Source organism: Streptococcus oralis (assembly GCF_023109315.1).
GTDB lineage: Bacteria > Bacillota > Bacilli > Lactobacillales > Streptococcaceae > Streptococcus > Streptococcus oralis_BS.
Window position 1 is genome coordinate 469,446 of record NZ_JALDUF010000001.1, and the last position, 55,527, is coordinate 524,972.

The window sequence follows — 55,527 nt, forward strand, 5'->3', positions numbered from 1 at the left end:
TTTATGGAATAATGCGAGCTCAAGGGATACAGATCAAAACCATTGTATGGTCTCTATTCTGTCAAATCTTCCTCCTAGCTGGTATGGGGATTGCTTTAGCCTTGCTGGCAATCGGAGGAGTGATTTTAGTCTTACCAGCTACCTTCTTTTTCTATCCAAGTTGGATTGCCTACTCTGTCCTAAGCTTGGTAATTTCCTTGATGGCCCTTCTAGGTGGTGTCATTTCACTTCCACGCTTGCTAAAGGTGGACCCGATTACTGCGATTGCAGAGTGATAAGGAGAATAGTATGACAACATTGATAGAAATGAATCAAGTGACAAAAACCTATGGGGAAGGAAAGATGAAAGTCGTAGCCCTGCATGAGACGAATTTTCAGCTAAATGCGGGAGAGTTCGTAGCTATCGTTGGGCCTTCAGGTTCTGGAAAGACGACCTTTCTAACAACTCTAGGACAACTACAGGAAGCTTCGAGTGGAAAGATTCTAGTCAAAGGGAAGGAAACAGGCAGTTTGACGGAGAAGGAAAAAACAGATCTCCGTTTTAGAGAGTTTGGGTTCATTCTTCAGGCTTCAAACTTAATTCCTTTTCTAACGGTCAAGGAACAGCTGGATTTGATTGACAAACTGGATAAGGGAAAAAATAGTAAAAGTGATCGAAAAGAGCTGTTTGACTTGTTGGATTTGGAAAAAGTACAAGATCATTATCCCAAGGCTCTATCGGGTGGCGAACGTCAACGTGCGGCGATTGCTAGAGCACTTTATAACAATCCGAGCATCGTTCTTGCAGATGAGCCAACGGCCAGTCTGGATACCCAGCGTGCCTACCAAGTAACGGAAATGTTGGCTGCCATTGCGCACGAACAAGGTAGAGGAGTTGTTATGATTACGCATGATACTCGTCTTCTTGATAAGGTCGACCGTATCTATGTTATGAATGATGGTCACCTAGTTGAAGAAACACATGCATAAAATAGAGTGAATGGTACAAGTTACTGTTCACTTTTTGATTGGGAAAGATAGAAATAAGTTTAACTTTTTGTGAAACTCCCAGTATTCATAGCTGATTTTTGAGAAATGTGGTATAATTTTTCTTATGGAAAAGATTATCATTACAGCAACTGCTGAAAGTATTGAACAAGTTGAACAACTACTCGAAGCTGGCGTAGATCGTATCTATGTTGGTGAGAAAGATTTTGGCCTTCGTCTGCCAACAACCTTTAGCTATGAAGAGTTACGCACCATCGCTAAGTTGGTTCATGAAGCAGGCAAGGAATTGATTGTAGCGGTTAATGCCCTCATGCACCAAGATATGATGGATCGTATCAAGCCTTTCCTAGACTTCTTGGAAGAGATCAAGACAGACTATATTACTGTTGGGGATGCAGGTGTCTTTTACGTGGTAAACCGTGATGGCTATTCCTTTAAGACCATCTACGATGCTTCAACCATGGTGACAAGCAGTCGTCAGATTAACTTCTGGGGCCAAAAGGCAGGAGCCTCTGAAGCAGTCCTGGCGCATGAAATTCCATCTGCTGAACTCTTCAAGATGCCAGAGATTTTGGAAATTCCTGCTGAAGTTTTGGTTTATGGAGCTAGCGTCATCCATCATTCTAAGCGTCCGCTCTTACAAAACTACTATAACTTCACGCATATCGATGATGAAAAGACGCGTAAGCGTGACCTCTTCTTGGCAGAACCAAGTGATCCAGAGAGTCATTACTCGATTTTTGAGGACAATCATGGTACCCACATTTTTGCAAATAACGACCTTGATTTGATGACTAAATTGACAGAATTGGTAGAGCATGGTTTTACTCACTGGAAGCTAGAGGGGCTCTACACACCCGGTCAGAATTTTGTAGAAATTGCCAAACTCTTTGTCCAAGCACGCAGCTTGATTCAAGAGGGGAATTTCAGCCATGACCAAGCCTTCTTATTAGATGAGGAAGTGCGCAAGTTACACCCTAAAAACCGTTTCCTTGATACAGGATTTTATGACTACGATCCTGATATGGTTAAATAGAACCCCAAAACCCGAAATAAAAATGTTCGGGTTTTTTCAGTGCATTCATGAAATAAAAACGGATACATGTTATAATAAAAATAGCTCTTTAATGGAGGTGTTTAAGTGGAGAATCTGAAAAAGATGGCAGGTATCAAGGCTGCTGAGTTTGTCAAGGATGGCATGGTAGTTGGACTAGGAACCGGCTCTACTGCCTATTATTTCGTAGAGGAAGTAGGTCGTCGCATTAAGGAAGAAGGTTTGCAGATTACTGCTGTAACGACTTCCAGTGTGACCAGTAAACAGGCTGAAGGTCTTAACATCCCGCTCAAGTCGATTGACCAAGTAGACTTTGTCGATCTGACAGTCGATGGGGCGGATGAAGTAGATAGTCAGTTTAACGGGATCAAAGGCGGTGGTGGTGCCCTTCTGATGGAGAAGGTTGTCGCAACGCCCTCAAAAGAATATATTTGGGTGGTGGATGAAAGCAAACTGGTCGAGAAACTAGGTGCTTTTAAATTGCCAGTAGAAGTGGTTCAGTATGGCGCAGAACAGGTCTTTCGTAGGTTTGAGCGAGCTGGCTATAAACCAAGTTTCCGTGAAAAAGACGGCCAACATTTTGTGACCGATATGCAGAATTTTATCATTGACCTAGCCTTGGATGTCATTGAAAATCCAATTGCCTTCGGGCAAGAATTGGATCATGTCGTTGGTGTCGTAGAGCATGGCTTGTTCAACCAAATGGTGGATAAGGTCATCGTAGCGGGACGAGATGGGGTTCAGATTTTAACTTCAACAAAAGCAAAATAATCAAAATAATAAGGAGACAGATTATGTCAAAATTTAATCGAATTCACTTGGTGGTATTGGATTCTGTAGGAATCGGTGCTGCACCAGATGCCAATAACTTTGTCAATGCGGGGGTTCCAGACGGAGCTTCTGACACACTTGGACACATTTCCAAAACAGTTGGTTTGACTGTGCCAAACATGGCTAAAATCGGTCTAGGAAATATTCCTCGTGAAACTCCTCTTAAGACTGTACCAGCAGAAAGCAATCCAACAGGATATGCAACGAAATTAGAGGAAGTATCTCTTGGTAAGGATACTATGACTGGACACTGGGAAATCATGGGACTTAACATTACGGAGCCTTTCGATACTTTCTGGAACGGATTCCCAGAAGAAATCTTGACAAAAATCGAAGAATTTTCCGGACGCAAGGTCATTCGTGAAGCCAACAAACCTTACTCAGGAACAGCTGTTATCGATGATTTTGGACCACGTCAGATGGAAACTGGAGAGTTGATTATCTATACTTCAGCTGACCCTGTTTTGCAGATTGCTGCCCACGAAGATATCATTCCTTTAGATGAATTGTACCGTATTTGTGAATATGCTCGTTCGATTACCCTTGAACGTCCTGCCCTTCTAGGCCGTATCATTGCCCGTCCTTATGTTGGTGAACCCGGTAACTTCACTCGCACAGCTAACCGTCGTGACTTGGCTGTATCTCCATTTGCACCGACTGTTTTAGATAAATTGAACGAAGTAGGTATCGATACTTACGCTGTTGGTAAAATCAACGACATTTTTAACGGTGCGGGTATCAACCACGACATGGGTCACAACAAGTCAAACAGCCACGGAATTGATACATTATTGAAGACGATGGGACTTGCTGAGTTTGAAAAAGGATTCTCCTTCACAAACTTAGTTGACTTTGATGCCCTTTACGGCCACCGCCGCAATGCTCATGGTTACCGTGATTGCTTGCATGAGTTCGATGAGCGCTTGCCTGAAATTATCGCAGCCATGAGAGAGAACGACCTTCTCTTGATTACTGCGGACCATGGAAATGACCCAACCTATGCAGGAACTGACCATACTCGTGAATATATTCCACTTTTAGCTTATAGCCCTAGCTTTAAGGGAAATGGTGTCATTCCAGTTGGACATTTTGCAGATATCTCAGCGACTGTTGCGGATAACTTTGGTGTTGAAACTGCCATGATTGGGGAAAGTTTCTTAGATAAATTGGTATAAGATGACGCGATATGCTTTACTTGTTCGGGGCATTAATGTTGGTGGAAAAAATAAGGTTGTCATGGCGCAACTTCGTCAAGAACTGACAGAGTTGGGACTGGAAAAGGTTGAAACCTACATCAACAGTGGCAACATTTTCTTTACTTCTATAGTTCCCAAAGCCCGATTGGTTGAAAAGTTAGAGGTTTTCTTTGCAGTCCATTATCCATTTATTCAGATCTTTTCTTTGCTGAGTCAGGAAGATTATGAAGAAGAGCTGAAGAATCTGCCAGATTGGTGGACCAAAGATTTGGCACGAAAGGATGTCCTCTTTTACACGGAGGGCTTGGATGTGGATCAAGTCATAGCGACAGTTGATAGTTTAGAACTGAAAGATGAAGTGGTTCATTTTGGAAGACTTGGGATTTTCTGGGGGAAATTCTCTGAGGAATCCTACTATGCAACTGCCTATCATAAGTACTTGCTCAAGATGCCTTTTTATAGCAACATCACCATTCGCAATGCCAAAACCTTTGACAAAATCGGTCAAATGCTAAAAAATAATAAAGGAGATACAGAATGACATTTTTAGATAAGATCAAGGAAACAGCTGCTTTCTTGAAAGGCAAGGGAATCCAAGCTCCCGAGTTTGGTCTAATCCTTGGATCAGGTCTTGGAGAACTTGCAGAAGAAATCGAAAATCCAGTTGTAGTAGACTATGCAGATATCCCAAACTGGGGCCGTTCGACAGTAGTCGGTCACGCTGGTAAATTGGTATATGGTGAACTGGCAGGGCGCAAGGTCTTGGCTCTTCAAGGTCGTTTCCATTTTTACGAAGGAAATCCTCTGGATGTCGTGACTTTCCCAGTTCGTGTGATGAAAGTTCTCGGATGTGAAGGTGTCATTGTAACCAATGCTGCAGGAGGTATCAGCTATGGTCCTGGTACTTTGATGGCTATCTCAGACCATATCAACTTTACGGGTCAAAATCCGTTGATGGGTGAAAACTTGGATGATTTCGGTCCTCGTTTCCCTGATATGTCTAAAGCTTACACACCTGAATACCGTGCTGTAGCTCATCAAGTAGCTAAAAAACTTGGTATCAAGCTTGATGAAGGTGTCTATATCGGTGTAACTGGTCCAACTTATGAAACACCAGCAGAGATTCGTGCCTATAAGACCCTTGGAGCAGATGCAGTTGGTATGTCTACTGTTCCTGAAGTTATCGTGGCAGCCCACTCTGGCTTGAAAGTTCTAGGAATTTCATGTATTACTAACTTTGCGGCTGGTTTCCAAGAAGAACTCAACCACGAAGAAGTTGTGGAAGTGACTGAACGTGTCAAGGGTGATTTCAAAGGTTTGCTGAAAGCTATTCTTGCTGAATTGTAATGTCATGAGAGTTCACTTTATTTTACACGAGACCTTTGAAGTTCCAGGTGCTTATCTAAAATGGGCTCTGGCACGAGGGCATCACATTACATCAACAAAGGTTTATGAAAAAGAACCTCTTCCTGAAACAATTGACGGGATTGATTTTCTGATTGTTATGGGTGGTCCTCAATCACCTGATGAGGATAGAGAAAACTTCCCATACTATGACCCTAAGGCTGAGCTTGCTTTTATGAAAGAAGCAATTGCCGCAGATATCTATATCGTTGGTGTCTGTCTTGGTGCTCAGCTCTTGTCTGTTGCCTATGGTGCGAAGTATGAACATAGTCCAGAGCGCGAGATCGGCGTTTATCCTGTGACATTGACGATGGAAGGTCTAACAGATCCTCATGTAAGCTTGTTCGGAGAAACCTTAGAAACCGGCCACTGGCATGGTGATATGCCAGGGCTGACAGAGGATGCTGTTGTTCTTGCGGCGAGTCAAGGTTGTCCACGCCAAATTATTCGCTTTAGTCCGAAGCATTATGCATTTCAGGCCCATTTGGAATTTGATCCCGAAGCAGTAGAACTCTTAATTACTGCGGATGGTGGGGAGCAATTAAGAGAGCAAAGTGAAAAGTTGCCTTTTGTTCAAACACCAGAAGAATTACGTGGAAATCATTACTCCGAAATGAATGCAAAACTGTATGCATTTTTAGATTCATTGGTAAACTAGGAACTGCAGAAAGGCAGAGTATCTGAGTTATAGTCAAACTCGGGCTAACTATTCTGCGAAATATTTAAATTTAAAATCAAGAAAGAAAGGAATTGACCCCACCCTAAAAGCAGTGGGAAAAAGATAGTTGGTTTAGCGAGCATCATTCACTGCACCCAACTCTTATTTTCCTTTCGCTTTTTGACGGGTTTGGTATCTTTCTGACGATCAATCTTAGAATAAAGAAAGGTAGAGCGTGTGTTCTGCTCGCTCTTTGTATCATATATTATGTCTATCCATATTGCTGCTCAGCAGGGTGAAATTGCTGATAAAATTCTTCTTCCGGGGGATCCTCTTCGTGCTAAGTTTATTGCGGAGAATTTCCTTGAAGATGCTGTTTGTTTTAATGAAGTGCGTAACATGTTTGGCTACACTGGTACTTACAAGGGTCACCGTGTCTCTGTCATGGGAACTGGGATGGGGATGCCATCCATTTCGATCTATGCGCGTGAGTTGATTGTAGACTACGGAGTGAAGAAATTGATCCGTGTGGGAACTGCTGGCTCTTTGAATGAAGATGTCCACGTCCGTGAATTGGTTTTGGCGCAAGCAGCTGCAACCAACTCAAACATCATTCGCAACGACTGGCCACAGTATGATTTCCCACAAATCGCTAGTTTTGACTTGCTAGACAAGGCCTACCATATCGCCAAAGAACTTGGTATGACAACCCACGTTGGGAACGTCTTGTCATCAGATGTCTTTTACTCAAACTACTTTGAAAAGAACATCGAGCTTGGTAAATGGGGAGTCAAGGCTGTGGAAATGGAAGCAGCAGCTCTTTACTATCTTGCTGCCCAACACCACGTTGATGCACTTGCTATCATGACCATTTCTGATAGCTTGGTCAATCCAGATGAAGACACCACTGCAGAAGAACGCCAAAATACCTTCACGGATATGATGAAGGTCGGCTTGGAAACCTTGATTGCAGAGTAATCAGAGAATAGCTTTTCAATTACATTAGTTACAAGAACTGTTGTAAGTGATCTATTTTCAATATCTAAGCAATAATAAAGGAAGAGTTGAAAATCAGATTGCTGGAGCAATGGATTTTCAACTTTTTTAGAACCCAGCTTAAGGAGAAATGTGATGGATAAAATTGAACAATTACAAGATTTGATAGATCAAAGCCAACGGATTGTTTTCTTTGGAGGGGCAGGAGTGTCAACCGAGTCCAATATCCCAGATTTTCGTAGTTCAGATGGTGTTTATAGTCATCAGTTAGGCCGTCATTTTACGGCAGAGCAACTCGTTTCTCGGACCATGTTTGAGCGCTATCCAGAAGATTTTTTTGACTTTTATAAGAAATACCTGATTTATCCAGAAGCCAAGCCTAATGCTGCTCATACTTATCTAGCTGCTTTGGAAAAGACAGGTAAGCTAAAGGCTGTTGTGACACAAAATATCGATAGTCTTCATGAAATGGCTGGCTCCCAAAAGATCTTTAAATTGCATGGGAGTGCGGACCGGAATTACTGCCTAGGTTGTCAACGTTTCTATGACTTAACTGCTTTTCTTGCCCTCGAGGGACCGGTTCCCCACTGCTTAGACTGTGGCAAGGTGGTTAAGCCTGACGTGACCTTGTATGAAGAATCACTTGACATGGATGTTTTTAGCCAAGCTGCACAAGCTATTCGGCAAGCTGACTTGCTGATAATTGGTGGGACTTCCTTGGTTGTTTATCCTGCAGCTAGCCTAGTAAACTATTTTTCTGGGACAAATCTGGTCCTTATCAATAAAACCAGTATTCCACAAGACAGCCAAGCTACATTGGTCATTGAAGGTAAGATTGGGGAAGTCTTTTCGAAATTGAGACAATAAAAGAATTTTAGAAGATAGCAACAAAACCTTGTTACTTGAAAGAGAAAACTATCTCATTTATTGACCACTATCTCGCTCTTTGAGAGTTATTAAAAACTGGCTGAGAAAATCAAAACACCTTCACCGATATGATGAAGGTTGGTTTGGAAACCTTGATTGCAGAGTAAAATGTAAAAGAAAATCCTGAATTCACTTGAAATCAGGATTTTTTCATAGATGCGATTTTTTCTGGGTCTGGTGTAACGCGGAGGGTCTTTTGTCCTGTGTAGGTTACAAAACCGGGTTTGCCACCAGTTGGTTTGTTGAGTTTTTTCACTTCAATCATATCCACTTGCACGAGATTTGACAGGCGCCCTTTGGAGAAGTAGGCAGCTAACTCTGCTGCGTCTGTCTTGACTTCGTCAGAAGGATTGAGATTTCCTGAGATGACGACATGACTTCCAGGGATGTCCTTGGCATGGAACCAAAGTTCCTCCTTGCGGGCCATTTTAAAGGTCAATTCTTCGTTTTGAAGATTGTTTCGACCGACATAGATAATGGTTTTGCCATCGCTGGCCAGATACTGTTCTGGTTTTTTGCGTTTCTGAATTTTCTCGCGTTGGCGTCTTCTAATGAAGCCTGTTTGGATCAATTCTTCACGGATTTCAGCGATTTCTTCCAGTCCAGCTTGGTTGAGGACGGTTTCCACGCTTTCTAGATAGAGAATGGTTGCCTTGGTTTCTTCGATCAACTCAGTTAAGTATTTGACAGCTTCTTTGAGTTTCTGGTAACGTTTAAAATAGCGTTGAGCATTTTGGCTGGGAGTCAAGGCCTTATCCAGCGCAATGGTGATAGGTTGATTGGTGTAGTAGTTATCCAAGACTACCTGGTCTTGGTCATTCGGAACTTGGTGGAGGAAGGTTGTCAGCAATTCTCCTTTTTGGCGAAATTCCTCAGCATTGTCTGTCGCTAGTAACTCTTTTTCTTGTTTTTTCAGCTTATGTCGATTTTTCTGAAGTTCATTTTCAACACGACGAATCAGTTCACTGGCTTGCTGTTTGACGCGATCGCGCTCGGCCTTGTCTTTGTAGTAGGTATCCAGAAGATCAGAAAGACTGGCAAAAGGCTCTCCTATACGATTTGCAAAAGGAACTGGACTGAAAGAAGACTCTGTTAGGTAAGGCTTGGTTTCTTGTCCGAAAAAGTGACGGAAGGTAGAAAGCTTATCACTTACCAAAAGTCTTTCAAGTTCTGCCGCGGTATCCCGTCCTAGACCTTGAAAAAGACTTTGAAGATTTTTTGCCGTTAGTTCATTGGTTTGCAAGATTTCAAAGAGTTTTTCATCCTTGATAGTGAAAGGATTGAGAGACTCGGTACTTGGTGGAGCGATATAGCTTGAGCCTGGCAGTAAGGTGCGGTAGCTATTTTGTGAAAAGCCGACATGTTTGATGACTTCGAGAATTTTGTGGCTGCTCTTATCAACTAGGAGGATATTACTGTGTTTGCCCATGATCTCGATAATGAGAGTCGCCTGGATATGATCCCCAATCTCGTTTTTATTGGAAACAGTGATTTCTACGATACGGTCATTTTCGATTTGCTCGATGGACTCAATTACGGCGCCTTGTAAATACTTCCTCAAAACCATGATAAAAGTAGAAGGTTGGGCTGGATTTTCAAAAGTCGATTGGGTAAGTTGGATGCGTCCGAAAACAGGATGAGCAGAGAGGAGCAAGCGATGGCTTTGGCGATTGCTGCGGATTTGCAAGACCAACTCTTGTTCAAAAGGCTGATTGATTTTCTGAATGCGACCATTGAGCAACTCGTTTCGCAATTCCTCAACCATGTGGTGTAAAAAAAATCCGTCAAATGACATCGTTCTCTCCTTGTGATTGTATTCCATAGTATTATATCAAAAAGGTAGAATAAAATCATGGAAATGTGGTATAATAAAGCCAAGTAAAGAGAATCGAGAAGTACATGTATATTGAAATGGTAGATGAAACTGGTCAAGTTTCACAAGAAATCTTGCAACAAACCCAAGAAATTTTGGAATTTGCTGCCCAAAAAATAGGAAAAGAAGACAAGGAAATGGCAGTCACTTTTGTGACCAACGAGCGTAGTCACGAACTCAACCTCGAGTATCGTGACACCGATCGTCCGACGGATGTCATCAGCCTTGAGTATAAGCCAGAGTTGGATATTGCCTTTGACGAAGAGGATTTGCTTGAAAATCCTGAATTAGCAGAGATGATGTCCGAGTTTGATGCCTATATTGGGGAACTGTTCATCTCTATCGATAAAGCGCATGAGCAGGCTGAGGAATATGGCCACAGCTTTGAGCGTGAGATGGGCTTCTTGGCAGTACACGGCTTTTTACATATCAACGGCTACGATCACTACACTCCGGAAGAAGAAGCGGAGATGTTCGGTTTACAAGAAGAAATTTTGACAGCCTATGGACTCACAAGACAATAAACGAAAATGGAAAAATCGTGACCTGGTATCTAGTTTAGAATTTGCTTTGACAGGTATTTTTACCGCTATCAAGGACGAACGCAATATGCGCAAACATGCAGTGACGGCTCTGGTAGTCGTCCTTGCAGGTTTTGCTTTTCAGGTGTCACGGATCGAATGGCTCTTTCTCCTAATGAGCATTTTCTTGGTAGTAGCATTTGAAATTATTAACTCTGCTATTGAAAATGTGGTGGATCTAGCCAGTCACTATCACTTTTCTATGTTGGCAAAGAAAGCCAAGGACATGGCAGCAGGAGCCGTGCTTGTGGTCTCTCTTTTTGCTGCGGTGACAGGTGCACTTATCTTTCTCCCACGTATTTGGGATTTACTATTTTAAACAATAAGAGGAAAATATGACATTTAAATCAGGCTTTGTAGCCATTTTAGGACGTCCCAATGTTGGGAAGTCAACCTTTTTGAATCACGTTATGGGGCAAAAGATTGCTATCATGAGTGACAAGGCGCAAACAACGCGCAATAAAATAATGGGGATTTACACCACGGATAAGGAACAAATCGTCTTTATCGACACACCAGGAATTCACAAGCCTAAGACGGCTCTTGGAGATTTCATGGTGGAATCTGCCTACAGCACACTTCGTGAAGTGGATACCGTTCTTTTCATGGTGCCAGCTGACGAAGCGCGTGGTAAGGGTGATGATATGATTATCGAACGCCTGAAAGCTGCCAAGGTTCCTGTGATTCTGGTGGTGAATAAGATTGACAAGGTTCATCCTGATCAGCTCTTGGCTCAAATTGATGACTTCCGTAACCAAATGGACTTTAAGGAAATTGTTCCTATCTCAGCCCTTCAGGGAAATAACGTTTCTCGACTAATCGATATTTTGAGTGAAAATCTAGAGGAAGGTTTCCAGTATTTCCCAGCTGACCAAATTACAGATCATCCTGAGCGTTTCTTAGTTTCAGAAATGATTCGTGAGAAGGTTCTCCACTTGACTCGTGAAGAAATCCCTCACTCAGTCGCAGTAGTAGTTGACTCTATGAAGCGTGACGAAGAGACAGACAAGGTTCACATTCGCGCAACTATCATGGTCGAGCGCGATAGTCAAAAGGGTATTGTCATCGGAAAAGGTGGTGCTATGCTCAAGAAAATTGGGACCATGGCTCGTCGTGATATCGAACTTATGCTAGGGGACAAGGTTTTCCTAGAAACTTGGGTCAAGATCAAGAAAAACTGGCGTGATAAAAAGCTAGATTTGGCTGACTTTGGCTATAATGAGAAAGAATACTAAGTAGAGGTGGGCTCATGCCTGCTTCTTGTTTTTACAGAAGGAGGGACTATGCCTGAATTACCTGAGGTTGAAACGGTTCGTCGTGGCTTAGAAAAATTAATTTTAGGAAAAAAGATTTCTAATATAGAGATCGCTTATCCTAAGATGATCAAGACAGATTTGGACGAGTTTCAAAAGGAAGTGCCTGGTCAGATTGTTGAGTCAATGGGACGTCGTGGTAAATATTTGATTTTCTACCTGACAGACAAGGTCTTGATTTCTCATCTGCGGATGGAGGGCAAATATTTTTACTATCCGGCCCAAGTTCCTGAACGCAAGCATGCCCATGTTTTCTTCCAGTTTGAGGACGGTGGAACGCTTGTTTATGAGGATGTACGCAAGTTTGGTACGATGGAACTGCTGACACCCGACCTATTGGAAGCTTATTTTGTTTCTAAAAAACTAGGCCCCGAACCAAGCGAAGAAGACTTTGATTTGCAAGCTTTTCAAACTGCCCTAGCCAAGTCTAAAAAGCCTATCAAATCCCATCTCCTAGACCAGACCTTGGTAGCTGGCCTTGGCAATATCTATGTGGATGAGGTCCTCTGGCGAGCTCAGGTTCATCCAGCTAGACCTTCCCAAACTTTGACTGCAGAAGAAGCGTCAGCTATTCATGACCAGACCATTGCTGTTTTGGGACAGGCAGTCGAAAAGGGCGGCTCCACCATTCGGACCTATACCAATGCCTTTGGGGAAGACGGAACCATGCAGGACTTCCATCAGGTCTATGATAAGACTGGACAAGCATGTTCGCGCTGTGGGACAGTGATTGAGAAATTCCAGCTCGGTGGACGGGGAACTCATTTTTGTCCTCAGTGTCAAAGGAGGGACTGATGGGAAAAATCATCGGAATCACAGGAGGAATCGCCTCTGGTAAGTCAACTGTGACAAATTTTCTAAGGCAGAAAGGTTTTCAAGTAGTAGATGCCGACGCAGTTGTCCACCAACTACAAAAACCTGGCGGTCGTCTTTATCAGGTCTTAGTTCAGCATTTTGGACAGGAAATTCTCTTAAAAAATGGAGAACTCAATCGCCCTCTCGTAGCTAGTCTCATCTTTTCAAAAACTGAGGAGCGGGAATGGTCTAAGTCAACCCAAGGAGAGATTATTCGTGAGGAATTGGCTGCATTGCGAGATCGATTATCCCAGACAGAAGCGATTTTTTTCATGGATATTCCCCTGCTTTTTGAACAGGACTATGCCAACTGGTTTGATGAAACGTGGCTGGTCTATGTGGACTATGATATTCAATTAGAACGTTTCATGAAACGGGATCATCTTTCTAAGGAAGTAGCAGAGTCGCGTCTTTCCGCCCAGTGGTCTTTAGAAGAAAAGAAAAAACTAGCAAGTCATATATTAGATAACAATGGCAGTCGTGATCAGCTTGTGGGTCAAGTAGTGAAGTTACTTGAAGGAGGCGATAGCTGTGCAAGAGATTAGTTGGAAAGAGAATCTTCGTGTCGCCTGGTTTGGGAGTTTTTTAACTGGGGCTAGTATATCCTTAGTCGTCCCTTTTATGCCTATCTTTGTAGAGCAGTTGGGAATCGAAAGGAATCAAGTTGCTTTCTATGCTGGATTAGCCATCTCAATTTCGGCTGTTTCAGCAGCTTTGATTTCCCCGATCTGGGGTATCCTTGCTGACAAGTACGGTCGTAAACCCATGATGATTCGAGCAGGTCTTGCCATGACTATCACTATGGGAGGTTTAGCCTTCGTGCCAAATATCTATTGGCTACTCTTTCTGCGCTTGCTCAATGGTGTATTTACTGGTTTTGTCCCCAATGCAACAGCCTTGATTGCTAGTCAGGTACCTAAAGATAAGTCGGGAGCGGCTCTTGGAACTCTATCTACAGGTGTTGTTGCAGGAACACTGACGGGTCCCTTTGTTGGAGGCTTTATTGCTGAAATTTTTGGCATTCGTAATGTCTTTTTATTGGTAGGCGCTTTCTTATTTTTAGCTGCAATCCTAACCATTTTCTTTATCAAGGAAGATTTTCAGCCAGTTGCTAAGGAGAAGGCTATCCCAACGAAAGAATTATTTTCTTCTTTTAAGTATCCTAGGCTTTTAATAAACCTATTTTTAACCAGCTTTGTCATTCAATTTTCAGCTCAATCAATTGGTCCCATTCTAGCTCTCTATGTTCGGGACTTAGGGCAGACTGCAAATCTCCTCCTTGTATCTGGATTGATCGTATCCAGCATGGGATTTTCTAGCATGATGAGTGCTGGAGTTCTAGGAAAACTTGGCGATAAGGTAGGGAATCATAGATTGTTAGTTGTAGCGCAGATTTATTCTGTCATCATTTACCTTCTTTGTGCCCATGCGACTAGCCCACTTCAACTTGGCTTGTATCGTTTTCTCTTTGGTTTGGGAACGGGAGCTCTCATACCGGGAGTCAATGCCCTTCTCAGCAAAATGACTCCAAAGTCTGGAATTTCAAGAATTTTTGCCTTCAACCAAGTCTTTTTTTACCTCGGTGGAGTGATTGGACCCATGGCGGGATCCGCAGTTGCAGGATATTTGGGCTACCATGCTGTCTTTTATGCGACAGCAGCCTGTGTAACTTTCAGTTGTTTATGTAACATAGTGCAATTTAGATCATTATTAAAAGTAAAGGAAATCTAGTGCGAGTAAAAATCAATCTCAAGTGCTCCTCTTGCGGCAGCATGAATTATCTAACCAGTAAGAACTCCAAAACTCATCCTGACAAGATTGAGGTTTTAAAGTATTGTCCCAAGGAAAGAAAAGTAACCCTACATCTTGAATCTAAGTAGATTTTATGGTAAAATAATAGGGATTTTAAGGAGTTTGATATGTATAACCTATTGTTAACCATTTTATTAGTATTATCTGTTGTGATTGTGATTGCGATTTTCATGCAACCAACTAAGAACCAATCCAGCAATGTATTTGATGCCAGCTCAGGTGATTTGTTTGAACGTAGTAAGGCGCGTGGTTTTGAAGCTGTGATGCAACGTTTGACAGGTATTTTAGTCTTTTTCTGGCTAGCCATTGCCTTAGCATTGACGGTATTATCAAGTAGATAAGAAATGGGCGAGACTAGGTCTTAGCCTATTTTTATTTTCAATGACACTTATAAAGTTATCACTCAAAAAGAAATTATAAAAATCTAGAAAGAAAACATGAAAGATAAAATAAAAGAATATTTGCAAGAGAAGGGACGAGTGACGGTAAATGACCTAGCTCAGGCTCTCGGAAAGGATGGATCCAAGGATTTCCGTGAGTTGATTAAAACCCTGTCTCTGATGGAAAGAAAGCACCAGATTCGATTTGGAGAAGATGGAAGCCTCTCCTTGGACCAGAAGAAGAAACATGAAATCACCCTCAAAGGGATTTTTCATGCCCATAAAAACGGCTTTGGCTTTGTCAGTATAGAAGGCGAAGAGGACGACCTTTTTGTAGGAAAAAACGATGTCAACTATGCCATTGATGGTGATACCGTAGAGGTGGTCATCAAGAAAGTCGCTGACCGCAACAAGGGAACTGCTGCAGAAGCCAAAATTATTGATATCTTAGAACACAGCCTGACAACCGTTGTCGGGCAAATCGTTCTGGATCAGGAAAAGCCCAAGTATGCGGGCTACATTCGTTCAAAGAATCAGAAAATCAGCCAACCGATTTATGTGAAGAAACCGGCTATCAAGTTGGAAGGTACTGAAGTTCTCAAGGTCTTTATTGACAAATACCCAAGTAAGAAACATGATTTCTTTGTCGCTAGTGTGCTAGACGTGGTGGGGCACTCGACTGATGCTGGGATTGACGTTCTTGAAGTCTTGGAATCCATGGATATTGTTTCAGAATTTCCAGAAGCTGTTCTCAAGGAAGCAGAAAGTGTGCCAGAAGCTCCGTCTCAAAAGGATATGGAAGGTCGTCTGGACCTGAGAGATGAAATCACCTTTACCATTGACGGTGCGGATGCCAAGGACTTGGACGATGCGGTCCACATCAAGCCTTTAAAGAATGGCAATATCGAACTCGGAGTTCACATTGCAGATGTTTCCTACTATGTGACCGAGGGTTCTGCCCTTGACAAGGAAGCCCTTAACCGCGCGACTTCTGTCTACGTGACAGACCGTGTGGTGCCAATGCTTCCAGAGCGTTTGTCAAACGGCATTTGCTCGCTCAATCCTCAAGTAGATCGCTTGACCCAGTCTGCCATTATGGAAATTGATAAACATGGTCGTGTGGTTAATTACACTATTACCCAAACAGTTATCAAGACTAGCTTCCGTATGACCTATAGCGCTGTCAATGACATCCTAGCTGGCGATGAGGAAAAGAGGCAAGAGTTTAAGAAGATTGTTCCTAGTATCGAACTCATGGCCAAGCTTCATGAAAGGCTAGAAAGCATGCGTGAGAAACGTGGTGCCCTTAATTTTGATACCAGTGAAGCTAAGATCTTGGTGGATAAAAAAGGTAAGCCTGTGGATATCGTTCTTCGTCAGCGTGGTGTTGCTGAGCGGATGATCGAGTCCTTCATGTTGATTGCTAATGAAACAGTTGCCGAGCACTTTAGCAAGCTGGACCTACCTTTCATTTATCGAATCCACGAGGAGCCCAAGGCTGAAAAAGTTCAGAAGTTTATTGATTACGCTTCGAGCTTTGGTTTGCGGATTTATGGGACTGCCAGTGAGATTAGCCAGGAGGCGCTTCAAGACATCATGCGTGCTGTTGAGGGAGAACCCTATGCGGATGTATTGTCCATGATGCTTCTCCGATCCATGCAACAAGCTCGCTATTCAGAGCACAATCACGGTCACTATGGTCTTGCTGCTGATTATTACACTCACTTTACCAGTCCTATTCGCCGTTATCCAGACCTTCTAGTCCATCGAATGATTCGGGATTACGGCCGTTCTAAGGAAATAGCAGAGCATTTTGAACAAGTGATTCCAGAGATTGCAACCCAGTCTTCCAACCGTGAACGTCGTGCCATCGAGGCGGAGCGTGAAGTCGAAGCCATGAAAAAGGCTGAGTACATGGAAGAATACGTGGGCGAAGAGTATGATGCGGTTGTATCCAGCATCGTCAAATTCGGTCTCTTTGTTGAATTGCCAAATACAGTCGAGGGCTTGATTCACGTCACCAATTTACCAGAATTTTATCATTTCAATGAGCGAGATTTGACTCTCCGTGGGGAGAAATCAGGCATAACCTTCCGTGTAGGGCAACAGATTCGTATTCGAGTTGAAAGAGCGGATAAGATGACAGGTGAGATTGACTTCTCTTATATCCCAAGTGAGTTTGATGTCATCGAAAAAGGCTTGAAACAAGCTGGACGCAAAGACAGAGGTCGTAGTTCAAGTCGTCGTTCAGACAAGAAGGAAGACAAGAGAAAATCAGGGCGCTCGAATGATAAGCACAAGCATTCACAAAAAGACAAGAAGAAAAAAGGCAAGAAACCTTTTTACAAAGAAGTAGTTAAGAAAGGAGCCAAGCATGGCAAAGGGCGAGGGAAAGGTCGTCGCACAAAATAAAAAAGCGCACCACGACTATACAATCGTAGATACGCTAGAGGCAGGAATGGTCCTAACCGGAACTGAAATCAAGAGCGTTCGAGCAGCTCGAATCAATCTCAAGGACGGCTTTGCCCAAGTAAAAAATGGGGAAGTCTGGCTGAGCAATGTCCATATCGCCCCTTACGAAGAGGGCAATATCTGGAACCAGGAACCGGAACGACGTCGCAAACTTCTACTCCATAAGAAGCAAATTCAAAAATTGGAACAAGAGACCAAAGGGACAGGGATGACCCTTGTTCCCCTTAAGGTATATATCAAAGATGGCTATGCTAAACTCCTTTTAGGACTTGCCAAAGGGAAACATGACTATGACAAACGCGAATCCATCAAGCGTCGTGAACAAAACCGCGACATCGCGCGTGTCATGAAAGCTGTCAACCAGCGTTAAGAAGAGGAAGTAAAATGGAAAAATTAATTGCCTATAAACGGATGCCCTTATGGGATAAACAGACCATGCCAGAAATTGTCCAGCAGAAACACAACACCAAGGTCGGGACTTGGGGAAAAATCACTGTCTTGAAGGGGGACCTCAAGTTTATTGAGTTGACTGAAGATGGTGAGGTTCTAGCTGAGCACCTCTTTGAGGCAGGAGCTGACAATCCCATGGCACAACCGCAAGCCTGGCACCGAGTAGAGGCTGCAACAGACGATGTAGAGTGGTACTTGGAATTTTATTGTAAACCTGAGGATTATTTCCCTAAGAAATACAATACTAATCCAGTCCATTCAGAGGTCTTAGAAGCTATGCAGACAGTGAAACCGGGGAAAGCCTTGGATTTGGGTTGTGGTCAAGGGCGTAACTCTCTCTTTCTTGCACAGAATGGTTTTGATGTGACAGCTGTGGATCAAAATGAATTATCCCTTGAAATCTTGCAAAGCATTGTGGAACAAGAGGATCTAGACATGCCTGTAGGACTATATGATATCAATTCAGCTAGCATTGGGCAAGTCTATGATTTTATCGTTTCAACAGTTGTTCTGATGTTCCTACAAGCAGACCGTATTCCAGCTATTATCCAAAATATGCAGGAGCACACCACGATCGGTGGCTATAACCTTATCGTCTGTGCCATGGATACGGAGGATTATCCTTGCTCAGTCAACTTCCCATTCACATTTAAAGAAGGGGAGTTAGCGGATTACTACAAGGATTGGGAATTGGTTAAGTACAATGAAAATCCAGGACATCTGCACCGTCGTGATGAAAATGGCAATCGTATTCAACTACGCTTTGCGACTATGTTAGCTAAAAAAATCAAGTAAATCAAACATATACAAGCGAATAGTAACCGATTTGCAAGGTTTCTATTCGTTTTTGTTTGCGTTGGTTGATTGGGGCAAGCAGAATTTTATGCTATACTAGAAGTAGGAAATCTGAGCAGTAGAACTGTGTTGCTGATACTCTCAGCACAAAAAGTGTTTATGATGGAGGTGGTCGAATGACGAGTCTTTTGGTGGAATTGTATGATCGGCATGTATTGGAAAAGAATGTCTACCAAGCCTTTATCAGTGATTGTGACGAGATTCTTTTTCTATCTTTGACGAAAATAAGCAATGAAGAGAAACTCTCTCTCCGTCAGTTCATCGTGGAAGAGGTGCCTCATATCCAACGAGTGACCTTTCGTCAGTTATCCTTAGAACAACTAGCAGTTCAGTTAGATTATTGTCTAGCAGGCTATGACCAGGTTCTTCTTGATGTTTTTGGTGGGGATTCGCTACTAGCCTTATCTCTCTATCAATACGGCTTGGATCGGGACCTCCCCATCGTTGCCATGGATATCGAGCGGGGAAAACAATACAAGTGGGTAGCTGGCCAGCTGGAAAAAGAAGATATGGACATTCCAACCCTAAGCATCCAACAGTTGATAGCCTTGCGTGGTGGAAAAATGCTCAAATCAAAATGCCCTATCCACTCAGCTCAGCAAATTGCGGCCATTAAAAAACTAGCCAGCTCGGCTATTTCCAATCCCGCCCACTGGTATCAAGTAACCCAATTTTTCTCTCTAGCTAAGACCAATGACCTGCATGCTGAAACCGAAAAGATACTGGAAAACAACGGCAAGTATTACCTCTATCCAGAATCCCTTATCCCCTTACTAGTAGAAGCGGGGATGATTCGTATTGAAAGCGTGGACAAGGATCGAGTAAGATACAGCTTTCCAAGTCAAGAAGCCCAAGTCTTTTGTCGCAACAAAGGGCACATTTTAGAGTTGTATCTCTATCTCTTGGCGCTCGAATCTCAGCTGTTTGATGAATGCATGATAGGTGGTGAGATTGATTGGAATGGCATCTTTCCAGAGGCAGACAATGTCCAAAATGAGATTGATATCATTCTGAAAAAGGGGCGATCGATTACCTTTATCTCCTGCAAAATGACAGATTTATCAGTTGAAGCCATCAATGAGCTTGAAGTCTATGCCAATCATTTTGCTGGGGAGAGTTGCCTCAAGTTAATTGTTTGTACGGGAAAAATCAATCCCGTTTATGCTAATCGTTGTCAGGAATACGGTGTGCTGGTCATTAGAAGTGAGCAGATTCCCAATCTCATTCCCATGCTAAAAAAATACTCTAAGAGACAAAAAAGATAAGAAATAATATCATGAAAGACTGGGATTCCAGTCTTTTTGACTTCTTTTTCGAATAGAAAAGAAAAGGAGGTAGACCATGTTTGTAGCTAGAGATGCCAAGGGAAATTTGGTAAATGCCCTCGAAAAAGACGTGACAAGACAAGCTTATACTTGTCCAGCCTGTGGGGGTGGACTACGATTACGTCAAGGACAGAGCGTTCGAACGCATTTTGCTCATGAATCTTTAAGAGATTGTATGGCTATTTTTGAGAATGAAAGTTCAGAACACTTGGGCAACAAAGAGGCTCTCTATCACTGGGCCAAGAAGGACAATCAGGTTGCCGTAGAATATAGTCTGCCCGCGATTCAGCAGATAGCGGATGTTCTCGTAAATGAGAAACTAGCTCTAGAGGTCCAGTGCAGTCCCTTGTCTCATAAGCTTTTAGGCGACAGAAGTCAAGGCTACCGTAGTCAGGGCTACCAAGTTATCTGGCTATTGGGAGAAAAACTCTGGTTAAAAGAGCGACTTACGCAACTGCAAAGGGGGTTTCTCTATTTTAGTCAAAATATGGGTTTCTATGCTTGGGAACTAGATTTCAAAAAGCAAGTTTTGAGACTGAAATATCTTTTACATCAGGACCTACGTGGAAAGCTTCATTTTCAGGTCAAGGAATTTCCCTATGGACAAGGAAAACTCTTGGAAATTCTACGATTTCCTTATCAAAAACAAAAGCTAGCTAGTTTTACAGTTTCTCAAGATCCAACTATCTGTCACTTCATTCGACAACAGTTGTACTACCAAACGCCTTACTGGATGAAGAAGCAAGAAGAGGCCTATCATCGAGGAGACAATCTATTAAACCGTCAACTAGACGACTGGTATCCTCAGGTCAGACCGATAGTATCAGGAGATTTTTTGCAGATTGAAACGGATTTGACTAGCTATTATAGAAATTTTCAGGCTTACTATCAAAAAAATCCGAAAAATAATCGTCAAAAGCTCTATCCACCAGCCTTTTATCACTTATATTTCTCAAAAAATGTGGTAAAATAGAAAGGATGGAGGAATCTTATGGTATTACAACGACATGAAATAAATGAAAAAGATACATGGGATCTTTCAACAATCTACCCAACAGACCAGGCTTGGGAAGAAGCCTTGAAAGATTTAACTGAAAAAGTACAAACAGCATCTCAGTATGAGGGACATCTTTTGGACAGCGCAGACAGTTTGCTTGAGATCACAGAATTCTCACTCGACTTGGAACGCCAAGTTGAAAAGCTTTATGTCTATGCGCATATGAAAAATGACCAGGACACGCGTGAGGCCAAGTATCAAGAGTACTATGCTAAGGCAATGACCCTGTACAGTCAGTTAGAACAAGCCTTTTCATTCTATGAACCTGAGTTTATGGAGGTTAGCGAAAAGCAGTATGCTGCCTTCCTAGAAGCTCAACCAAAACTCCAAGTTTACAAACACTTTTTTGACAAGCTTTTGCAAAAGAAAGACCATGTTCTTTCGCAACGTGAGGAAGAAATGCTTGCTGGAGCAGGAGAAATCTTTGGCGCTGCTAGTGAAACTTTCGCTATTTTGGATAATGCGGATATTAGCTTCCCATACGTTCTTGATGACGAAGGCAAGGAAGTGCAACTCTCACACGGTACTTACATTCGTTTGATGGAGTCTAAAAACCGTGAAGTGCGTCGTGGTGCCTATGAAGCCCTCTATGCGACTTATGAGCAATTCCAACATACTTACGCTAAGACTTTGCAGACAAATGTTAAGGTGCAAAACTACCGAGCGAAAGTTCGCAACTATAAGAGTGCCCGTCATGCAGCCCTCGCAGCAAACTTTGTTCCAGAAAGTGTCTATGACAATTTGGTAGCAGCAGTTCGCAAGCATTTGCCACTCTTGCATCGATACCTTAACCTTCGTTCTAAAATCTTGGGAATTTCAGATCTCAAGATGTACGATGTCTACACACCGCTATCTTCAGTAGAATACAGCTTTACTTATGAGGAAGCCTTGAAAAAGGCAGAAGAGGCCTTGGTAGTCTTGGGTGACGACTACTTGAGCCGTGTCAAACGGGCTTTCAGTGAGCGTTGGATTGATGTCTATGAAAACCAAGGCAAGCGTTCTGGTGCCTATTCTGGTGGTTCTTATGATACCAATGCCTTCATGCTTCTCAACTGGCAGGACAATCTAGACAATCTCTTTACCCTTGTCCATGAAACAGGTCACAGTATGCACTCTAGCTATACTCGTGAAACTCAGCCTTATGTTTACGGAGATTACTCTATCTTCTTGGCTGAGATTGCCTCAACCACAAACGAAAATATCTTGACAGAGAAATTGTTGGAAGAAGTGGAAGACGATGCAACCCGTTTTGCTATTCTCAATAACTTCCTAGATGGTTTCCGTGGAACAGTCTTCCGTCAAACTCAATTCGCTGAGTTTGAACATGCTATCCATCAAGCAGATCAAAATGGAGAAGTCTTGACAAGTGATTTCCTTAATAAACTCTACGCTGACTTGAACCAAGATTACTATGGACTCAGCAAGGAAGACAATACTCAAATCCAATATGAGTGGGCGCGCATTCCACACTTCTACTATAACTACTATGTTTATCAGTATTCAACAGGTTTTGCAGCTGCTTCAGCCTTGGCTGAGAAGATTGTCCATGGTAGTCAAGAAGATCGTGACCGCTATATCGACTATCTCAAGGCTGGTAAATCTGACTATCCGCTCAATGTTATGAGAAAAGCGGGTGTTGATATGGAAAAAGAAGACTATCTTAACGATGCCTTTGCAGTCTTTGAACGTCGCTTGAACGAGTTTGAAGCTCTTGTTGAAAAATTGGGACTAGCTTAAGATGGTAGAGTCTTATAGTAAAAATGCCAATCACAATATGCGTCGTCCCGTCGTCAAGGAAGAAATCGTTGAACTCATGCGCCAGCGTCAAAAGCAGGTGACTGGTTCTTTGAAAGAATTGGAAACCTTCGCTCGCAAGGAAAATATCCCAATCATTCCTCATGAAACAGTTGCTTACTTTCGATTTCTCATGGAAAGTCTGCAGCCTAAGAATATTTTGGAAATTGGGACAGCTATCGGTTTTTCAGCTCTTTTGATGGCGGAGCATGCGCCAGATGCTAAGATTACAACCATTGACCGCAATCCTGAGATGATAGGCTTTGCCAAGGAAAACTTTGCCCAGTTTGACAGTCGTAAGCAAATCACCCTCTTAGAGGGTGATGCCGTAGATGTTTTGTCTAGCCTGACAGAAACTTATGACTTTGTCTTTATGGATTCGGCCAAGTCCAAGTACATCGTCTTTCTACCTGAAATCCTCAAACGACTTGAAGTTGGTGGAGTGGTTGTCTTGGATGATATTTTTCAAGGAGGAGATGTTGCCAAGGACATCATGGAAGTCCGCCGTGGTCAACGAACCATTTATCGTGGTTTGCAAAGACTTTTCGACGCAACTTTGGACAATCCAGGTCTAACAGCAACTCTAGTTCCTCTTGGTGATGGCATTCTCATGCTACGAAAGAATGTAGCAGATGTACAGCTACCTGATGATAAATGATTTTCAGAAAAATTTAAGAAATTATAGTAAAATAGATAAAGTAACACTTACCGTAAAAGGAGTAAACATGAAGAAAAAAATTATGGCAGGAGCCATCACACTTTTATCAGTGGCAACACTTGCAGCTTGTTCAAATAGTTCTGAAGGAAAAGATTTGATCAGCATGAAGGGTGATGTGATTACAGAACATCAATTCTTTGAAGAAGTAAAGAATAATCCAACTGCGCAACAAGTCTTGCTCAATATGACCATCCAAAAAGTATTTGAACAACAATATGGATCAGAGGTAACGGATAAAGATGTGGATGACGCCGTTGCTGAGGAACAAAAGAAATACGGCGATAGCTACAACAGCGTGCTTCAACGTGCAGGTATGACACCTGAGACTCGTAAAGCTCAAATCCGTACTAGCAAATTGGTTGAATTGGCGGTTAAGAAGGCCGCTGAGAGCGAATTGACAGACGAAGCCTACCAAAAGGCTTTCGAAGCGTACACACCAGATGTAACTGCTCAAATCATCCGTATGGACAATGAAGACAAGGCAAAAGAAGTGCTTGAAAAAGCGAAAGCAGAAGGTGCAGATTTTGCTCAGTTGGCGAAAGACAACTCTAACGACGACAAAACAAAAGAAAATGGTGGAGAAATCACTTTTGACTCTGCTTCAACAGAACTTCCAGAACAAGTCAAAAAAGCAGCCTTTGCCTTGGATGTGAACGGTGTTTCTGATGTGATTACGGCTACTGGAACACAAGCCTACAGCAATCAATTCTACATCGTTAAAGTAACGAAGAAGACAGAAAAATCTTCTAACTTAGAGGATTACAAAGAAAAATTGAAGACCATCATTTTGACTCAAAAACAAAATGATTCAGCCTTTGTTCAAGGAGTAATTGGTAAAGAATTACAAGCTGCTAATATCAAAGTCAAAGATCAAGCCTTCCAAAACATCTTCACCCAATACATCGGTGGTGGTGACTCAAGCTCAAGCAGTAGCTCTTCATCTAACTAAGCAATGAAAATACAAATCTCATTTGAGGTTTGTATTTTTTATGCTTGAAGACAAAATAAGTAAAATTCGAAGGATTAAAGGATAATAGTTTTTTTCTTTCTGAAAAAGTGGTATAATAACAATCAAAATTAGAAAATAAAACGGAATTAGGGACAACCACCTCTGTTCCTATTAGAGTGGTGAAATATGAAAATTAGTAAAAGGCACCTACTAAACTATTCCATTTTGATTCCTTATTTTCTTCTGTCAATTTTGGGATTGATTGTAGTTTACTCGACAACGAGTGCAACCCTAATTGAAGAAGGAAAAAGCGCTTTTCAATTGGTACGTAACCAGGGGATTTTCTGGGTAGCTAGTTTGGTTTTGATTGCCTTAATCTATAAATTAAAATTAGGTTTCCTGAGAAATGGACGTCTCATTTTTATCGTGATGATTGTGGAGATGGTTCTTTTAGCCCTAGCGCGTCTGGTCGGAACACCTGTCAATGGAGCATATGGATGGATTTCTGTAGGACCTGTAACGATTCAGCCGGCTGAATACCTTAAGATTATCATCATCTGGTACCTGGCATATCGTTTTTCAAAACAGCAAGATGAGATTGCGGTTTATGATTTCCAGGTGTTGACCCAAAATCAATGGCTACCTCGAGCTTTTAACGATTGGCGTTTTGTTCTGCTGGTTCTGATTGGTAGCTTGGGGATTTTCCCCGACTTGGGAAATGCGACCATCTTGGTCTTGGTGGCGCTCATTATGTACACCGTTAGTGGAATCGCCTATCGTTGGTTCTCGACCATTCTAGCTCTCTTAGCAGGGAGTTCAATTTTAGTATTGTCTGTCATTCGTCTCGTTGGGGTTGAAAAATTTTCTCAGATACCGGTATTTGGTTACGTTGCTAAACGTTTCAGTGCCTTCTTTAATCCCTTTAATGACTTGGCGGGTGCAGGACACCAGCTTGCAAATTCCTACTATGCCATGGTTAATGGAGGCTGGTTCGGACTGGGATTGGGAAATTCTATCGAGAAGCGTGGTTATCTGCCGGAAGCCCATACGGATTTCGTCTTTTCGATTGTCATCGAAGAGTTTGGATTCGTAGGAGCGAGTATGATTTTGGCTTTACTCTTCTTCTTAATTTTGCGAATCATCTTGGTTGGTATTCGAGCTAAGGATCCCTTTAACTCCATGGTTGCTATCGGTGTCGGAGGGATGATTCTTGTTCAGGTCTTTGTCAATATCGGTGGGATTTCAGGGTTGATTCCTTCTACAGGGGTGACCTTCCCCTTCCTTTCACAAGGTGGGAACAGTCTCCTGGTATTATCCGTGGCCATTGCCCTTGTACTAAATATCGATGCCAGCGAGAAACGTGCTAAACTCATTAGAGAATACGAATCTCAAACTGTTGAAGGTCTGTAAGGACTGTATGGAAAGGAAAAATATATGTCTCTTCAGAAATTAGAAAACTATAGTAATAAAGCCGTCATCCAAGAAGAAGTCTTGATTTTGACAGAGCTACTAGAAGATATTACAAAAAATATGCTAGCGCCAGAGACCTTTGAAAAAATCATGCAGTTGAAGGAATTATCAACAAATGAAAACTATCAAGGCCTCAATGAACTGGTGACTAGCCTTTCCAATGAAGAAATGATTTACATTTCTCGTTATTTCTCTATCCTTCCACTCTTGATTAATATATCTGAGGATGTGGACTTAGCCTATAAAATTAACCACCAGAACAATGTGGACCAAGACTATTTAGGGAAATTGTCTACAACCATAAAGATGGTAGCTGAAAAAGAAAATGCAGCTGAAATTTTAGAAAAGTTAAATGTCGTTCCTGTCTTAACCGCCCATCCAACGCAAGTACAACGCAAGAGTATGCTGGACTTGACCAACCATATCCATACGCTCTTGCGTAAGTACCGTGATGTCAAACTAGGCTTGATTAATAAAGAAAAATGGAACATGGATCTCCGTCGTTACATTGAAATTATCATGCAAACAGACATGATTCGTGAGAAGAAGTTGAAAGTAACTAACGAAATCACCAACGTGATGGAGTACTATCAAAGTTCCTTCCTGAATGCTGTGCCACGTTTGACGGCTGAATATAAGAAACTAGCTAAAGAACAAGGAATTGAGCTTCAACATCCAAAACCAATTACTATGGGGATGTGGATTGGAGGAGACCGCGATGGAAATCCTTTCGTAACAGCGGAAACCCTCAACAAATCAGCCTTGACTCAGTGCGAAGTCATCATGAACTACTACGATGAAAAGATTTATAATCTTTATCGTGAATTTTCACTTTCAACCAGCATCGTGAATGTCAGCGACAAAGTTCGTGAGATGGCGTTGAAGTCGCAAGACAACTCCATTTATCGCGAAAAAGAACTCTATCGTCGTGCCCTTTTTGATATCCAAGCTAAGATGCAGGCAACTAAGGCTTATTTGATTGAAGACAAGGATCTTCAGCCTAGATATGCTACTGCAGATGAATTTTATCAAGACTTGTTGGCCATTCGAGATTCTCTCCTTGAGAATAAAGGGGAATACCTGATTTCAGGAGAATTTGTTGAACTGATGCAAGCCGTTGAAATCTTTGGCTTCTACCTTGCTTCTATCGACATGCGCCAAGATTCTAGTGTTCATGAAGCTTGTGTGGCTGAGTTGTTAGCATCTGCTGGCATCAACGACCACTATAGCGATCTTTCTGAAGATGAAAAATGCGCCCTCCTCTTAAAAGAGTTGGAAGAAGACCCTCGAATCCTCTCAGCAACTCATGCTGAAAGGTCAGAACTGCTTGAAAAAGAACTGTCTATCTTTAAAGCTGCCCGCAAGTTGAAGGATAAACTGGGTGAAAATGTCATTCGCCAAACCATCATCTCTCACGCGACAAGTGTATCTGATATGCTAGAATTAGCCATCATGCTCAAAGAAGTAGGCTTGGTTGATGCTCAAAAAGCGCGCGTTCAGATTGTCCCCCTCTTTGAAACGATTGAAGACTTGGATCACTCGGAAGAAACCATGAGAAGATACTTCTCTCTTCCATTGGCTAAAAAGTGGATTGCTTCAAAAGACAACTACCAAGAAATCATGCTTGGCTACTCCGATAGTAATAAAGATGGTGGTTATCTATCATCATGTTGGACACTCTACAAGGCTCAACAACAACTGACTGCTATTGGAGATGAATTTGGCGTTAAAGTCACCTTCTTCCATGGCCGTGGTGGTACTGTAGGTCGTGGTGGTGGCCCAACTTATGAAGCCATCACATCTCAACCGCTCAAGTCTATCAAGGACCGTATCCGTCTGACTGAGCAAGGAGAAGTCATTGGAAACAAATACGGAAACAAAGACGCTGCCTACTATAACCTTGAAATGTTGGTATCCGCGGCCATTAACCGTATGATTACCAAGAAAAAGAGCGATACCAATACCTCAAATCATTATGAGTCTATCATGGATCAAGTAGTGGACCGTAGCTACGATATCTACCGTGATTTGGTCTTTGGAAACGAACATTTCTATGATTATTTCTTCGAGTCAAGCCCAATCAAGGCTATATCAAGCTTCAACATTGGTTCACGTCCTGCAGCTCGTAAGACTATCACTGAAATTGGTGGTCTACGTGCCATTCCTTGGGTCTTCTCATGGTCACAAAGTCGTGTCATGTTCCCTGGATGGTATGGAGTAGGATCCAGCTTTAAAGAGTTTATTGATCAAGATCCGAAGAATATCGAGTTTCTTCGTGACATGTACCAAAACTGGCCTTTCTTCCAATCTCTTCTTTCCAATGTAGACATGGTCTTATCTAAGTCTAACATGAACATTGCTTTTGAATATGCTAAGCTCTGTGAAGATGAAGAAGTGCAGGCTATCTACTACACTATTTTAGATGAATGGCAGTTGACTAAGGACGTTATTTTAGCTATTGAAGGCTATGACGAACTCTTGGCAGAAAACTCTTACCTAAAAGACAGCCTAAATTATCGTATGCCTTACTTTAATATCCTTAACTACATTCAGTTGGAATTGATCAAACGTCAACGTCGTGGCGAATTGTCAGCTGACGAAGAAAAACTGATCCATACAACTATTAACGGAATTGCAACCGGTTTGCGTAATTCAGGCTGATATTCTACAAACTTCCTCTTTTTTCAGGGGGAAGTTTTTGAATTGTTTAAAAAATTCTAAAAATAGCCTTGACAAGTAGTTGAAAAATGATATAATTTAAACATTCAGAAAGTAATCATGCTCATTTTTTAGAGAGTCTGTGGTTGGTGAAAACAGATAGATGAAAGTGATGAAAATTGGGCTGAATGTTATAAAGAATTTGAAATCATAAAAATTCGGTGAGCACACCTTACAGTGCAACTCGTGAATGCGAGAAAGAGCGATAGGGATATTCCCTATAATTGAGGTGGCACCGCGCATCGACGTCCTCACACAAGTTTTTTGTGTGAGGATTTTTTTATGGGAGGAAAGATTATGAAATTTAAACGATGGCGTCGCTTGTTTTTAGTGAAAAGAGTATTATACAAGTGATTTAAAAGGAGAACGAAAAATGAAAAATAAACGTTTAATGGGAATTATCGCTGGATTAGCTATATTGGTAGTGGCTAGTTTGATTTATTCATCAATGAACAAGCCAGCAGCGAAGGTGGAGCAAAAGGTTGCTAAGGTTGGTGTTCTTCAATTTGTTAGTCACCCATCCTTGGACTTGATTTATCAAGGAATTCAAGATGGACTAGCTGAAGAAGGCTATATGGACGACCAGGTAAAAATCGACTTTATGAACTCTGAAGGAGACCAGAGCAAGGTTGCAACCATGAGTAAACAATTGGTGGCAAATGGAAACGATGTCGTTGTTGGGATTGCAACACCAGCGGCTCAGGGACTCGCTAGTGCTACTAAAGATCTACCAGTTATCATGGCTGCTATTACAGACCCAATCGGTGCTAACTTGGTCAAGGATTTGAAAAAACCAGGTGGCAACATCACAGGGGTATCAGACCACAACCCCGCTGAACAGCAAGTGGAATTGATTAAAACTTTGACACCAAATGTCAAAACAATCGGCGCTCTCTACTCAAGTAGCGAAGATAACTCAAAAACACAGGTAGAAGAATTCAAGGCTTATGCTGAAAAAGAAGGTTTGACAGTCGAAACATTTGCCGTTCCATCAACCAATGAAATTGCTTCAACAGTTAATGTCATGACAAGTAAGGTTGATGCGATTTGGGTTCCAATTGACAACACCATCGCATCAGCATTCTCAACAGTTGTTTCAAGCAACCAAACAGCTAAAAAGCCAATCTACCCAAGTGCCACTGCCATGGTAGAAGCAGGTGGATTAGCATCTGTAGTAGTTGACCAACACGATCTTGGAGTGGCTACTGGTAAAATGATTGCCAAAGTTTTGAAAGGTGAAAAACCAGCTGATACGCCAGTTAATGTCTTCTCAACTGGTAAGTCAGTGATTAACAAAAAACTAGCGCAGGAACTTGGTATCACCATTCCTGAGTCCGTTCTAAAAGAAGCAGGACAAGTGATTGAATAAAGATAAAGGAGGAGCTGGACACATCTCCTCCCGTTTTTACTAAAGAAAGAAATGAGTGAAAGATTATGATAGTATCCATTATTTCTCAGGGAATGGTCTGGGCGATTTTAGGTCTGGGAATCTTTATGACTTTTCGAATTCTAAATTTTCCGGATATGACGACTGAGGGCTCTTTTCCTCTAGGAGGAGCAGTCGTTGTAACCTTGATAACACAGGGAGTCAATCCATTTTTAGCAACCCTAGCCGCAGTAGGAGCGGGCTGTCTAGCTGGAATGGCGACAGGTCTCTTATATACCAAAGGAAAAATCCCAACCCTCTTATCAGGGATTCTGGTCATGACTTCCTGCCATTCCATCATGCTCATGATTATGGGACGTGCCAATCTGGGGCTTCTTGGAACCAAGCAAATTCAGGATGTCATGCCTTTTGATTCAGAACTTAACCAACTCCTGACTGGATTAACCTTTGTTGCCCTTGTTATTGGCCTCATGCTCTTTTTCCTTGATACCAAACTAGGTCAAGCCTACATCGCTACAGGTGATAATCCTGATATGGCTCGTAGCTTTGGTATCCATACTGGTCGTATGGAACTCATGGGTTTGGTTCTTTCAAATGGGATTATTGCACTTGCAGGAGCCCTAATTGCTCAACAAGAAGGATATGCAGATGTTTCTCGAGGAATTGGAGTGATTGTCGTAGGGCTTGCTAGCTTGATTATTGGTGAGGTTTTGTTCAAGAGTTTGAGCTTGGCAGAGCGACTCATGACCATCGTTGTAGGGTCTATTGCTTATCAGTTCCTCGTCTGGGGAGTGATTGCTCTTGGGTTTAATACAAGTTATCTTCGTTTGTACAGCGCCTTGATTTTGGCAGTTTGCCTTATGATTCCAACCTTCAAAAGCAAATACCTGAAAGGAGTCAAGTTTAGCAAATGACAGCAATTGTAGAATTAAAAAATGCTACCAAAGTCATCACGAATGGCTTTAATGAGGAAAAAATCATTCTTAATGATGTTTCTCTTGAAATTTTCGAACATGATTTCATTACCATTCTAGGTGGAAATGGAGCTGGGAAGTCAACACTTTTTAACACTATTGCAGGTACCCTACCTTTAACAAGTGGAAGTATCCGTATCATGGGCGAGGATGTAACGCATTTTTCACCTGAAAAGCGGGCTAAGTATTTGTCTCGTGTCTTTCAGGATCCTAAGATGGGGACGGCTCCCCGTATGACGGTGGCGGAAAATCTCTTGATTGCCAAGTTTCGTGGTGAGAAGAGAGGACTCCTTCCTAGAAGACTTTCAAGCCATCGGGAAGAATTTCAGTCTACCATTGAAAAAGTGGGAAATGGGCTTGAAAAACATCTGGACACTCCTATTGAATTTCTATCAGGCGGTCAGCGTCAGGCATTGAGTCTCTTGATGGCAACCTTGAAGCGACCAGAGTTGCTCTTGTTGGATGAACACACAGCAGCCCTTGACCCAAAAACGAGTGTGGCCTTGATGGAATTAACAGATGACTTTGTCAACAAGGGTCATCTAACAGCCTTGATGATTACCCACCATATGGAAGATGCACTGAAGTATGGAAATCGTCTGATTGTCATGAAGGAAGGCCGTATCATCCAAGACCTCAATAAAGAAGAAAAAGCTAAGATGAAAATTTCAGACTACTATCAACTGTTTGAATAGGAGACGGCAGGAACTTCCTGAGACTATATAAAATCAAAACTTAGAAGCACGCAGATGTTTCTAGTTTTTTTAGTGACATAATTAGATCGATTGGTGCACTTGTCCAAGTTGCTTCATTTTATAGTATAATAAGTATCAACATGGAGTATAAATACAAGATTATTCCTAGCCTTTTAAGAAAATATCAAAATCAAGGATATCTAGGATAATAATAAGTCATTCAAAGTGAAAAAAATTCAATAAAACATATTGTTTATGGAGGTAAAAAATGACTTACACACAAGAAGACTTTCAGGAATGGATTTTCCAGATTGAATTTAAAATGGATTATTTTACTAAGGATTTTGCCCAAGAGCAAAATTTAATCTTGGACTATAGCATGCAGTCCTTGGATGATTTGGAGGCTTGGATTTTGGCTCATTATGAAAATCACCATGTCTTGATAGAGGATAAAAAACTCTTGGATTATTTAACAGTCTATATCGGAGAAACCTTCCGCAAGCACTTAGGTGGCAAGTGGTTCATTGACCTAAAGAATAAAAAGAATGCTTATTATTCCATGCCTGTGTTGGTTGATCCTTCCTATCGAGGAGAAGTATATATAGCACCCATGACTTTTGCAACGGCTTGTATCAGCAGAAAAGATGGACAATATATTAGCAGAATACTGAAAAATAATCTTCAAGAACAAGTAAAATAAAAGTAACTTATGAGCAATCTTACAAGAAAATAAAAGGATAAGTTGGAGGAGTTAAGGAGAAGATTCCCGATAACATGATAACAGTGAGTTTTTATGAAATATAAGTAGGGAAAGCGTATGAAATGGTTTACTTTTTTTCAGAAATAAGCTATACTAGTTAACGTAAAACTATGATAAGATGGAGGTATTGTGTATGGTTGACAAGCAAGTTATTGAAGAAATCAAAAACAATACCAACATTGTGGAAGTCATAGGCGACGTGATTTCTTTACAAAAGGCTGGACGGAACTATTTAGGGCTCTGTCCTTTTCATGGTGAGAAGACCCCTTCTTTCAACGTTGTGGAAGACAAGCAGTTTTATCACTGTTTCGGATGTGGTCGTTCAGGAGATGTTTTTAAGTTCATCGAAGAGTACCAAGGTGTGTCCTTTATGGAAGCTGTTCAGCTCTTAGGGGAGCGCGTCGGTATTCAATTAGCCATGCCTGTCCAGTCTCGTCCTCAACAGGCTTCGCCTCATCAAGCTTTATATGATATGCATGAAGAAGCTGCCCGTTTTTACCATGCAATTCTCATGACGACCAAGATGGGAGAAGAAGCAAGGGCTTATCTCTACAAACGTGGATTGACGGATGATGTTCTGAAGCACTTTCAAATTGGACTGGCTCCAGCAGAGAGAACCTATCTCTACCAACGTTTATCTGACAAGTTTGAGGAAAAGGATTTATTGGATTCGGGCTTGTTTTACTTGTCAGATGGCAATCAGTTTTATGATACTTTTTTTGGACGTATCATCTTTCCTTTGACCAATGACAAGGGGCAGGTTATTGCTTTTTCAGGTCGTATCTGGGACGAAACTGATAGTCAGACTGCCAAGTACAAAAATAGTCGTTCGACTGCAATTTTTAACAAGAGTTATGAATTGTATCATTTGGACAAGGCAAAAAAGGGAACAGGGAAGATCACAGAGCTCTATCTGATGGAAGGCTTCATGGATGTAATCGCAGCCTACCGTGCTGGTATAGAAAATGCTGTAGCTTCCATGGGGACAGCCTTAAGCAAGGAGCATGTTGACCACCTCAAACGCTTTACCAAAAAAATTGTTCTCAGCTATGATGGCGACAAGGCAGGGCAGGCAGCGACAGCCAAAGCTCTGGAAGAATTAAAAGATTTCTCAGTTGAGGTTGTTCGAGTACCTGATGCCATGGACCCAGATGAGTATTTGCAAAAGAATTCTGCTGAAGACCTGGCTTACCTTTTAACCAAGACTCGGATCAGTCCTATAGAGTTCTATATACACCAGCTCAAGCCAGAAAATAGTGATAACTTACAGGCACAAATCGAGTTCATTGAAAAAATAGCTCCCTTGATCGCCAAGGAAAAGTCTATCACTGCCCAGAATTCTTATATTCACATTCTGGCGGATAATCTACCTTCCTTTGATTACCAGCAGGTGGAACAGATAGTAAATGAAAGTCGCATTGTTCAGAGGCAGGAGAGAGTCAAAGAGGAGCAACCTCCAGCAGCGATTAGTTTACCTGTAACGCGGCAACTGACAGCAGTCATGAGAGCAGAGGCTCATCTCCTTTATAGGATGGCTGAAAATCCAGTTGTGTTAAATGACTACAGATTAAGAGAAGATTTTTTCTTTGATACCCCAGAATTTCAGATTCTTTACGAATTATTAAGTGTAGAGGGACAAATCGGCTCAGAGGAGCTTTCTCATCAGACGCCTGAGGTTGAAAATGCTTGGTACCACGTGCTTAGTCTGGATTTGCCAGCTGAGATGTCGCCTCAGGAGCTAGTGGAAGTCGAAGCGACTCGAAACCGTGCCCTCCTCAGTAAGGACAACTTAAGAATTAAAAAGAAAGTGCAGGAAGCTAGTCATGTAGGAGATACAGACACAGCCTTGGAAGAATTACAACGATTGATTTCCCAAAAGAGAAGAATGGAGTAATAATGGCAACAAAACAAAAAGAAGTAACTACATTTGATGTGCAAGTAGCAGATTTTATCCGTAACCACAAAAAGACAGGAACAGCAACAGACGACGAAATCAATTCAAGTCTGGTTATTCCTTTTACCCTGGATGCAGACGGCATTGAAGACCTTTTGCAACGGATTCAGGATGCTGGAATTTCTATCACAGATAACGAAGGAAATCCAAGCGCGCGTGTTCTTAGTGCAGAAGAAGAACCAGAACTCAGTGATGAGGACTTGATTGGCTCAACTTCTGCCAAGGTTAATGACCCTGTCCGTATGTATTTGAAGGAAATCGGGGTTGTTCCTCTCTTGACCAACGAAGAGGAAAAAGAATTGGCACTTGCAGTTGAGGCTGGTGATATCGAAGCCAAACAACGTCTTGCGGAAGCCAACCTTCGTTTGGTAGTTTCGATTGCTAAGCGATACGTAGGTCGTGGCATGCAGTTTCTTGACTTGATTCAAGAAGGAAACATGGGCTTGATGAAGGCCGTGGATAAGTTTGACTATTCAAAAGGATTTAAGTTTTCTACGTATGCAACTTGGTGGATTCGTCAGGCGATTACTCGTGCCATCGCTGATCAGGCGCGTACTATTCGTATCCCTGTCCACATGGTGGAAACCATTAACAAGCTTGTCCGTGAACAGCGGAATCTCCTTCAGGAATTGGGTCAAGATCCAACTCCTGAACAAATCGCTGAGCGTATGGATATGACACCTGACAAGGTGCGTGAAATCCTAAAAATCGCCCAAGAGCCAGTATCACTTGAAACACCGATTGGTGAAGAGGACGATAGTCATCTTGGGGACTTTATCGAAGACGAAGTGATTGAAAATCCAGTAGACTACACAACTCGTATCGTTTTGCGTGAGCAGTTGGATGAAGTATTGGATACACTTACAGATCGTGAAGAAAACGTTCTGCGCCTTCGTTTCGGTTTGGACGATGGAAAAATGCGTACTCTTGAAGATGTTGGTAAAGTCTTTAACGTGACTCGTGAGCGTATTCGTCAGATCGAGGCCAAGGCTTTGAGAAAATTGCGCCAACCAAGTCGCAGCAAACCCCTTCGTGATTTTATTGAAGACTAAGAGTGAGGAATAATATGGCTTATACAGAAGAGCAAATTGAAACGATTAAAACTCGTATTTTGACTGCCTTGGAAGAGGTCATCGACCCTGAGTTGGGAATTGATATTGTCAATTTAGGTTTGATTTATGAGATTCGTTTTGATGGTGAAACAGGTCACACGGAAATTGATATGACCTTGACAACTATGGGGTGCCCACTGGCTGACCTCTTAACAGACCAGATACACGATGCGATGACAGAGGTTCCTGAGGTAACCAATATCGAAGTCAAATTGGTCTGGTATCCAGCATGGACGGTTGAAAAAATGAGTCGCTATGCGCGTATCGCCCTAGGAATTAAGTAATCGATTGGAAAATTGTGAGAGACGATTGGAAAAGAGAGGGGCTCCTCCATTTTCCTCTGGTCTCTTCTTTCTTTTACTGATTTTCTTGAAATAAAATGGTATAATGAGTAGTATGGAAAACAAAAAATTGCGTATTAATATGCTAAGTTCAAGTGAAAAAGTGGCTGGTCAAGGAGTGTCAGGAGCCTACCGTGAATTGGTGAGTCTCCTTCATCGTGATGCCAAAGATCAGTTGATTGTTACGGAGAATCTTCCTGTAGAGGCAGATGTGACCCACTTTCACACCATTGATTTCCCTTATTATTTATCCACATTTCAAAAGAAACGCTCTGGGAGAAAAGTTGGCTATGTGCATTTCTTACCTGAGACACTCGAGGGGAGTTTGAAGATTCCATTTTTCTTAAAAGGAATTGTCAAACGCTATGTTTTTTCCTTTTACAACCGAATGGAACACTTGGTGGTGGTTAATCCCATGTTTATAGAGGATCTAGTTGCTGCGGGTATTCCACGTGAAAAAGTAACCTATATTCCAAACTTTGTAAATAAGGAAAAATGGCATCCATTGCCAGCTGACCAAGTAGCAAAACTTCGTCAGGAAATGGATCTCGCAAAAGATCAGTTTGTCGTGGTTGGTGCGGGTCAGGTTCAGAAACGAAAAGGGATAGATGACTTTATCCGTCTTGCTGAAGAATTGCCAGAAATTACCTTTATCTGGGCTGGTGGTTTTTCATTTGGCGGGATGACAGATGGTTATGAACGCTATAAAAAAATCATGGACAATCCACCTGAAAATCTAATTTTTCCAGGTATTGTTCCTCCAGAGCGAATGCGAGAGCTCTATGCTTTAGCGGATCTCTTCTTGCTACCAAGTTACAACGAACTATTCCCCATGACTATCTTAGAGGCCGCTAGTTGCGAGGCTCCTATTATGTTAAGGGATTTGGACCTGTATAAGGTCATTCTTGAGGGAGATTATCGTGCTACAAGTGATGTCTCTGAGATGAGAGAAGCAATCCTAGAATATAAAGAAAATTCTGAAGCGTTGAAAGAATTGAAAGAAAAAGCAAAAAGGATATCCAAGCAGTATTCAGAAGAGCATTTACTGGGAATTTGGTTAAAATTTTATCGGGAACAGGCTGCTCTAGGTAAAAAGTGAGGTAATCTATGCGAATTGGTTTATTTACAGACACCTATTTTCCTCAGGTTTCCGGGGTTGCGACCAGTATTCGAACCTTGAAGACAGAGCTTGAGAAGCAAGGCCATGCAGTTTTTATCTTTACAACAACAGATAAAGATGTGAATCGCTACGAGGATTGGCAAATTATTCGAATTCCGAGTGTCCCTTTCTTTGCATTTAAAGATCGACGATTTGCCTATCGAGGTTTTACAAAGGCACTTGAAATCGCCAAGCAGTATCAGCTAGATATCATTCACACCCAGACAGAATTTTCACTTGGATTATTAGGGATTTGGATTGCACGAGAATTGAGGATTCCTGTTATCCATACTTACCATACCCAGTACGAAGACTATGTGCATTATATTGCTAAGGGGATGTTGATTCGTCCAAGTATGGTAAAATATCTGGTACGTGGTTTCCTTCGTGATGTAGATGGAGTAATCTGCCCTAGTGAGATTGTTCGGGACCTTTTATCTAAATACAAAGTGAAGGTTGAAAAACGTGTCATTCCAACCGGAATTGAGCTAGCTAAGTTTGAACGACCTGAGATTAAAGAGGAAAACTTACAAGAACTTCGTTCGAAGTTAGGTATTCAGGAAGACGAGAAAATGCTACTGAGCCTTTCGCGTATTTCTTATGAGAAGAATATCCAAGCAGTCCTAGATGCTTTTGCTGAAGTATTAAAAGAAGAAGATAAAGTGAAGCTGGTCGTTGCTGGAGACGGTCCTTATCTGGACAGTCTGAAAGAGCAAGCAGTGAAATTAAACCTGCAAAAACATGTGATTTTTACAGGTATGATTGCTCCAAGCGAGACAGCCTTATACTATAAGGCTGCAGATTTCTTCATCTCTGCCTCAACGAGTGAAACTCAGGGCTTAACCTATCTAGAAAGTCTAGCCAGTGGAACGCCTGTTATCGCTCATGGCAACCCCTATCTTGATAACCTGATCAGTGATAAAATGTTTGGTACCCTCTACTATGGAGAACGAGAGCTTGCAGGAGCTATCCTTGAAGCCTTGATTGCTACTCCTGATATGTCTGAACAAAAGTTGGCGGATAAGTTGTACGAAATTTCGGCTGAGAACTTTGGAAAACGAGTACATGAGTTTTACCTTGATGCCATTATCTCAAATAACTTTGAACATGAATTGCATGATGGAAAACCTGTCAGTCAGCGCTTTTTAAAAACGATTTTATATCTACCCCAACAGGCTGTTACAAGTCCAGTAAAAGAGTCTAAGCGTATTTTGCGGGCTTCTCGGAAGCAATTATCCAGCATCAGAGATTATTGGAAAGATGAATTCAAATAATAGATAAGAGGAAAATACAATGAAAAAATTAATGCGAAGTTGAAAAAACCAAATAATTGGTGGAGTTTGTGCAGGAGTTGCCCATTATTTTGATATTGACCCAACAATTGTTCGTGTTGTTTGGGGTGTTCTTGCATTTTGTTATGGAGCAGGAATCCTTGCTTACATCATTTTATGGGTGGTTGCACCGGTTTCAACAGACTATTAATTTAGAATTATAAAGTGAAAAGGAGAAGTTATGGCTTTTGGAGATAATGGAAAACGTAAAAAAACATTGTTTGAGAAAGTGACACTTGTTGTCGTGCTCATCATGTTGTTTGTAACCCTTGCTGGTATCTTTGCAACTGCGCTTGGAGCTTTTAGCAGATTCTAAGCAAGCTGCGAGAATAGAAACAATAACTAATGACTGGGTTCTCCCCAGCCTTTTTAAAGTGAGAAGAAAATATGAGTATGTTTTTAGATACAGCCAAGATCAAGGTCAAGGCTGGTAATGGTGGCGATGGCATGGTTGCCTTTCGTCGTGAAAAATATGTCCCTAATGGCGGTCCGTGGGGTGGTGATGGTGGACGTGGAGGTAACGTTGTTTTCGTGGTAGACGAAGGCTTACGTACCTTGATGGATTTCCGCTATAACCGTCATTTTAAGGCTGATTCCGGTGAAAAAGGGATGACCAAAGGAATGCATGGACGTGGTGCAGAAGACCTTCGTGTTCGTGTGCCACAGGGAACTACTGTACGTGATGCAGAAACAGGTAAAGTCATTACAGACTTGATTGCACATGGTCAAGAATTTATCGTGGCTCACGGCGGTCGAGGTGGTCGTGGGAATATCCGTTTTGCCACGCCAAAAAATCCTGCGCCTGAAATCTCTGAGAATGGAGAGCCAGGTCAAGAACGTGAGTTGCAACTGGAATTGAAAATCTTAGCAGATGTTGGTTTAGTCGGTTTTCCATCTGTCGGAAAGTCAACATTGCTTAGTGTCATCACTTCAGCTAAGCCTAAAATCGGTGCTTACCACTTTACGACGATTGTCCCTAATTTGGGCATGGTTCGTACGCAGTCAGGTGAATCTTTTGCAGTAGCAGACCTTCCAGGTTTGATTGAAGGTGCCAGTCAAGGTGTTGGTCTTGGAACCCAGTTCCTCCGACATATCGAACGCACTCGAGTTATCCTCCATGTCATCGATATGTCAGCTAGCGAAGGTCGTGATCCTTATGAGGATTACCTTGCTATCAATAAGGAATTGGAATCCTATAACCTTCGTCTCATGGAGCGTCCGCAGATCATCGTAGCCAACAAGATGGATATGCCTGAAAGTCAGGAAAATCTTAAAATTTTCAAGGAAAAGTTGGCAGCAAACTACGACGAGTTTGAGGAACTTCCAGCCATCTTCCCAATTTCTGGTCTGACCAAGCAAGGTTTGGCAACTCTTTTGGATGCGACAGCTGAATTGTTAGACAAGACTCCAGAATTTCCGATCTATGATGAATCCGATATGGAAGAAGAGGCTTACTATGGCTTTGACGAGGAAGAAAAAGCCTTTGAGATTAGTCGTGATGATGATGCGACATGGGTACTTTCTGGTGAAAAACTTATGAAACTCTTTAACATGACCAACTTTGACCGTGACGAATCAGTTATGAAATTTGCCCGCCAGTTACGTGGTATGGGGGTTGACGAAGCCCTTCGTGCGCGTGGAGCTAAAGATGGCGATTTGGTCCGCATCGATAAATTTGAGTTTGAATTTGTAGACTAGGAGATTGATATGGGAGATAAACCGATATCATTCCGAGATGCAGATGGAAATTTTGTTTCTGCAGCAGATGTGTGGAATGAAAAGAAACTAGAAGAATTGTTTAATCGTCTCAACCCTAAACGTGCTCTTCGATTGGCACGCACAAAGAAAGAAGAAACACAGTCAAAGAAATAAAAAATTCCCGTGATTTTTTGATCACGGGATTTGTTTTATTCACCAAAGAAAAATGGTGGCGCATATTTTTTAAGGCTTTCAAAACAAGCTTGCGCTTTTGTAGCATCTTCACAGATAATCATGCAGACATCATCTCCACAAAGCGTTGCAATGACATCTGGAAAGTCCAAGGAATCAATTACAGATCCAAATGATTGGGCTAAACCAGGTAAAGTTTTCAAAATAACTTGGTGTTGGACAGGACGCAACATAACAAGAGCATCTTCCATATAATTTTCGAGACGTTTTTCCCACTTGGAGATAGAGCCTGTATTTAACACGTAGTAAGAATTATCTTCTTCTCGTACTTTTGAAAGGTTCATGGTTTTGATATCGCGTGATAAGGTTGCCTGTGTAACTTGGATATCGTTTTCGGCTAACAAGGCTTGTAATTCCGCTTGGGTATGGATTTTGTTTTTTGAAACGAGGGCACGAATAAGTTGGTGTCTGTGTTCAGATTTGTTCATAAGTGTTAATAGCTCCTTTTATGAGGGAATAGTGATAGTAGACTGTGCTAAATCAACAGTCAAGTGATAGTCTGTATTATCTCGAATTGTAATCTCAAAGTCTGTTGTGTAGAGAACCAAGCGGAGAGTGTCTCCTTCTTTAAGTTTGTAGATAGTTGGTTGAAGCTCTAGCTTGAAGTCCATCCATTCATTTGGTTGGATTTCTTCGATTGTCAAGAGATCATTTCGGTTTTGAAGATTGAGGTAGCCTTTGGTGATGACACGTTGGGCACTTGGGTTGAATGGCAGTTCACAGAGATTTTCTAACATGTGGTAACGACCATTGTCAATGGTTCGGACTGATTGAACCGCTGGATAGGGTTGAAGGTACTTCTGTTGTCCTAGTTGGAGGACTTGAGCAGACAATAAGCCCTTGTTTGTACTTGATTTGACACGAAGTTTCAGTTCCACTCGACCATTTAAGTGGATGTCATTGGTCACCGGAAGGTCAATAGTGATTTGATTGGCTTTTCCCTGGTAAAGTTCTGTGTTGAAGGTCTGGTAAGTCTTGCCATAACGCTCAAAATCTTTTTGATCATACTGGTTTTGAATTACCTTTTCTTCAACTCCAAGAGAGAAGGTATGCAGTTCGTCCTGTTTGCCAAAGTCATCAAGTCTCTGCCAAGTTTGCGGTGTAGTATTGTCCTGCCAGATGACAGTAGGGAGTTGATAGCTTGAGTTGAGTCCTAACAATTTCTTACTCAACAAGGCATTCATGGACTCGCGGAAGTCAATTGACTGCCAGTTGTTCATATAGACATGGGCACCATGATGGAAAAAGAGGTGCTTCTTGATATGAGTTGGAAGGGCATGAAACATCTGGTAAACATGAAGAGGTTTGACGTTCCAATCCTGAGAACCATGCGTAAAGACGACCTCAGCTTGAACCTTGTGGGCATTGAGCAGATAGTTGCGGTCATGCCAAAACTGATTGTAGTCACCAGTCTTGCGATCTAAATGTTCTTTTACCTTCTCTAAGTCTGCCTGATGAACTCCATTACCACGAATATAATCACCAGCTAGGAGATTACGGGAGTAGGTCAATTCAGCAAGTGAGTCAAAATCCTCACCTGGATAGCCACCTGGGCTAGTCACCAAACCATTTTCTCGATAGTAGTTGTACCAAGAGGAAATACCTGCTTCAGCGATAATGACCTCTAAGCCATCAACACCAGTGGTGGCGAGACCATTGGACATGGTGCCTAGATAGGAAATTCCTGTTGTTGCAACTTTGCCGTTTGACCAATCAGCCTTGACTTGACGTTTGCGTGTGTGGTCTGTGAAAGCACGGCAACGACCATTAAGCCAGTCAATCACGTTTTTATATGCTTCAATTTGCTGGTAGTCCCCATTAGTCATGAGACCTTGGGAATCCCTGGTACCAACACCCGATACATAGAGATTGGCAAATCCTCGTGGGAGGAAGTAGTCATTGAGGGTGTATGAGCTGTTGATATGAGCTAACCTTTCTTCAGCTTCAGAGACGAGTTCAGCTTGGCCGAGAGGCTCGACTAAATTCAGCTTAGGCTCCTCAAGCTCAATGGTGTGGGCAGGTTTGACCTCAAGTTCTCCTTCCATTTTGTAGAGAGCTTTATCGCTAGCTTTGACATTGGTCCCTTGGTGATAAGGGCTGGCAGTCATAACTGAAGGAATCTGTCCATCATAACGCGGGCGAATAATGCTGACCTTGACTAAGTCAGGGAGACCGTCTTTATCAGTATCCACACGACTCTCGACATACACAACTTCACGAATGACATCATGAGTAGAGAAGGTTGCCAAGCTCTTATCGTTAAAGTAGTGGTAGTGATTGTCTTCTGAAATGAGTCCGTCACTAACAAGTTGGTCGATGAGCGTATTTCCTTTTTTCGTTCGCGTATTGAGTAACTGATAAAGATTTTCGATGAGATCACCATAAACAATAGGAAATCCAGTTTCTTTACGGAATTGTTCGGCGTCCTCAAAGTCAACAAGATAGTTAAACCCTAAAAGTTGAAAAACTACTGTGTAGAAAACATCAGCAGTCAAATCACGCTCTGATTGGAAAAAAGTTAATAGATCTGTTCCGTTATCTGCAGCCAAAGTGGATAAGACATAATCCGTGTTAGAATAAGTGAAAAAACTCCAGCGGATGAAGTCTTCAAATTGCTTTTTTAAGGGCAGTTGAGGGGACAATTTCAGACCAAGACTTGCTAGTTCATCTAATTGTTGAGAACTAGAGGTCGGAAGATAGCTAAATTGATTAAAACGCATGGTTCTCTCCTTTGAAAACAGACTGAATTTATTATATCAAAAAATAAGGAAAAATGGAATAAATAAACTTTAATGCAAGAAATTTCGTGAAGCGGAATACCTATTTAGTAAGTTATTATAAAATGATGAATAAATACTATAATAAAAAGCCCTTTCTTAGAATTTTTTATATGTGAAATTGCATATAGAGTCTGACTTTATTATACTTTACTTAGTATAAAAATGTCTAAAATGATATTCAAATCCATCTTATAATATTAAAAATTAAAGGGAAGAAAGACGGAGAGGTTGTAAATGCTGATGTTGAAAAGAAAGCATCCGAGTTGCTTCAATATCCAACTTAAAATGGTATAATAGTAGTAAAACGAAAGCAAGGAGGAGAAGAAATGATTGCGCAGCTCGACACCAAGACTGTTTACAGTTTTATGGAAAGTGTGGTTTCGATTGAAAAATATGTACAAACAGCTAAAGAGTATGGCTATTCTCACCTTGCTATCATGGATGTGGATAATCTCTATGGGGCTTATCATTTTTTAGAAGTGACTCGAAAATATGGAATCCAACCTTTAATTGGTCTTGAAATGACCTTGATCAAAGATGAGGAGAATATTTCTCTTCGTTTTCTAGCCCTATCCACTAAAGATTACCAAGAGTTGATGAAGTTATCCACTTTAAAAATGACTGGACGGAAAAATTGGTCTGACTTCACCTCCCACCTCGAAGATGTGACCATTATTGTTCCCTATTTTAATGGGGTCGAACAACTGGATTTGGGGCATGATTATTTTATCGGTGTCAGTCCAGATACTCCTCAAGAAGTCTTTACCAGACCGATTCTTCCACTCTATCAAGTCAACTCTTTTGAAAAAGAAGATATACAAGTTTTGCAAATCTTGTCGGCAGTCAAGGACAATGTCAGTCTTAGGGAAGTGGATGTGCATTCACAACAAGGAATCTTTTTACCAGCCTCAGACTTGGAAGCACGGTTTAAAAATCGCTTCCCTCAGGCGCTTGCTAATCTCCAAGGTCTGATAGAGAACGTAAGCTATCAAATCGACCCAAGTTTAAAACTCCCTCGCTTTAATCCTGAAAGACCAGCGGTCGAAGAACTTAGAGAGAGAGCTGAGCAAGGTTTGAGTGATAAGGGGGTAACCTCAGCTATTTATCATGAGCGACTGAATGAGGAATTGGCTGTGATTCATGATATGGGCTTTGACGACTATTTCCTTGTAGTTTGGGATTTGCTCCGTTTTGGACGTTCTCAAGGCTACTATATGGGAATGGGGCGTGGTTCTGCGGTTGGTAGCCTGGTGGCTTACTCACTGGATATTACAGGAATCGACCCGGTTGAAAAGAACTTGATTTTCGAGCGCTTTTTAAATCGTGAGCGTTACACCATGCCTGATATCGATATCGACATCCCTGACCTCTATAGACCAGAGTTCATTCGCTATGTTCGTGATCGGTATGGTAGTCAACACGTGGCACAGATTGTTACCTATTCGACTTTTGGAGCCAAACAAGCAATTCGTGATGTTTTCAAACGCTATGGTGTTCCAGAGTACGAATTAACAAATATTACTAAAAAAATCAGTTTCCGAGATACGCTAACGACGGCCTATGAAAAGAATTTGCAATTTAGGCAGATAATCAATAGCAAGATTGAATACCAAAAAGCTTTTGAGATTGCTCGTAAGATTGAAGGTTATCCTCGTCAGACATCTATCCATGCGGCAGGAGTCGTTATGAGTGACCAAGACTTGACGGACTATATTCCTCTAAAATATGGTGAGGATATGCTCATCACCCAGTATGATGCTCATGGTGTTGAAGCCAATGGACTTCTAAAAATGGATTTCCTAGGATTACGTAACCTGACTTTCGTACAAAAAATGCAAGAATTACTAGCTGAGTCAGAAGGTATTCATTTGAAAATCGAAGAGATTGATTTGGAAGACAAAGAAACTCTGGCCCTTTTTGCTTCTGGAAATACCAAGGGGATTTTCCAATTTGAACAACCTGGCGCCATTCGACTCTTGAAACGGGTCAAACCACAAGTCTTCGAAGAAGTGGTAGCAACGACATCCCTCAATAGACCAGGGGCTAGTGATTATATTGATAATTTTGTGGCTCGTAAGCACGGCAAAGAAAAGGTGTCGGTGTTGGACCCAGCCCTGGAGGATGTTCTATCATCAACTTATGGTATCATGCTCTATCAAGAACAGGTCATGCAGGTTGCTCAGCGATTTGGAGGCTTCAGTCTTGGTAAAGCTGATATTCTCAGACGAGCCATGGGTAAGAAAAATGCTAAAGAGATGCATTTAATGAAGGAAGATTTTATCACAGGAGCTATGAAACTTGGGCATACAGAAGAAAAAGCCAACCAAGTTTTTGCAGTGATGGAAAAGTTTGCGGGCTACGGATTTAACAGATCCCACGCCTATGCCTACTCAGCGCTGGCTTTCCAGCTAGCTTATTTCAAGACGCACTATCCTGCTATTTTCTTTCAAGTCATGTTGAATTATTCAAGCAGTGATTACATTGTGGATGCATTGCAGATGGGCTTTGAAGTAGCCCCGTTAGCAATCAATAGCATTCCCTATCACGATAAAATTGCTCAGAAGACAATCTATCTTGGTTTGAAAGCCATTAAAGGGATGCCGAGAGATTTTTCTTACTGGATCATCGAAAATCGTCCTTTTTCAAGTGTGGAAGATTTCGTCACGCGTCTCCCCAAGAATTACAAGAAACTTTCGCTTTTGACACCTTTGGTTGAATTAGGGCTTTTTGATGAATTTGACAAGAATCGCCAGAAAATCTTAGTAAACCTACCAAACTTATTTGTCTTTGTTGAGGAGTTGGGAGGTCTCTTTGCGGATACAACCTATAGTTGGACTGAGGCTGATGATTTTACAGAGGCGGAGAAATTTTATAAGGAGCAGGAATTGATTGGGGTAGGTATCAGTGCCCATCCTCTCCAAACTCTTGCCAAACAAGCCCTATATCCGACGACCCCGATCGCTAATCTAACCGAGGGGGCTCAAGCCACTCTTCTAGTTGAAGTGCAAAAACTAAAGGTGATTCGAACCAAGAAGGGCGAGAATATGGCCTTTCTACAGGTTCATGATAGTAAGTCTCGGATGGATGTGACTGTATTTTCGGATCAGTATCGAAAATTCGCCTCTATCCTATCTGAAGGGAAATTTTACTACATCAATGGCAAAGTTCAATCTCGAGATGGCCGTCTGCAAATGATTGCACAAGATTTGAAAGAAGCAGTGGCGGAACGATTCTGGATCCAAGTTAAAAATCATGAATACGATAAAGAGATTTCAAATATCCTAGAACAATACAAAGGCCCAATTCCTGTGATTATCAGGTATGAAGAGGAAAAAAAAACGGTTGTTTCTACACAACATTTTGTAAGAAAAGATTCTGCTCTAGAGGAAAAATTAGAGGGAATTGCTATGAAAACGATTTATCGCTAAAAATACGGAAAATAGAAGAATTTTCCAACTAAATGTGGTATAATCAGTAAGAATGTTAAAAGAAAAAGGAGCATAACCAAATGAAACGTATTGCTGTTTTAACCAGTGGTGGAGACGCCCCTGGTATGAATGCTGCCATCCGTGCGGTGGTTCGCCAAGCAATCTCAGAAGGAATGGAAGTTTTTGGTGTCTATGATGGATACGCAGGTATGGTTGCCGGTGAAATCTATCCACTTGATGCTGCTTCAGTTGGAGACATCATTTCACGTGGTGGTACTTTCCTTCACTCTGCTCGTTACCCTGAGTTTGCACAACTTGAAGGCCAACTTAAAGGGATTGAGCAGTTGAAAAAACACGGTATCGAAGGTGTTGTTGTAATCGGTGGTGACGGTTCTTATCACGGAGCTATGCGCTTGACGGAGCATGGATTCCCAGCTATCGGTCTGCCTGGCACAATTGATAATGACATCGTAGGTACTGATTTCACAATTGGATTTGATACTGCAGTTACTACTGCAATGGATGCGATTGATAAGATTCGTGATACATCATCAAGTCACCGTCGTACTTTCGTTGTAGAAGTAATGGGACGTAACGCTGGTGATATCGCACTTTGGGCAGGTATTGCAACTGGTGCTGATGAAATCATTATCCCTGAAGAAGGCTTCAAGATGGAAGATATCGTAGCTAGTATCAAAGCTGGTTACGAATGCGGTAAAAAACACAACATCATCGTTTTGGCCGAGGGGGTTATGTCTGCCGATGAATTCGGTAAGAAACTCAAGGAAGCAGGAGATACTAGTGACCTTCGTGTGACTGAGCTTGGACATATCCAACGTGGTGGTTCACCAACTGCTCGTGACCGTGTATTAGCGTCACGTATGGGAGCACACGCTGTTAAACTTCTCAAACAAGGAATCGGTGGTGTCGCTGTTGGTATCCGAAACGAAAAAATGGTTGAGAATCCAATTCTTGGTACAGCAGAAGAAGGAGCTTTGTTTAGCCTAACAGCTGATGGTAAGATTGTTGTTAACAACCCTCATAAAGCTGATCTTGAACTTTCTGCTTTGAACAAGAGCTTGTCCTAATCAACTTTCATTAATTTGGTAACATGACCATAAAAGGTCGAATTATATAAAGGAGTCACAAAATCATGAATAAACGTGTAAAAATCGTTGCAACTTTGGGTCCTGCGGTTGAAATCCGTGGTGGAAAGAAATTCGGTGATGACGGATACTGGGGAGAAAAACTTGATGTTGAAGCTTCAGCTCAAAATATTGCAAAATTGATTGAAGCAGGAGCGAACACTTTCCGTTTCAACTTCTCACACGGTGACCACCAAGAACAAGGTGAGCGTATGGCAACTGTTAAACTTGCTGAAAAAATTGCAGGTAAAAAAGTTGGTTTCCTTCTTGATACTAAAGGACCTGAAATCCGTACTGAATTATTCGAAGGTGACGCAAAAGAGTACTCTTACAAAACTGGTGAAAAAATCCGTGTTGCAACTAAACAAGGAATCAAATCAACTCGCGATGTGATTGCTTTAAACGTTGCTGGTGCTCTTGACATCTATGATGACGTTGAGATTGGAAAACAAGTGCTTGTTGACGACGGAAAACTTGGTCTTCGCGTAATTGGTAAGGATGACTCAACTCGTGAATTTGAAGTAGAAGTTGAAAATGACGGCATCATTGCTAAGCAAAAAGGTGTAAACATCCCGAATACTAAGATTCCTTTCCCAGCACTTGCTGAACGTGATAACGATGATATCCGTTTCGGTCTTGAGCAAGGTATTAACTTCATCGCGATCTCATTCGTCCGTACTGCAAAAGACGTAAACGAAGTTCGTGCAATCTGTGAAGAAACTGGAAACGGGCATGTTCAATTGTTCGCGAAAATCGAAAACCAACAAGGTATTGATAACTTGGATGAAATCCTTGAAGTAGCTGATGGTATCATGATTGCTCGTGGTGACATGGGTATTGAAGTACCATTCGAAATGGTTCCAGTTTACCAAAAAATGATTATCACAAAGGTAAATGCAGCTGGTAAAGTCGCTATCACAGCAACAAACATGCTTGAAACTATGACTGAAAAACCACGTGCAACGCGTTCAGAAGTATCAGACGTGTTTAACGCTGTTATCGACGGAACCGACGCTACAATGCTTTCAGGTGAGTCTGCAAATGGTAAATATCCACTTGAGTCAGTTACTACGATGGCAACTATTGACAAGAATGCTCAAACCCTTTTGAAAGAATACGGTCGCTTGTCGTTTGTTAACTTGCCACGTAATTCTAAGACTGAGGTTATGGCTTCAGCTGTTAAGGATGCGACAAATTCTATGAATATCAAGTTGGTGGTTACTCTTACTAAGACAGGTCACACTGCTCGTTTGATTTCTAAATACCGTCCAGATGCTGATATCTTGGCAATCACTTTCGATGAATTGACTCAGCGTGGTTTGATGCTTAACTGGGGAGTTATTCCAGTAACAACTGATCGCCCATCAAACACTGATGATATGTTTGATCTTGCTGAAAGAATTGCAGTTGAGCAAGGTTTGGTAGAATCTGGTGATGATATTGTTATCGTTGCAGGTGTACCACTTGGCGAAGCTGTTCGTACAAACACAATGCGCATCCGCACTGTACGCTAATCTAACATTAAAACCAACCTATCATTTCAGGCTGTAGAGCTTGAGTGATAGGTCTTTTTTTATCAAAATGGGATTGTATTTAATAAATAGGAATGGGAAAAAACCGAAAATTATGGTATAATAGAACGAAAAGACCTTTTTAGTAAATTTTGAAAGAGTAAAACATGAGAAAAATTGTCATCAATGGTGGACGTCCATTGCAAGGTGAGATCACCATTAGTGGTGCTAAAAATAGTGTTGTAGCGCTTATTCCAGCTATTATCTTATCAGATGATATTGTCACTTTAGATTGTGTTCCAGATATTTCAGACGTTGCTAGTCTTGTCGAAATCATGGAGATTATGGGGGCAACTGTTAAGCGTTATGACGACGTCTTGGAGATTGATCCAAGAGGCGTTCAAAACATTCCTATGCCTTATGGCAAGATTAATAGCTTGCGTGCTTCTTATTATTTCTACGGAAGTCTTTTAGGTCGCTTTGGTGAAGCTACAGTTGGACTTCCTGGTGGATGTGATCTGGGGCCTCGTCCGATTGACCTTCACTTAAAAGCCTTTGAGGCCATGGGTGCTAAAGTTAGCTATGAGGGAGATAATATGAATTTATCTGCCCAAGGTAAGGGACTTCATGGCGCAAGTATTTACATGGATACCGTCAGCGTTGGTGCAACGATTAACACCATGATTGCTGCGGTTAAAGCAAAGGGACGTACTGTCATTGAAAATGCTGCCCGTGAACCAGAAATCATTGATGTGGCTACCCTTTTGAACAACATGGGGGCACACATTCGTGGTGCCGGGACTGATATTATCATTATTGATGGTGTTGAGACACTACATGGGACTCGTCACCAAGTCATTCCAGACCGTATTGAAGCTGGGACTTATATTTCACTTGCTGCTGCGGTTGGTAAAGGAATTCGTATTAACAACGTTCTTTATGAGCATCTTGAAGGCTTTATCGCCAAACTCGAGGAAATGGGCGTTCGTATGACGGTCTCTGAGGATAGTATCTTCGTTGAAGAGCAGTCAGACTTGAAGGCAATCAATATTAAAACTGCACCTTATCCTGGTTTTGCAACTGATTTGCAACAGCCTATCACACCACTTTTATTAACAGCTCAAGGCCGTGGAACGATTATTGATACCATTTACGAAAAACGTGTCAACCATGTCTTTGAGTTAGCAAAAATGGATGCGGATATTACGACTACGAATGATCACATTATCTATAAAGGTGGTCGTACCTTGCATGGAGCAAGTGTCAAAGCTACAGATTTGCGAGCGGGTGCCGCACTTGTGATTGCTGGCTTGATGGCTGAAGGTAAAACTGAAATTACAAATATTGAGTTTATCTTGCGTGGCTACTCAGATATTATTGAGAAATTACGTAGTCTCGGAGCGGATATTACACTCATTGAAGACTAAACCGTTGAGGTGATTATGAATATTTGGACCAAATTAGCAATGTTTTCTTTTTTTGAAACGGAGCGCTTGTATTTGCGTCCTTTCTTTTTTAGTGACAGTCAAGCATTTTACGAGATTGCTTCCAATCCAGAAAATTTGCAGTTTATTTTTCCCAGTCAATCAAGTTTAGAAGAAAGTCAATACGCGCTTGCCAACTATTTTATGAAGGCTCCTCTAGGTGTTTGGGCAATTTGTCTCCAAGGAAATCAGGAAATGATTGGCTCTATTAAATTTGAAAAGATTGATGAAATCAAAAAAGAAGCAGAAATTGGTTATTTCTTAAAAAAAGATTCTTGGTCACAAGGTTATATGACAGAAGTAGTTACCAAACTTTGTCAGCTTTCCTTTGAAGAATTTGGTTTAAAACAATTATCCATCATCACTCATCTGGAGAATCAGGCTAGTCAAAAAGTAGCCTTAAAATCGGGATTTAGTCTCGTCCGACAGTTTAAGGGGAGCGACCGCTATACACGAAAAATGAGAGACTATCTTGAATTTCGATATATAAAAGGAGAATTCAATGAGTAAACACCAGGAAATCTTGTCCTATCTGGAAGAGCTGCCAATTGGGAAAAGAGTTAGTGTTCGCAGTATCTCTAATCATCTAGGTGTTAGTGATGGAACCGCCTACCGAGCTATCAAAGAAGCTGAAAATCGTGGCATCGTTGAAACTCGACCACGTAGTGGAACCATACGAGTTAAGCCAAAAAAAGTGGCTATTGAACGGCTAACCTATGCTGAAATTGCTGAAGTCACCTCCTCTGAAGTTTTAGCCGGCCAGGAAGGGCTAGAGAGAGAGTTTAGCAAATTTTCCATTGGGGCCATGACAGAGCAGAATATCCTGTCCTATCTCCATGATGGTGGTCTTGTGATCGTAGGTGACCGTACTCGTATTCAACTTCTAGCCTTGGAAAATGAAAATGCGGTCCTCGTTACAGGTGGTTTTCATGTTCAGGATGATGTTCTTGAGTTGGCCAATAAAAAAAATATTCCAGTCCTGAGAAGTAAACATGATACTTTTACAGTAGCAACCATGATTAACAAGGCCCTTTCAAATGTTCAAATCAAAACTGATATTCTGACAGTTGAAAAGCTCTATCGTCCCAGTCACGAGTATGGTTTTTTGAGAGAAACGGATACAGTCAAAGACTATCTAGACTTGGTTCGTAAGAACAGAAGTAGCCGTTTTCCAGTCGTTAACCAATACCAAGTGGTTGTTGGGGTTGTTACTATGCGTGACGCAGGAGACAAGTCTCCCAGCACGACGATTGACAAGGTGATGACGCGCAGTATCTTCGTAACAGGATTGGCGACGAATATTGCCAATGTCAGTCAACGAATGATCGCAGAAGACTTTGAGATGGTTCCCGTTGTCAGAAGCAACCAAACCCTACTCGGCGTCGTAACACGACGAGATGTCATGGAAAAGATGAGCCGTTCCCAAGTTTCTGCCTTGCCAACTTTCTCAGAGCAAATCGGGCAAAAACTCTCTTATCATCATGATGAAGTCGTCATAACTGTTGAGCCCTTCATGTTGGAGAAAAATGGGGTTTTAGCAAATGGTGTTCTTGCTGAAATTTTAACTCATATGACACAGGATTTGGTGGCAAATAGTAGACGCAATCTCATCATCGAGCAGATGCTAATTTATTTCTTGCAGGCTGTACAGATAGATGATACTTTGCGGATTCAGGCTCGTATTATTCACCACACGAGACGCTCAGCTATTATTGATTATGATATTTATCATGGGCATCAGATTGTTTCAAAAGCAAATGTTACGGTTAAAATTAATTAGAATCTAGGAGAAAAAATGATAACTTTAAAATCAGCACGTGAAATCGAAGCCATGGACAAGGCTGGTGATTTCCTAGCAAGTATCCATATCGGCTTACGTGATTTGATTAAGCCAGGCGTAGATATGTGGGAAGTTGAAGAGTACGTTCGTCGACGTTGTAAAGAGGAAAATTTCCTTCCTCTACAGATTGGCGTGGATGGCGCAGTTATGGATTATCCCTATGCTACTTGTTGCTCTCTCAACGACGAAGTTGCTCATGCTTTTCCACGTCATTACATCTTGAAAGCTGGCGATTTGCTCAAGGTTGACATGGTACTGGGTGGTCCGATTTCCAAATCCGACCTCAATGTATCTAAACTCAACTTTAACAATGTTGAGCAAATGAAAAAATACACCCAGAGCTATTCTGGTGGTTTAGCAGACTCATGTTGGGCTTATGCGGTCGGTACACCGTCTGAAGAAGTGAAAAACTTGATGGACGTGACCAAGGAAGCTATGTATATAGGGATTGAGAAAGCAGTTGTCGGCAATCGTATCGGTGATATCGGTGCAGCCATTCAAGAATACGCTGAAAGTCGCGGTTATGGTGTAGTGCGTGATTTGGTTGGTCATGGTGTTGGCCCAACTATGCACGAGGAGCCAATGGTCCCTAACTACGGTGTTGCAGGTCGTGGTCTTCGTCTCCGTGAAGGAATGGTGTTGACCATTGAACCCATGATCAATACTGGTGATTGGGAAATCGATACAGATATGAAGACCGGCTGGGCTCATAAGACTATTGATGGCGGCCTATCTTGCCAATATGAACACCAGTTCGTGATTACCAAAGATGGACCTGTTATCTTGACCAGTCAAGGTGAAGAAGGAACGTATTAAAATAAAGGGAGCTTAGCTCCTTTTTTTGTGTCAAATGTAGATAAAATAAACAAGCGTAGCAAACTTCTTACAATTTTTTTCTTTTATAGTAAAATAAGATTAGAATTTTGAGAAAGTAGGTAATTCGTTGGAGTCGATTATATTTCTAGTATCCGTTTTTTTAGCAGGTACTCTGTCCTTCTTTTCACCCTGCATCTTTCCTTTGCTACCTGTCTATGCTGGTATTTTACTGGATGATCAGGGAAATTCGAAAAGCTTTCGCTTTTTTGGAAGAGACGTTGCATGGTCAGGCTTAATTCGGACCTTGTGCTTTATTGCAGGAATCTCCCTCATTTTCTTTATTTTAGGATTTGGAGCTGGATTCCTAGGGCACATGCTCTATGCAGACTGGTTTCGTTATGCTATGGGAATAGTCATTATTCTTTTAGGGCTTCACCAGATGGAAATCTTGCATTTCAATAAACTGGAAGTTCAAAAGACAGTCACCTTCAAACAATCCAAGTCGAATCACTATCTGTCAGCCTTTTTACTTGGGATAACCTTTAGTTTTGGTTGGACCCCTTGTATCGGACCGGTCTTAAGTTCAGTCTTGGCCCTAGCAGCTTCAGGTGGCAATGGTGCTTGGCAAGGAGCCGTGTTAACATTAGTATACACATTGGGAATGGCCCTTCCTTTCATTGTTTTGGCCTTGGCTTCGGGCTGGATTATGCCCTATTTTAGTAAATTAAAGCCCCATATGATTCTACTAAAGAAAATCGGGGGAGCTTTGATTATTTTGATGGGATTATTATTAATGCTAGGGCAGTTAAATGCCTTGTCAGGAATTCTTGGATAAAAGGAGAAAAAGATGAAAAAAGTTATTTTTGCTGGATTGAGCCTCATGTCTCTATTCTTGTTGATTGCCTGTGGTGAAAAAGAAACCAAACAGACAAGCAGTCCAAAACAACCTGCTGTACAACAAATTGCAGTCGGTAAGGATGCACCAGACTTCACCTTGCAGTCTATGGATGGCAAAGAAGTGAAGTTATCAGACTATAAAGGGAAAAAAGTTTATTTGAAATTCTGGGCTTCTTGGTGTGGACCATGTAAAAAAAGCATGCCTGAGTTGATGGAATTAGCTGCCAAACAAGATCGAGACTTTGAAATCTTGAGTGTCATTGCACCTGGTCTACAAGGTGAAAAAACGGTTCAAGACTTTCCAAAATGGTACCAAGAACAAGGCTACAAAGATATTCCAGTTCTATATGATACGCAAGCAACTACCTTCCAAGCCTACCAAGTTCGTAGTATTCCAACAGAATACTTGATTGACAGTCAGGGTAAAATCGGAAAAATCCAATTTGGTGCTATTAGCAATGCTGATGCAGAAGCAGCTTTTAAAGAGATGAAATAAAGAAAAAATCGCGATTGTGAACTGCACCCCAAAAGTTAGACAGAAAGAATCTAACTTTTGGGGTGTTTTATTATGAAATTGAGTTATGAAGATAAAGTTCAAATCTATGGACTAAGAAAACAAGGATATAGCTTAGAGAAGCTTTCAAATAAATTTGGGATAAACAATTCTAATCTTAGGTACATGATTAAATTGATTGATCGTTACGGAATAGAGTTCGTCAAAAAAGGGAAAAACCGTTATTACTCTCCTGAATTAAAGCAAGAAATCATCAATAATGTTTTGATTGAAGGTCGTTCCCAACTAAGCGTATCTCTGGATTATGCTCTCCCAAGTAGTGGATTACTTTCGAATTGGCTGGCACAATACAGGAAAAACGGGTATACTATTGTTGAGAAAACAAGAGGGAGACCGCCTAAAATGGGACGTAAGCCAAAGAAGAGACCTGAAGAAATGACAGAATTAGAACGTCTTCAAGCAGAAAATGAGTACCTGAGAGCGGAGAATGCCATTCTAAAAAAGTTGAGAGAACTCCGATTGAAGGAGGAAAAAGAGAAAGAAGAAAAACGGAAATTGTCCGAGGATTGGTAACAGAGTTTTCTTTAAATATTCTTCTAAAGATTATTAAGCTTGCCCGTTCAACCTATTATTACCACTTAAAACAGCTATATAAACCAGATAAGAATCAAGATATTAAAATTGAAATTCAGTCAATTTATCGTGAGCATAAAGGAAATTATGGTTATCGTCGGATTCACTTAGAACTAAGAAATCGTGGTTATTCGGTCAATC

Annotated in this window: 53 protein-coding genes, 1 pseudogene and 1 other annotated feature (1 of these 55 cut by a window edge); of the genes and pseudogenes, 51 read left to right on the top strand and 3 right to left on the bottom strand. The window is 41.6% G+C overall.

Annotation, left to right across the window (positions count from 1 at the left end; genetic code table 11):
- The 10 genes from M1F74_RS02310 to M1F74_RS02355 form a co-directional block, all read left to right on the top strand.
- A protein-coding gene (locus M1F74_RS02310) for an ABC transporter permease (RefSeq protein WP_247946214.1) crosses the window boundary here: on the top strand, positions 1-275 show its 3' portion. It extends 781 nt beyond the left edge of the window; only the last 275 of its 1,056 coding nucleotides appear in the window; its start codon lies beyond the left edge, outside the window; its stop codon occupies positions 273-275.
- 13 nt (positions 276-288) lie between these two features.
- A complete protein-coding gene (locus M1F74_RS02315) occupies positions 289-969 on the top strand; it encodes an ABC transporter ATP-binding protein (RefSeq protein ID WP_247946177.1) in 681 nt (226 codons plus the stop codon).
- 124 nt (positions 970-1,093) lie between these two features.
- Positions 1,094-2,023, top strand: coding sequence for a peptidase U32 family protein (locus M1F74_RS02320; RefSeq protein WP_247946178.1), 930 nt, complete (start codon positions 1,094-1,096; stop codon positions 2,021-2,023).
- Positions 2,024-2,128: 105 nt separating this feature from the next.
- Positions 2,129-2,812: a ribose-5-phosphate isomerase RpiA gene (gene rpiA, locus M1F74_RS02325; RefSeq protein ID WP_247946179.1), complete on the top strand. Its 684-nt coding sequence runs from the start codon at positions 2,129-2,131 to the stop codon at positions 2,810-2,812.
- A gap of 23 nt (positions 2,813-2,835) precedes the next feature.
- Complete coding sequence (locus M1F74_RS02330) at positions 2,836-4,047, top strand: phosphopentomutase (protein ID WP_247946180.1); 1,212 nt, start codon at positions 2,836-2,838, stop codon at positions 4,045-4,047.
- A 1-nt stretch (position 4,048) separates the two neighbouring features.
- Complete coding sequence (locus M1F74_RS02335; protein WP_247946181.1) at positions 4,049-4,609, top strand: DUF1697 domain-containing protein; 561 nt, start codon at positions 4,049-4,051, stop codon at positions 4,607-4,609.
- On the top strand, positions 4,606-5,415 hold the full coding sequence (locus M1F74_RS02340; protein WP_247946182.1) for a purine-nucleoside phosphorylase: 810 nt from the start codon (positions 4,606-4,608) through the stop codon (positions 5,413-5,415). Before M1F74_RS02335 ends, M1F74_RS02340 begins: the two co-directional genes overlap by 4 nt.
- Positions 5,416-5,419: 4 nt before the next feature.
- Positions 5,420-6,130 (top strand): type 1 glutamine amidotransferase, encoded by a 711-nt coding sequence (locus M1F74_RS02345; protein ID WP_247946183.1) that lies wholly within the window; start codon positions 5,420-5,422, stop codon positions 6,128-6,130.
- A 267-nt stretch (positions 6,131-6,397) separates the two neighbouring features.
- Entirely contained in the window at positions 6,398-7,108 is a 711-nt protein-coding gene (deoD, locus tag M1F74_RS02350) for a purine-nucleoside phosphorylase (protein ID WP_000022091.1), read from the top strand.
- A gap of 153 nt (positions 7,109-7,261) precedes the next feature.
- On the top strand, positions 7,262-7,993 hold the full coding sequence (locus M1F74_RS02355) for an NAD-dependent protein deacylase (RefSeq protein WP_084854065.1): 732 nt from the start codon (positions 7,262-7,264) through the stop codon (positions 7,991-7,993).
- A 199-nt stretch (positions 7,994-8,192) separates the two neighbouring features.
- On the opposite strand, the gene pavA is transcribed toward M1F74_RS02355, so the two are convergent.
- Positions 8,193-9,848: an Rqc2 family fibronectin-binding protein PavA gene (pavA, locus tag M1F74_RS02360; protein ID WP_247946184.1), complete on the bottom strand. Its 1,656-nt coding sequence runs from the start codon at positions 9,846-9,848 to the stop codon at positions 8,193-8,195.
- Between the two features lie 104 nt (positions 9,849-9,952).
- On the opposite strand from pavA, the gene ybeY reads away from it, so the two are divergent.
- The 31 genes from ybeY (at position 9,953) to M1F74_RS02515 (ending at position 40,260) form a co-directional block, all read left to right on the top strand.
- Positions 9,953-10,450: an rRNA maturation RNase YbeY gene (ybeY, locus tag M1F74_RS02365; protein WP_000275169.1), complete on the top strand. Its 498-nt coding sequence runs from the start codon at positions 9,953-9,955 to the stop codon at positions 10,448-10,450.
- Positions 10,431-10,826, top strand: coding sequence for a diacylglycerol kinase family protein (locus M1F74_RS02370; RefSeq protein ID WP_247946185.1), 396 nt, complete (start codon positions 10,431-10,433; stop codon positions 10,824-10,826). The genes ybeY and M1F74_RS02370 overlap by 20 nt, the downstream gene beginning before the upstream one ends.
- Before the next feature lie 16 nt (positions 10,827-10,842).
- A complete protein-coding gene (gene era / locus M1F74_RS02375) occupies positions 10,843-11,742 on the top strand; it encodes a GTPase Era (RefSeq protein ID WP_247946186.1) in 900 nt (299 codons plus the stop codon).
- Positions 11,743-11,790: 48 nt separating this feature from the next.
- The gene (gene mutM / locus M1F74_RS02380; RefSeq protein WP_247946187.1) at positions 11,791-12,615 is read left to right on the top strand and encodes a DNA-formamidopyrimidine glycosylase; all 825 of its coding nucleotides are present in this window, start codon (positions 11,791-11,793) and stop codon (positions 12,613-12,615) included.
- Positions 12,615-13,220 (top strand): dephospho-CoA kinase, encoded by a 606-nt coding sequence (gene coaE, locus M1F74_RS02385; RefSeq protein ID WP_000516186.1) that lies wholly within the window; start codon positions 12,615-12,617, stop codon positions 13,218-13,220. The genes mutM and coaE overlap by 1 nt, the downstream gene beginning before the upstream one ends.
- The gene (locus tag M1F74_RS02390; protein WP_247946188.1) at positions 13,207-14,406 is read left to right on the top strand and encodes a multidrug efflux MFS transporter; all 1,200 of its coding nucleotides are present in this window, start codon (positions 13,207-13,209) and stop codon (positions 14,404-14,406) included. Before coaE ends, M1F74_RS02390 begins: the two co-directional genes overlap by 14 nt.
- On the top strand, positions 14,406-14,555 hold the full coding sequence (gene rpmG, locus M1F74_RS02395; RefSeq protein ID WP_007519517.1) for a 50S ribosomal protein L33: 150 nt from the start codon (positions 14,406-14,408) through the stop codon (positions 14,553-14,555). The genes M1F74_RS02390 and rpmG overlap by 1 nt, the downstream gene beginning before the upstream one ends.
- A gap of 39 nt (positions 14,556-14,594) precedes the next feature.
- Positions 14,595-14,828 carry a preprotein translocase subunit SecG gene (secG, locus tag M1F74_RS02400; protein ID WP_000282517.1) on the top strand — a complete coding sequence of 78 codons (234 nt, stop codon included), beginning with the start codon at positions 14,595-14,597 and terminating at the stop codon, positions 14,826-14,828.
- Between the two features lie 96 nt (positions 14,829-14,924).
- Positions 14,925-17,279, top strand: coding sequence for a ribonuclease R (gene rnr / locus M1F74_RS02405; protein ID WP_247946189.1), 2,355 nt, complete (start codon positions 14,925-14,927; stop codon positions 17,277-17,279).
- On the top strand, positions 17,242-17,709 hold the full coding sequence (gene smpB / locus M1F74_RS02410; RefSeq protein ID WP_001051742.1) for an SsrA-binding protein SmpB: 468 nt from the start codon (positions 17,242-17,244) through the stop codon (positions 17,707-17,709). The genes rnr and smpB overlap by 38 nt, the downstream gene beginning before the upstream one ends.
- A 14-nt stretch (positions 17,710-17,723) precedes the next feature.
- On the top strand, positions 17,724-18,584 hold the full coding sequence (tehB, locus tag M1F74_RS02415; RefSeq protein ID WP_247946190.1) for an SAM-dependent methyltransferase TehB: 861 nt from the start codon (positions 17,724-17,726) through the stop codon (positions 18,582-18,584).
- A 176-nt stretch (positions 18,585-18,760) separates the two neighbouring features.
- On the top strand, positions 18,761-19,909 hold the full coding sequence (locus tag M1F74_RS02420) for a hypothetical protein (RefSeq protein WP_247946191.1): 1,149 nt from the start codon (positions 18,761-18,763) through the stop codon (positions 19,907-19,909).
- Between the two features lie 76 nt (positions 19,910-19,985).
- Entirely contained in the window at positions 19,986-20,942 is a 957-nt protein-coding gene (locus tag M1F74_RS02425) for a competence protein CoiA (RefSeq protein ID WP_247946192.1), read from the top strand.
- 18 nt (positions 20,943-20,960) lie between these two features.
- A complete protein-coding gene (pepF, locus tag M1F74_RS02430; protein WP_247946193.1) occupies positions 20,961-22,763 on the top strand; it encodes an oligoendopeptidase F in 1,803 nt (600 codons plus the stop codon).
- Between the two features lies 1 nt (position 22,764).
- The gene (locus M1F74_RS02435) at positions 22,765-23,478 is read left to right on the top strand and encodes an O-methyltransferase (protein WP_081103123.1); all 714 of its coding nucleotides are present in this window, start codon (positions 22,765-22,767) and stop codon (positions 23,476-23,478) included.
- 67 nt (positions 23,479-23,545) lie between these two features.
- Positions 23,546-24,487: a peptidylprolyl isomerase PrsA gene (gene prsA, locus M1F74_RS02440; RefSeq protein WP_247946194.1), complete on the top strand. Its 942-nt coding sequence runs from the start codon at positions 23,546-23,548 to the stop codon at positions 24,485-24,487.
- 186 nt (positions 24,488-24,673) lie between these two features.
- A complete protein-coding gene (ftsW, locus tag M1F74_RS02445) occupies positions 24,674-25,897 on the top strand; it encodes a cell division peptidoglycan polymerase FtsW (protein WP_000703351.1) in 1,224 nt (407 codons plus the stop codon).
- Positions 25,898-25,921: 24 nt separating this feature from the next.
- Positions 25,922-28,618 (top strand): phosphoenolpyruvate carboxylase, encoded by a 2,697-nt coding sequence (gene ppc / locus M1F74_RS02450; RefSeq protein WP_247946195.1) that lies wholly within the window; start codon positions 25,922-25,924, stop codon positions 28,616-28,618.
- A gap of 96 nt (positions 28,619-28,714) precedes the next feature.
- Positions 28,715-28,931: a binding site (T-box leader), on the top strand.
- 117 nt (positions 28,932-29,048) lie between these two features.
- On the top strand, positions 29,049-30,044 hold the full coding sequence (gene trpX, locus M1F74_RS02455) for a tryptophan ABC transporter substrate-binding protein (RefSeq protein ID WP_247946196.1): 996 nt from the start codon (positions 29,049-29,051) through the stop codon (positions 30,042-30,044).
- Positions 30,045-30,109: 65 nt separating this feature from the next.
- Positions 30,110-30,976, top strand: a complete 867-nt coding sequence (locus M1F74_RS02460; RefSeq protein ID WP_247946197.1) for an ABC transporter permease — start codon at positions 30,110-30,112, stop codon at positions 30,974-30,976.
- Positions 30,973-31,731, top strand: a complete 759-nt coding sequence (locus tag M1F74_RS02465; protein ID WP_247946198.1) for an ABC transporter ATP-binding protein — start codon at positions 30,973-30,975, stop codon at positions 31,729-31,731. The genes M1F74_RS02460 and M1F74_RS02465 overlap by 4 nt, the downstream gene beginning before the upstream one ends.
- Positions 31,732-31,999: 268 nt before the next feature.
- Positions 32,000-32,431 carry a hypothetical protein gene (locus tag M1F74_RS02470; protein ID WP_000222726.1) on the top strand — a complete coding sequence of 144 codons (432 nt, stop codon included), beginning with the start codon at positions 32,000-32,002 and terminating at the stop codon, positions 32,429-32,431.
- A 193-nt stretch (positions 32,432-32,624) separates the two neighbouring features.
- Positions 32,625-34,385 carry a DNA primase gene (dnaG, locus tag M1F74_RS02475; protein WP_225893168.1) on the top strand — a complete coding sequence of 587 codons (1,761 nt, stop codon included), beginning with the start codon at positions 32,625-32,627 and terminating at the stop codon, positions 34,383-34,385.
- Positions 34,386-34,387: 2 nt separating this feature from the next.
- Positions 34,388-35,497 (top strand): RNA polymerase sigma factor RpoD, encoded by a 1,110-nt coding sequence (rpoD, locus tag M1F74_RS02480; RefSeq protein WP_000201892.1) that lies wholly within the window; start codon positions 34,388-34,390, stop codon positions 35,495-35,497.
- Positions 35,498-35,511: 14 nt separating this feature from the next.
- The gene (locus tag M1F74_RS02485) at positions 35,512-35,841 is read left to right on the top strand and encodes a metal-sulfur cluster assembly factor (protein WP_000331934.1); all 330 of its coding nucleotides are present in this window, start codon (positions 35,512-35,514) and stop codon (positions 35,839-35,841) included.
- A 112-nt stretch (positions 35,842-35,953) separates the two neighbouring features.
- Positions 35,954-36,997: a glycosyltransferase family 4 protein gene (locus M1F74_RS02490; RefSeq protein ID WP_247946199.1), complete on the top strand. Its 1,044-nt coding sequence runs from the start codon at positions 35,954-35,956 to the stop codon at positions 36,995-36,997.
- An 8-nt stretch (positions 36,998-37,005) separates the two neighbouring features.
- Positions 37,006-38,331, top strand: a complete 1,326-nt coding sequence (locus tag M1F74_RS02495) for a glycosyltransferase family 4 protein (protein WP_001219468.1) — start codon at positions 37,006-37,008, stop codon at positions 38,329-38,331.
- Positions 38,332-38,383: 52 nt separating this feature from the next.
- On the top strand, positions 38,384-38,539 hold the full coding sequence (locus M1F74_RS02500) for a PspC domain-containing protein (RefSeq protein WP_247946215.1): 156 nt from the start codon (positions 38,384-38,386) through the stop codon (positions 38,537-38,539).
- 30 nt (positions 38,540-38,569) lie between these two features.
- Entirely contained in the window at positions 38,570-38,704 is a 135-nt protein-coding gene (locus M1F74_RS02505; RefSeq protein WP_000863851.1) for a DUF4044 domain-containing protein, read from the top strand.
- Between the two features lie 71 nt (positions 38,705-38,775).
- Positions 38,776-40,086, top strand: coding sequence for a GTPase ObgE (gene obgE, locus M1F74_RS02510; RefSeq protein ID WP_247946200.1), 1,311 nt, complete (start codon positions 38,776-38,778; stop codon positions 40,084-40,086).
- Between the two features lie 9 nt (positions 40,087-40,095).
- Positions 40,096-40,260, top strand: a complete 165-nt coding sequence (locus M1F74_RS02515; RefSeq protein ID WP_000502578.1) for a hypothetical protein — start codon at positions 40,096-40,098, stop codon at positions 40,258-40,260.
- A gap of 35 nt (positions 40,261-40,295) precedes the next feature.
- Here the strand turns inward: M1F74_RS02515 and M1F74_RS02520 are convergent, their stop codons facing one another.
- Positions 40,296-40,766 carry an arginine repressor gene (locus M1F74_RS02520; RefSeq protein ID WP_007519472.1) on the bottom strand — a complete coding sequence of 157 codons (471 nt, stop codon included), beginning with the start codon at positions 40,764-40,766 and terminating at the stop codon, positions 40,296-40,298.
- Between the two features lie 18 nt (positions 40,767-40,784).
- Positions 40,785-43,058, bottom strand: a complete 2,274-nt coding sequence (locus M1F74_RS02525) for a Xaa-Pro dipeptidyl-peptidase (RefSeq protein ID WP_247946201.1) — start codon at positions 43,056-43,058, stop codon at positions 40,785-40,787.
- A 386-nt stretch (positions 43,059-43,444) separates the two neighbouring features.
- On the opposite strand from M1F74_RS02525, the gene M1F74_RS02530 reads away from it, so the two are divergent.
- The 10 genes and pseudogenes from M1F74_RS02530 to M1F74_RS02575 all read left to right on the top strand — a co-directional run.
- Positions 43,445-46,546, top strand: a complete 3,102-nt coding sequence (locus M1F74_RS02530) for a DNA polymerase III subunit alpha (protein WP_247946202.1) — start codon at positions 43,445-43,447, stop codon at positions 46,544-46,546.
- 80 nt (positions 46,547-46,626) lie between these two features.
- The gene (gene pfkA, locus M1F74_RS02535) at positions 46,627-47,634 is read left to right on the top strand and encodes a 6-phosphofructokinase (RefSeq protein ID WP_247946203.1); all 1,008 of its coding nucleotides are present in this window, start codon (positions 46,627-46,629) and stop codon (positions 47,632-47,634) included.
- Between the two features lie 65 nt (positions 47,635-47,699).
- Positions 47,700-49,205: a pyruvate kinase gene (gene pyk, locus M1F74_RS02540; RefSeq protein WP_247946204.1), complete on the top strand. Its 1,506-nt coding sequence runs from the start codon at positions 47,700-47,702 to the stop codon at positions 49,203-49,205.
- Positions 49,206-49,369: 164 nt separating this feature from the next.
- Positions 49,370-50,629 carry a UDP-N-acetylglucosamine 1-carboxyvinyltransferase gene (locus M1F74_RS02545; RefSeq protein ID WP_247946205.1) on the top strand — a complete coding sequence of 420 codons (1,260 nt, stop codon included), beginning with the start codon at positions 49,370-49,372 and terminating at the stop codon, positions 50,627-50,629.
- Between the two features lie 15 nt (positions 50,630-50,644).
- A complete protein-coding gene (locus M1F74_RS02550) occupies positions 50,645-51,196 on the top strand; it encodes a GNAT family N-acetyltransferase (RefSeq protein WP_007519468.1) in 552 nt (183 codons plus the stop codon).
- The gene (gene spxR / locus M1F74_RS02555) at positions 51,189-52,466 is read left to right on the top strand and encodes a CBS-HotDog domain-containing transcription factor SpxR (RefSeq protein ID WP_247946206.1); all 1,278 of its coding nucleotides are present in this window, start codon (positions 51,189-51,191) and stop codon (positions 52,464-52,466) included. Before M1F74_RS02550 ends, spxR begins: the two co-directional genes overlap by 8 nt.
- A gap of 15 nt (positions 52,467-52,481) precedes the next feature.
- A complete protein-coding gene (locus M1F74_RS02560) occupies positions 52,482-53,342 on the top strand; it encodes a methionyl aminopeptidase (protein WP_247946207.1) in 861 nt (286 codons plus the stop codon).
- Between the two features lie 127 nt (positions 53,343-53,469).
- The gene (gene ccdA2, locus M1F74_RS02565) at positions 53,470-54,177 is read left to right on the top strand and encodes a cytochrome c biogenesis CcdA family protein (protein WP_247946208.1); all 708 of its coding nucleotides are present in this window, start codon (positions 53,470-53,472) and stop codon (positions 54,175-54,177) included.
- 12 nt (positions 54,178-54,189) lie between these two features.
- Entirely contained in the window at positions 54,190-54,735 is a 546-nt protein-coding gene (sdbB, locus tag M1F74_RS02570) for a TlpA family protein disulfide reductase (RefSeq protein WP_247946209.1), read from the top strand.
- A gap of 72 nt (positions 54,736-54,807) precedes the next feature.
- Positions 54,808-55,527, top strand: a pseudogene (locus tag M1F74_RS02575) (IS3 family transposase); the annotation flags it as partial.

Coding starts and splice junctions, on each gene's coding strand:
- M1F74_RS02355 (WP_084854065.1), top strand. CDS start 7,262: ATGGATAAAATTGAACAATTACAAGATTTGATAGATCAAAGCCAACGG.
- M1F74_RS02315 (WP_247946177.1), top strand. CDS start 289: ATGACAACATTGATAGAAATGAATCAAGTGACAAAAACCTATGGGGAA.
- ybeY (WP_000275169.1), top strand. CDS start 9,953: ATGTATATTGAAATGGTAGATGAAACTGGTCAAGTTTCACAAGAAATC.
- dnaG (WP_225893168.1), top strand. CDS start 32,625: ATGGTTGACAAGCAAGTTATTGAAGAAATCAAAAACAATACCAACATT.
- M1F74_RS02345 (WP_247946183.1), top strand. CDS start 5,420: ATGAGAGTTCACTTTATTTTACACGAGACCTTTGAAGTTCCAGGTGCT.
- M1F74_RS02550 (WP_007519468.1), top strand. CDS start 50,645: ATGAATATTTGGACCAAATTAGCAATGTTTTCTTTTTTTGAAACGGAG.
- pavA (WP_247946184.1), bottom strand. CDS start 9,848: ATGTCATTTGACGGATTTTTTTTACACCACATGGTTGAGGAATTGCGA.
- M1F74_RS02505 (WP_000863851.1), top strand. CDS start 38,570: ATGGCTTTTGGAGATAATGGAAAACGTAAAAAAACATTGTTTGAGAAA.
- M1F74_RS02530 (WP_247946202.1), top strand. CDS start 43,445: ATGATTGCGCAGCTCGACACCAAGACTGTTTACAGTTTTATGGAAAGT.
- M1F74_RS02495 (WP_001219468.1), top strand. CDS start 37,006: ATGCGAATTGGTTTATTTACAGACACCTATTTTCCTCAGGTTTCCGGG.
- M1F74_RS02420 (WP_247946191.1), top strand. CDS start 18,761: ATGACGAGTCTTTTGGTGGAATTGTATGATCGGCATGTATTGGAAAAG.
- rpoD (WP_000201892.1), top strand. CDS start 34,388: ATGGCAACAAAACAAAAAGAAGTAACTACATTTGATGTGCAAGTAGCA.
- M1F74_RS02520 (WP_007519472.1), bottom strand. CDS start 40,766: ATGAACAAATCTGAACACAGACACCAACTTATTCGTGCCCTCGTTTCA.
- pepF (WP_247946193.1), top strand. CDS start 20,961: ATGGTATTACAACGACATGAAATAAATGAAAAAGATACATGGGATCTT.
- M1F74_RS02435 (WP_081103123.1), top strand. CDS start 22,765: ATGGTAGAGTCTTATAGTAAAAATGCCAATCACAATATGCGTCGTCCC.
- M1F74_RS02545 (WP_247946205.1), top strand. CDS start 49,370: ATGAGAAAAATTGTCATCAATGGTGGACGTCCATTGCAAGGTGAGATC.
- rnr (WP_247946189.1), top strand. CDS start 14,925: ATGAAAGATAAAATAAAAGAATATTTGCAAGAGAAGGGACGAGTGACG.
- ftsW (WP_000703351.1), top strand. CDS start 24,674: ATGAAAATTAGTAAAAGGCACCTACTAAACTATTCCATTTTGATTCCT.
- M1F74_RS02470 (WP_000222726.1), top strand. CDS start 32,000: ATGACTTACACACAAGAAGACTTTCAGGAATGGATTTTCCAGATTGAA.
- M1F74_RS02330 (WP_247946180.1), top strand. CDS start 2,836: ATGTCAAAATTTAATCGAATTCACTTGGTGGTATTGGATTCTGTAGGA.
- M1F74_RS02340 (WP_247946182.1), top strand. CDS start 4,606: ATGACATTTTTAGATAAGATCAAGGAAACAGCTGCTTTCTTGAAAGGC.
- M1F74_RS02485 (WP_000331934.1), top strand. CDS start 35,512: ATGGCTTATACAGAAGAGCAAATTGAAACGATTAAAACTCGTATTTTG.
- M1F74_RS02490 (WP_247946199.1), top strand. CDS start 35,954: ATGGAAAACAAAAAATTGCGTATTAATATGCTAAGTTCAAGTGAAAAA.
- M1F74_RS02335 (WP_247946181.1), top strand. CDS start 4,049: ATGACGCGATATGCTTTACTTGTTCGGGGCATTAATGTTGGTGGAAAA.
- M1F74_RS02320 (WP_247946178.1), top strand. CDS start 1,094: ATGGAAAAGATTATCATTACAGCAACTGCTGAAAGTATTGAACAAGTT.
- ppc (WP_247946195.1), top strand. CDS start 25,922: ATGTCTCTTCAGAAATTAGAAAACTATAGTAATAAAGCCGTCATCCAA.
- M1F74_RS02465 (WP_247946198.1), top strand. CDS start 30,973: ATGACAGCAATTGTAGAATTAAAAAATGCTACCAAAGTCATCACGAAT.
- M1F74_RS02560 (WP_247946207.1), top strand. CDS start 52,482: ATGATAACTTTAAAATCAGCACGTGAAATCGAAGCCATGGACAAGGCT.
- deoD (WP_000022091.1), top strand. CDS start 6,398: ATGTCTATCCATATTGCTGCTCAGCAGGGTGAAATTGCTGATAAAATT.
- M1F74_RS02425 (WP_247946192.1), top strand. CDS start 19,986: ATGTTTGTAGCTAGAGATGCCAAGGGAAATTTGGTAAATGCCCTCGAA.
- prsA (WP_247946194.1), top strand. CDS start 23,546: ATGAAGAAAAAAATTATGGCAGGAGCCATCACACTTTTATCAGTGGCA.
- coaE (WP_000516186.1), top strand. CDS start 12,615: ATGGGAAAAATCATCGGAATCACAGGAGGAATCGCCTCTGGTAAGTCA.
- pyk (WP_247946204.1), top strand. CDS start 47,700: ATGAATAAACGTGTAAAAATCGTTGCAACTTTGGGTCCTGCGGTTGAA.
- sdbB (WP_247946209.1), top strand. CDS start 54,190: ATGAAAAAAGTTATTTTTGCTGGATTGAGCCTCATGTCTCTATTCTTG.
- secG (WP_000282517.1), top strand. CDS start 14,595: ATGTATAACCTATTGTTAACCATTTTATTAGTATTATCTGTTGTGATT.
- mutM (WP_247946187.1), top strand. CDS start 11,791: ATGCCTGAATTACCTGAGGTTGAAACGGTTCGTCGTGGCTTAGAAAAA.
- M1F74_RS02515 (WP_000502578.1), top strand. CDS start 40,096: ATGGGAGATAAACCGATATCATTCCGAGATGCAGATGGAAATTTTGTT.
- M1F74_RS02460 (WP_247946197.1), top strand. CDS start 30,110: ATGATAGTATCCATTATTTCTCAGGGAATGGTCTGGGCGATTTTAGGT.
- M1F74_RS02370 (WP_247946185.1), top strand. CDS start 10,431: ATGGACTCACAAGACAATAAACGAAAATGGAAAAATCGTGACCTGGTA.
- smpB (WP_001051742.1), top strand. CDS start 17,242: ATGGCAAAGGGCGAGGGAAAGGTCGTCGCACAAAATAAAAAAGCGCAC.
- pfkA (WP_247946203.1), top strand. CDS start 46,627: ATGAAACGTATTGCTGTTTTAACCAGTGGTGGAGACGCCCCTGGTATG.
- trpX (WP_247946196.1), top strand. CDS start 29,049: ATGAAAAATAAACGTTTAATGGGAATTATCGCTGGATTAGCTATATTG.
- M1F74_RS02525 (WP_247946201.1), bottom strand. CDS start 43,058: ATGCGTTTTAATCAATTTAGCTATCTTCCGACCTCTAGTTCTCAACAA.
- era (WP_247946186.1), top strand. CDS start 10,843: ATGACATTTAAATCAGGCTTTGTAGCCATTTTAGGACGTCCCAATGTT.
- obgE (WP_247946200.1), top strand. CDS start 38,776: ATGAGTATGTTTTTAGATACAGCCAAGATCAAGGTCAAGGCTGGTAAT.
- spxR (WP_247946206.1), top strand. CDS start 51,189: ATGAGTAAACACCAGGAAATCTTGTCCTATCTGGAAGAGCTGCCAATT.
- tehB (WP_247946190.1), top strand. CDS start 17,724: ATGGAAAAATTAATTGCCTATAAACGGATGCCCTTATGGGATAAACAG.